Origin of the sequence: Flavobacterium endophyticum (assembly GCF_003634455.1) — a bacterium.
Lineage (GTDB): Bacteria > Bacteroidota > Bacteroidia > Flavobacteriales > Flavobacteriaceae > Flavobacterium > Flavobacterium endophyticum.
Window position 1 is genome coordinate 288,358 of sequence record NZ_RBLC01000001.1, and the last position, 57,671, is coordinate 346,028.

Consider the following 57,671-nt stretch of genomic DNA (forward strand, 5'->3'; position numbering starts at 1 on the left):
GTCGAATTAAATGTACAAGAACAGTGCATCAATCTCGTCAAGACTGCTGAAGTGCAAAAAGCGTATAGCGAAAGAGGGCTTCAGATTCATGGCTGGGTTTTCGACATACACTCTGGAAAGCTAATCGATCTAAAACTAGATTTTGACCATATCATGAAAAACATCATGGAAATTTATAATCTTGGGCACGATTAAAAAAAAAATCCCTTTACGTTTTGTAAAGGGATTTTTTTTTATAAATGAATTGCCTCTTGTTTGGCACTTTCAAATTCAGAAACCATGGTATCTATAATTTCTTTAACCGGTTTTATATCGTGGATGAGGCCAGAAATTTGTCCGATTTCTAATTCGCCTTCAATTAAATCGCCTTCAAACATTCCTCTTTTGGCACGGGCTCTTCCTAACAAGACTTTCAAATCATCTGGAGTCGGACATTTGGCATAAAGTTCTTGGATGTCTTGGTAGAATTTGTTTTTTATCAACCGCACTGGTGCTAATTCTTTCAACGTTACCTGCGTTCCGCCCTCTTCTAAATCAACGATAGTCTTTTTAAAATCATCATGTGAAGAGCTTTCAACCGACGCCGCAAAACGGCTTCCAACTTGCACTCCATCAGCGCCTAAAACCATAGCTGCCAGCATTCCTCTTCCTGTCGCAATACCTCCAGCCGCAATTAACGGAATCTGTATTTTTTCACGAACCATCGGAATCAGCGTTAATGTTGTCGTTTCTTCCCTTCCGTTATGTCCTCCGGCTTCAAAACCTTCGGCAACTACAGCATCAACTCCAGCTTCTTGGGCTTTCAATGCAAATTTTGAACTGCTGACTACATGAACAACCGTTATTCCTTTTTCCTTTAAAAAGCTAGTCCATGTTTTCGGATTCCCTGCAGAAGTGAAAACTATTTTTACGCCTTCTTCAACAATAATATTCATGATTTCTTCGATATTCGGGTAGAGCATCGGAACGTTTACTCCAAACGGCTTGTCGGTTGCTTTTTTGCATTTTTGGATGTGTTCTCTCAAGACTTCTGGATACATCGATCCGGCTCCGATCAACCCTAATCCTCCTGCATTGCTGACAGCACTTGCTAATTTATAACCGCTATTCCAAATCATGCCACCTTGAACGATTGGATATTGTATGTTGAAAAGCTGCGTAATCTTATTCATTTAAATGATTTATAGTATTATTTTATTGGTTTTTATTTGATTCTATCTTGAAATTCAGGGAATTATTTTATGGCTAATTTTCCGGTTTGGTAATTGGTTCCTGCTTTAATTTTATAAAAATAAATACCTGCTACCAAATTTTCAACCGAAAAACTCGGCCTTGAATTTTGGATTTCCGTATACAGAATTTCTTGTCCCAGATTGTTATAAATAGAAACCTGAGCTTTTTCATAGTCATTCGGAAAGGCCAAATTTACAATAGAAGTGGCTGGATTTGGATAAATGGTAAATGTTTTAGAAGAAAAAGTAGGAACTTCCAAAGCATTTGTCAAAGCCAAATTAAAATCCGGAATTCCATATCCGAACTGATCGTTTGGCGTGTTGTATAAATGAGCCGATTGCTTGATCAACTGCATGATTTCTGTATTCGTCTTGTTCGGAAAAGCCTGCCACAAGCAAGCTACCATTCCTGCTATAATAGGTGACGAAAAAGAAGTGCCGTTAGCAAACACAACATTTCCTAACTGATTGGAAACGACTGCTGCTTCACCTTGAGCCATGACATCAGGCTTGACCCTAAAATCTGCAGAAGGCCCGATAGAGCTAAAACTTGCATACAATTTTGTTGATGTCACCGCACCAACAGCCAAAACATTTTCTGCATCGGCTGGAGCACCGATATGCGGCTCTGGGCCAGCTCCTGTATTTCCAGCAGAAGCCACGCAAATCATACCACGAGAATAGGCAATTTCTGCTCCACGAGAAATAAAAGTCGTCGTGCCATTCATGTTAAAATATGCATAGCTATAATCAGGATTGTTGTAGCCGAAATAGCTTAAAGAGGTATTGATTATATCTACGCCCAAACTATCTGCCAGTTCTGCGGCTTCAACCCAGTAGGATTCTTCAACAGGGTTTTCATCCAAAATATCTTCTGTGATAAAAAGATAATAAGAAGCATCTGGAGCTGTTCCTACCAATTGGTTTTCAACATAGCCTCCCATGGTTGAAAGTACCTGCGTTCCGTGCGTGCCGCCGCTATAAAAATTAGCATTTCTGGTAACAAAATCATAGCCTCCTAAAATCTTATTATTGACTAGAAGCCTTTGGAAAGGTTGTGCAGTATTTACATTCGGGAATCCAGCGTCCATAACCGCAATTATCTTCCCATTTCCTGTAAAATCTTGCTGGTGCAACAGATTGCCTTTTAACATCCTGATCTGGTTGCCCGAAGTACCATATCCATAATTCACCTGAACTTCTAAATCTTTTACCCCAACCGAATTGGTTTGGCGCAACGTCCTTCCCTCTCCATTCAATGTTGGATTTGCAAATTGCACACGATCTACAAAAGCCAAATTTTCAAGACCACGAATATCCGTTATTGACCCTCTGATATGCAAAGAATTCAACCATTTGGATTTAGCTTTTACCGTAATTCCGGACGTGGCTGTAACTTGATTGATATAGGAAACTGAAATCGGAACATCTTTATCATCAAGCGCAATATTCTGAGTCGTTCTTCTATCCAAAGCTCTTTGCGAAAGCATTTCTAAAGGATTTGCAAGATAATGAGCTGCATCTGGCTTATCTGTAAAATACACCCAGGCATCTTCTTGGCCTATGGCATACACACTCGAAAGCAAAAGCAGTAAAAGAGTAATTTTTTTCATAAATTATTGTATTGGTTGTCCAAACTTGAACAGATTACCGCTGTCATCGATTATATAAAATTCGCGCATTCCCCAAGGTTGGTTTTTTAGTGCTATTGTATCGCCTAGCACTTTCTTATACCGCTCAAAAACAGCCTCAATATCATTTACGCGAATATAGCAGCTTGAGTTTTCTGCAACTATTTTATCATCGCATTTCCATAAATGAATTTCAATACCATCCCAAACAAAAATCAGAAGATCATCATATTCGTTTGCTAGTTTGCAGCCTAAAATTTCTTGGTAAAATTTTTTAGATTTTTCAAAATTTAAAGATGGAAGCTGGGATATGATTTGTGCAATTTTTGAATTCAAAACCTCTATTGTTTTAGATATAAAAGTCAAATTTACAAAAATGAAATTTTATAAAACGTTTTAGCCGCCAATATTTACAGGAGTCAGACAGCTATATAAAACACTAAATATCAACGAAATAAAAAATATTTTAAAATTTATTAGGTTTTTAAAATATTTATACTCTAAATTTGCACTCAAGTTCTTTAAAAGATTATTCTTATCCAGAAAGACCGAGGGAATTGACCCTATGACGTCTTGGCAACCTGTCCGTTTTCGGATAAGGTGCCACATTCAACCCTTGCTTTGGCAGGGAAAGATAAGCTTAGAAAATAGTACATAATACTTCAAAATATTATATGCTCTTCTGACTTATCGGAAGAGCATTTTTTATTTCTGCTCTCCCGATATCTGGTTTCGAATATTTTTTTTAAAAACAAAAAATATTTAAAAACAATCTTAAAAAGTATCAAGATGAAAGAGCAGACACAAATCTTAAATTACATTCCAGTTGACGAATTAACAGGTTCTATCTCAGTTCCAATTTACCAGACTTCCACTTTCGTACAAGAAGCACCTGGCATTCACAAAGGTTTTGATTATGCACGAAGCAATAATCCTACACGAAAAGTCTTAGAAGACTTAGTCGCAAAATTAGAAAACGGAACTAATGGCTACGCTTTTTCCAGCGGCCTAGCAGCTATTGATGCGGTTGTGAAATTATTATCGGCTGGAGACGAGATTATAGCGGTTGACGATATTTACGGCGGTGCCTTCCGCCTATTTACGCACATTTATGAAAAATTCGGAATCAAAGTAAAGTATGTCGATGCTACTGATGCTAAAAATGTAGCCGAAGCAATTACAGACAAAACAGCTTTAATTTGGATTGAATCTCCGACGAATCCTACGCTAAAAATCGCTGACCTGCGTGCCATTGGAAAAATCGCAAAAGAAAACAATATCTTATTTTGCGTCGATAACACTTTTGCCTCTCCTATTGCCCAAAAACCAATTGATTTTGGGGCCGACCTAATCGTGCACAGTGCAACAAAATACATTTCGGGACACAGCGACCTGATTGCAGGCTTGGTTATTACGGCAACTGAAGAATTAGGCAGTAAGATTAAGTTTATCCAAAATGCTTCGGGTGCTATCTTAGGGCCTTTCGACAGCTGGTTAGTAATACGAGGAATCGAGACTTTAAACTTGAGAATTAGACAGCATGCTGAAAATGCACAAAAAATAGCCGAATTCCTGACAACAGAAAAACTAATCCAAAACGTTTATTACCCGGGGCTGAAAACGCACCACAACCACGAAATTGCTAAAAGTCAGCAGAAATACTTTGGGGGCGTAGTAACGTTTGATTTAGTGATTGATGACAAAGAACTGGCATCTAGAATTGTTTCGGGAACCAAATTGTTCAAGCTTGCCGAAAGTTTGGGCGGCGTGAAAAGCTTGTGTTGTTTGCCTTGCGAAATGACTCATAAATCAATTCCTGCAGAAAAAAGATACCAGTCTGGCGTGACCGACAGTTTGATCCGACTTTCTGTTGGCTTGGAAGATGCCGATGATTTGATTGCCGACTTGAAACAGGCTATCCAAAATGCAGTCAAAGAAAATGTTGCCATCGAATTCCATAAAAACTAATCCTATCCTATTTTAATCATCATATAAATAACACTCAAAATGTCAAGAAAAAAATTAAATATAGGATTGTTTGGTTTCGGATGCGTCGGTTTCGGACTGTATGAAGTTTTACAGAAAACCCCTGGACTAAAAGCAAACATCAAGAATATCTGCGTAAAAGACAGAAACAAAACGCGCGAAATTGGTGTAGAAAACTTCACTTTCGACAAGAATGATATCTTCAATGATCCGGAAATCAACGTCATTGTAGAATTGATCGACGATGCCGATGCGGCGTATGAAATTGTAACTACAGCCTTAAAAAGTGGCAAAGCAGTGGTTTCTGCCAACAAAAAAATGATTGCAGAGCATTTTGAAGAACTGCTCGAATTGCAGCGAAAACACAATGTCCCATTATTGTATGAAGCCGCGTGCTGTGCGAGCATGCCGATTATCCGAAATTTAGAAGAATACTATGATAACGATCTTTTGGAATCCATCCAAGGCATCGTGAATGGTTCTACTAATTACATCCTTACCAAGACGTTCAAGGAAAATCTATCGTATGATGAGGCGCTGAAGCAGGCACAGGAAAAAGGCTTTGCCGAAAGCAATCCGATCTTAGACACGGGCGGCTTTGATGCCAAATACAAGTTGTTGATTTTGCTAGCGCATTCTTTCGGATATATTGCAAAACCTGAGGATTTACTGAATATAGGAATTAATAATATTGGCGGTTTAGAATTAAAATATGCTCGAGAAAAAGGGTTAAAGATTAAGCTTGTAGCTCAAGCTTTTAAAAATAATGATGGAAACATTTCGGCTTTTGTTATTCCAAAATTCGTAGATACAGAAGATCGCTTGTTTAACGTGGATGATGTTTTTAATGGCGTGATTACGAAAACCAGTTTTGCAGACGAGCAGTTCTTTGTTGGGAAAGGCGCGGGTGCTCATCCGACAGCTTCGGCTGTCTTGAGCGATATTTCTGCTTTGAGCTATGATTACCAGTACGAGTACAAAAAAATTGCACAGCAGGAAAACATAAGCTTGTCTGATGACGTAAATTTGAAAGTATTCTTAAGACATCAGATTGAGGATGCAGCTACTTTAAAGAAGCATTTTTCAACTATTGACGAATCGTATCTAAATCATGAGTCGGGTTATATCACCGGAACCATTTCCTTAGAAAACTTACGAAATATACATTTTGATGAAAGCTTTGATAAATCTTTTGTTTTGCTGGAAATTGCTAATTAGTGCCTTTTTACTGGTTATTTTTCCAAGCAATAGGAGACTTCAATAAGCGATGAAGAATGCTAGCTAGCTATACTATTTCAATTGTTTGTTTATATATTTTGTTCATTAAAAAACCCGACAATTTCTTGTCGGGTTTTTATCTATGATAGTATTTTCAAATTATGCTATAACGCCAGAACCTATAAGTTCTTCTCCTAAATGCCAAGAGACAAATTGTCCTTCTGTAATGGCGGACTGTGGATTTTCAAAAGCGACATACAAACCGTTTTCAAACTGATATAAAGTCGCTTTTTGCAACGGCTGGCGGTAACGGATTCTTGCCATTACTTCCATAGTTTCACCATTTTTTAGGGCTAAATCTTCACGAATCCAATGTACTTCAGATTTTTCAACAAAGAGTGCTTTTTTGAATAATCCGGGATGGTGGCTTCCTTGTCCGGTATAAATGATATTATTTTCCACATCGGTTTCGATAATGAAAAGCGGTTCAGCTGTTCCTCCAACATTTAGTCCTTTGCGTTGTCCTTTCGTAAAATAGTGAGCCCCTTGATGTTTCCCGACTACTTTCCCCATTTCTGGAGCATATGGAATAGACGCAGCTTCGAACGCCAGTTCTTCTTGCAAAGAATCGAACTCAGCCTTGTCTTTTGTATAAATATCTTGACTGGCTTCAATTTCAAAAATCAGTCCGTCTTTTGGTTGTAATTTTTGCTGTAAAAACTCTGGCAAGCGTACTTTTCCGATAAAACACAATCCTTGTGAATCTTTCTTTTCTGCCGTAACCAGTTCCATTTTTGCGGCGATTTCACGAACTTCCGGTTTTGTCAGTTCTCCAATCGGGAACAAGGATTTTGCTAATTGTTCTTGCGAAAGCTGGCATAAAAAGTAAGATTGGTCTTTGTTTCCATCAACACCGGCAAGCAATTGATATACTGGCTTACTGTCCACTTCAACTTCTCCTTTTCTGCAATAATGTCCAGTCGCTACATAGTCGGCTCCTAAGCTTAACGCAATTTTCATGAAAACGTCAAACTTAATTTCGCGATTGCACAATACGTCTGGATTAGGCGTTCTTCCTTTTTCGTATTCGCGGAACATATAGTCCACGATCTTTTCTTGGTATTGTTCGCTTAAATCGACTGTCTGGAAAGGAATTCCTAATTTTTCTGCCACTAGAAGTGCATCATTGCTGTCTTCCAGCCAAGGGCATTCGTTAGAAATTGTAACAGAATCGTCGTGCCAGTTCTTCATAAAAAGGCCAATGACTTCATAGCCCTGCTCCTTCAATAAATAAGCAGCAACACTAGAATCAACACCTCCAGAAAGACCAACTACGACACGTTTCATTTTTTCTAATTTTATGACGCTGCAAAAGTACACCAAAATAGAGCATGATTTATGCTCTATTATATTTGTTTAATTTATGAATGTATTTGAGAAATTTATTTGTTGCTCGGAGCGTTTTGCGGCAATTTTCTAGCTCCTTTGTTTTTGCTGTCAATTTTGAACTTTTCTTTTTTTACTTTATTCGGATTTTCTTCTTTCACAAGTTTGCCGTTTTCGTAATATTTCCAAATGCCAGACTTTTTACCATTTTTGAATTGTCCTTTTATCGTTTTTCCAGCATCGTCATTGTAGGTTACCGCTCCGTCAAATTCGCCGTTTTTATAGATGGCATCTTCAAGAACAGCGCCTTTTTCGCTGTATTTTTTATATGGTCCGTTTTTAATTCCGTTTGTATATGTTGCTTCTTCGGCTATCTTGCCACTTCTGTAGAACACTTTTCGGATACCGTTTAGCTTTCCTTTCGAATAGTTTTCAAGGGTCATTATTTCTTTCGACTCAAGGTGATAGTATTTCCATTCACCTTCATTGAGCTTATTGACTTCTTTTCCTTCGCTTACTTTATTCCCTTTTTGATCAAAAAAAGTGGTATAGGCAGAACCGTCTTTTGCCGTAAAATCTCGCGTCGCAATTACTTTTAATTCTTTAGTATCATCAAAAAACTTAAAGACTCCTGTTTCTTTTCCGTGATCGAAAGTTCCTTCATAGCGCGGTCTTTTAGACTCGGTATAGGTTCCTTTCCAAAGTCCATGTCGCTGACCTTTATCATCGAGCTTGTTGGTTTCCTGAGAATAGGAATACTGAAAAAAAGATAAAAATGAGAGTACTAATATAATAATTGATTTCATAGTCATGCAATAGCTGATTTATTATTCTTGTTAACTAAAAATATGCCATTTTATTGCTTTCTGCTTTCAAGTTTCCACTATTAAAGAACCTTTCGCAATAAATGTGTGTGAACTTAAAAAAGCACCCGGTGATGAGTGCTTTTTAAATTTTATTTCTTTTTTCTGTCTTCTAAAGATTTTTTCTTATCCTCTAAAGACTTGCTTTTTTGTTTTTGCTGTTCTTGCGCCTGCTCCATCATGTCTTGCATTTTTTGCTGAAAACGGCTTTTCGGCTTCTCTTTTGTCTTGTTCTCTTGGATTCTGGCGTGAATCTTTTCATCGTTGATGATGTAATTTTTGATGACCAACATGATTCCAATCGTAATCGTATTTGAGATAAAGTAGTACAAACTCAATCCAGATGCATTATTGTTGAAGAAAATCATCATCATTAATGGCGAAATGTAAATCATCATTTTCATAATCTTGCCCATATCTGGCATGCCTTCTTGTGGAGGCGCGCTCATGGCTTGATCGCCAGTCGTCATTTTCATGTAGAAGAAAATCGCGATTGCTGCCAAAATCGGGAACAAACTGATGTGGTTTCCGTAGAAAGAGGAAATTACAGGAATGTGCTGTTTCCAAGAAAAGATAGCATCAAAAGAAGATAAATCTTCTGCCCAAAGGAAATTCTTTTGTCTTAGCTCGATTGCCGACGGGAAGAACTGGAACAAGGCATAGAATACTGGAATCTGCATCAATGCCGGAAGGCATCCCGCCATTGGGTTGACACCTGCCTTATTGTACAGCTTCATCGTTTCTTGCTGTTTCTTCATCGGATCTTTCTTGAATTTTTCATTCAATTCCTGAATTTCAGGGCGAAGGACCTTCATTTTTGCCTGCGACAGATACGACTTATAGGTAACTGGTGACATCACCAAACGGACTAAAATCGTGAAGACAATGATTGCGATTCCGTGTGCCAAGAATAAGCTCAAGAAATCATATACTGGAATAAAAATCCAACGGTTGATCCAGCCAAAGATTCCCCAACCTAACGAAATTACTTCGTCAAGGTTTTTCTCATAGCTGTTTAAAATTTTATAATCGGCTGGCCCGTAGTACCAGTTCATATTATAGTTGACTTCGCCTCCTTTGAAAGCTAAAGGAACGGTTGCTTTGAACGATTTGGTGAAGATGGTATCTTTTTCAACATCTTTAACCAAGTTATCAGATTTCAGTTCTGCTACTTTAAACGGCGTGTCCGTCAAAAGAATCGAAGCAAAAAAGTGTTGTTTAAAAGCAATATACGAAACTTCTTTGGCTTCTTGGCTATCAGAAGATTGTCCTAAATAATCATCTTTTCCACCTTCGTATTCATATACCAATTCAGAATAACGGTTTTCGTAAGAAACGCTTTTTTCGTTTCTGTAGGTTTTCAAGCTCCATTCCATCGGAAGTGGATTTGATGTCTGAAGTACTTTGCTCAATCCTTGCGTTCTGATAGAGAAATCAAGCATGTAGTCTTTTGGCTTCAGCACATAGCGGTATTCTAAATATTGTTCTGGGCCTGCTTTCAAGCGCATCGTCAAGACTTGGTTTTCGCCTTCTTTTGTAAGCGTAGGCTCAAAATACAAGTCTTTTGTGTTCAACACCAAATTGCCTTGCATCTTAAGTTCAATATTTAGATTGGCATTGTTATCTTTTATGATTTTGACCAATTTTCCAGAACCTTTGCTGAAAGCTTCGAAATTCTTCATTTCAGCACCAACGATATAACCTCCTTTGTTTGAAAAAGTAAGTTTTACAAGGTCATTCTCGATCGTCTTGGTTTCAAGTTTTGCAGATGGAAGCGTTGCAGCATAAGCAAAACTGCCTAAAGAAGTTTTCAGTTTTTCTAATTGAACTGAATCTTTTGCTGTAGTGTCTGCCACCGTCAATGCGGCTTCTTTTACTGCTGTTGTTGCTGCTTTTTGTTTTTCTGCTTGCTCAATTTTGGCTTTTGCGTCAATTTCTTCCTGTGAAGGTTTATTGATGTACATTACGCCAATAAGGAGCGCAAAAATCAACACGAAGCCAATAATCGAATTACGGTCAAACTTTTTTTCTTCCATTTTATTCTAAATAATTAATTTAATTCCGCATTTATGCGTTATGCTCGGTCTTGAAGGTTTTCTTCAACTACTATTTATTTTTATGTGCTACAGTCGCTTTCACAAAATTCACAAAAAGCGGATGTGGTTTTGCGACCGTACTTTTATATTCAGGATGGTATTGCACTCCGATAAAAAACGGATGGCTTTCAATCTCAATGATTTCTACTAATCCTGTATCTGGATTTACACCCGATGCTTTTAATCCTGCCTTTTCCAAAGCTTCTAAATATTCGCCGTTAAATTCATAACGGTGACGGTGACGCTCTTGGATTTGGCTTTTGCCATAAATTTTTGAGGCTAATGTATCAGGCTTGATATCACATTTCCAAGCTCCCAAACGCATTGTTCCCCCTTTATCTGTAATGGTTTTCTGCTCTTCCATTAGATTGATTACCGGATGTGCTGTCCCGGCATTCATTTCTGTTGAATTGGCATCTTTATGTCCCAAAACATTTCTTGAATATTCTATAACAGCCATCTGCATTCCGAGACAGATTCCGAAAAACGGAATGTTCTTTTCTCTTGCATAACGAACTGTTTCGATTTTTCCTTCGATTCCTCTTTCTCCAAAACCTGGCGCTACCAGAATTCCGTCTAAATCTTTCAGTTTCTCAGACGCATTTTTTTCGTCTAAATACTCTGAATGAATACTCACTACATTTACCTTCGTTTCGTTTGCAGCTCCTGCATGAATAAAGGCTTCTAAAATTGATTTGTATGAATCTTGCAATTCTACGTATTTACCAACCAGACCGATATTTACGATATGCTTCGGATTTTTTAGTTTTTGCAAGAACTCGTTCCATTGTTTTAAATCTGGAGTCGCTTTTTCTGGCAAGTCTAATTTTTTCAAGGCTACTTTGTCAAGACCTTCTTCCAGCATCAGGTTTGGAACGTCATAGATTGTAGAAGCATCGATAGATTGAATCACAGCTTCCCTTTTTACGTTGCAAAACAATGCTAGTTTCTGACGCAATTCGTCTGAAATTTCGTGTTCTGTTCTACAAACCAAAATATCGGCTTTGATACCGCTTTCCATCAAGGTTTTTACCGAGTGCTGTGTTGGCTTAGTCTTTAATTCGCCCGCAGCAGCTAAAAACGGAACTAACGTCAAATGAATTACGATTCCGTTATTTTCGCCTAATTCCCAAACTAATTGGCGAACCGACTCAATATAAGGAAGCGATTCGATATCTCCTACCGTTCCTCCAATTTCAGTAATCACAATATCAAAGTCGCCAGATCTTCCAAGCAATTGCATTCTTTCCTTGATCTCATTGGTGATATGCGGAACGACCTGTACAGTCTTGCCTAAAAATTCTCCTCTTCGCTCTTTTTCAATAACGGAAAGATAAACTCTTCCAGTCGTCACGTTGTTGGCTTGCGAAGTCGGGACATTTAAAAAACGCTCGTAATGTCCTAAATCTAAATCGGTTTCAGCTCCATCATCTGTCACATAACATTCTCCGTGTTCGTAAGGATTTAATGTCCCTGGGTCAACGTTGATGTATGGGTCAAATTTCTGGATTGTCGTTCGGTATCCTCTGGCCTGTAATAATTTTGCTAAAGATGCGGCTATGATTCCCTTCCCTAAAGAAGATGTCACACCGCCTGTAACAAAAATATATTTTGTCTGATTCATTGTGCTGTTGTTTGTCGTTGTAGTTGTGTAAAAAAACGTGGCAAAAGTAGTGAATAAAATTGGAATATTAGAAATTCCATCGCTTAGATTACTCCGAAGTTATATTTTTAGATTTGCAAACCAGCAATTAATCGTATACCTCTTTTTGGGAAGCAAAAAAGCCTGCTTAGGATGGTTTTGGGTATTGTTTCTTTATATTTCTGATCAGTTCTTCTAGTCCGTTTAATTTTAGTTCATAGACTAATTGTAGTTGCTGTCCTAATTCTCCTTTCGGGAAGCCTTTGTTGCTGTACCAAACTACATAATACTCTGGTAGATCAATCAAATGCCAGCCTTCATATTTGCCGAAAGGCATTTTTGTATGGGCTAATTTTATAAGAAGCTTTTTCTGGTCGTCCATTTATTCAGAGAAAAAGATTCTGACTCCGATCCAAAATAAGAAGAAGAACAAACTTACAATCAATATCCTGTTCCCTTGTTTTCTATCGGATTCTGTGTAGTTGTAAACTCGATCTCCGTTAGGCAATGTCTTTTTATGAGTTTTTAAAAACCATCCAATGAAAAAACCGAGAAAGCCTCCTAGAAAGGCAAACAAATAGCCCGCAATAATCCAACCGCCTTGATGTTCTTCGGGTTTAGATAAATCTTCCAGCCTTTGTTTTCTGTGTTTTTCTATTTCTTCGGGAATTATCTCCTGCCCTCTTTCTTTGAGTATTTTCTGAGCCAGCAAAAAATCAAGATGGCTCCATTCGTCTTTTTTAACGATGATTTCTTTGAGTTCTTCATCTGTAAATTCGTGTAGATAATGGTCCCTATCTATAGTTTCAACCAAGTTTGAAGAAATCTGCAATAACAGAATGTCTGCTTTTTCGAAATCTTCTTTTTTTAGCTTTATGAGATAGTCTTTTGCTAATTCTGAATTTCCAAAATTGCCGTCCAATCCTGAAGAAGTATCTTCAATTCGGTATTCAATTTGGCTTTCTCTTAAAAAGGTAGCCAATTCTACGGCATCTTCTTTTAAGTTGAATTTTTGAAACGTAATAAATTGAGGGTTTTCCAACGATTATTTCCAGTTAAAGGTGATTGCTTTTTCGATATCAGGATTCAAGCTCAAAAGAACCGGACAGTTCATTGCTGTTCTTTCCAAAATAGTCTTGCTCTTTTCATCAACTGAAACTGACATATTCATCACGATTTCAATCTTGGCAATTTTTCGTGGTTCGGCTTGCATAATTTTCGTTACCTCAACAGTAGAGCCTACCAAATCTAGGTTCATGTCTTTTGACTTGATTGCCATTATCGAAACCATACAGCTTCCTAGAGCGTTGGCTAGCAAGTCTGTCGGTGAAAAAGCTTCTCCCTTTCCGTGATTGTCTGTTGGTGCGTCAGAAAGTATTTCAGTTCTTGATTGCAGGTGTATTGAAGATGTTCTTAAATCTCCTAAATAGGTTACTTTTGATGTCATTATTTTGCTTCTTTAACCGTTAGGTCTTCATCATAATAAAGGATGTACACTCCTTTGTTTGAATAGCCTCCTGATGGATTTCTATTGTAATTGAATTTATTTTCGACCTGTTCCGTAGCTGCATCATAGATTGTTTCTTCGAAACTTTTTTCTTGTGACAATCTGAGCATCGCATCAAAAGTCACGTCGAAGCCGCGCGTAGCATATTGATTAGGGAAAATATTGTTTTTCTTTTTGTACACTTTTGAAAAGATCAATGCTTCAGGCGTATCATTATCACGCGTTACTGCTGGATACAGCATTCTTAATTTTGCCAAGTTGGCTATGGAAATTTCGTCCGAATCTAAGGCATCATTCGATTCCAAAATCACTAACTGCAATTGATATTCTGATTGTGCTGCCAGCAAAGCGGAGATAGTCGATTTGATCATCCATATGCTAGCGGTTTCCATCACAACATAGTTCATCTGGTTTTTCACCAACAGCGACTTAAGACTTTCTGGAGACAAACCCCCTTTATCTGTAAAGCTTGCGAATTTCACATTGCTATAATTGTCTGAAATGTATTTGCGTGTGCTTGCTTTTTTCGGATCTACAACAGCGATTATATTACCATTTTTACTGTTCATATAATCAAACATGGCACTTTTAAGATAGTCAACAGTCGGCATTGATTGGTAAAGATTGCTGTACAATTTTCCGCTGTCTTTTGACAAAGGAGAAATCACAGGAACATTGCTTTTGTTAAGCATTTCGGCTGTTTTTTCAGCATGGGCTTGGTAAAATGGCCCTACGACTACATCGGCTTTTGTCAAATTATTTTGTACAAATGTGCTGGAAATGCTTGATGAATTTCTGTTTTCTTGCGAATCAAGAATTTTCACGTCGATATTTAAGCCCAACGTTTTTGCCGAATCGATAGCCACCAATGCACCTGAATAGAAATCAAGGGTCATGTTCAGGAAATTGTCTTTTTTCAATCGTGCCTGAACGCTAGAGGTCGTATCGCCTTCAATTTTTGACACATTGAAAGGCAACAGCAGCACCAATTCTTTTCTTTCTTTTGTTGAAAGTGATTTGGTCAAATCGGTAAAGTTTTTAGAAGAAGCATTTGCTAATGGTAACGTATTTGGAACTTTTAATATCATTCCTACTTTTACGCCGTCTTTCAATTCCGGATTCAAATCTGTCAAATCGTTTTGGCTCAATCCGAACTGTCTTGACAGGCTGTAAAGTGTTTCTTTAGGCTTTACTTCGTATTTTCCAAAACCAGCTTCAGCTGTTTCTTGTTTTGGGGTTTCTTGCTTAGGAGTTTCGGATTTCTTTTCAGCTATTTCAATTTTTGGAGCACTTCCTTTGATGACGAGCACTTGTCCTATTTTCAAGCCTTCTTTAGCTTCTGGGTTTTTCTTCTCTAGCTCTTCTAAAGTAATGCCATATTTCTTTGCGATCGAGTATTTTGTTTCTTTGGGCTGTACTTCGTGGACGATATTTTGTCCGCCGTTTTTAGCTTCTTTTTTTTCTTCTTTCTCGGCTTTCTTTTCTGCTTTTCTTTCTTCTTTTTTAGAAGGCTTGGTTTCTTGTTTTGGCGTTTCTTGTTGTTTTCCAGGAATTGTCAAGACTTGGCCAATTTTTAGTCCGTCTTTTATTTCTGGATTTGCTTTTTCTAAATCAGCCACAGAAACATTATACTGCTTTGCTAATCCATAAGCAGTTTCTTTTGGAGCAACAGTATGCGTGTTTCCTTTCTTTTGAACCGATGGCGTTTCAACAACTTTCTGTTCTTTTACCGGAATTTTCACTTCTCCTTTTGAAGGAATCAGCAAAACTGATTTTTCTTTCAGGCCATTCCTCGCATCTGGATTCAGGGTATAAATATCTAAAGGAGTAACTTTATATTTTTGTGCGATTTGCGTCACGGTCTCACCGCTCGACACCGTATGTTTCACATTCTGCTGTGCCTGTCCTGAAAAAGACACTAAAAACATCCATACAAATACTATAAAAAACTGCTTCATTTTATTCTTACTTTTTAAGGCTATTAGATTTTATAAGCTAATAAGTCGTTACTAATTTAGAGAAAAGCAACGACTTAATTAATTAATTTTTAAATTTCTTATTCCCACTCAATTGTGGCCGGCGGTTTTGAGCTGATATCGTAGACCACTCTATTCACGCCTTTTACTTTATTGATGATCTCGTTCGAGATTGTCATTAGAAACTCATACGGAAGATGCACCCAGTCAGCTGTCATACCGTCTGTAGATTCTACAGCTCTCAAGGCAACTACCTTTTCGTACGTTCTTTCGTCTCCCATCACGCCAACGCTGTTTACAGGAAGAAGAATCGCTCCAGCCTGCCAAACTTTGTCATACAATCCGTGTGACTTTAATCCTTCTACAAAAATATAATCTACTTCTTGAAGAATCCTTACTTTTTCTGGCGTGATATCTCCCAAAATTCGAATGGATAATCCTGGTCCAGGAAAAGGATGTCTTCCTAACAATTCTGGCGAAATACCAAGCGTTGCTCCTACTCTTCTTACTTCGTCTTTGAAAAGCATGCGAAGCGGCTCAACCACTTTCAGCTTCATGAAATCAGGCAATCCGCCCACATTATGATGCGACTTGATTGTAGCCGATGGTCCTTTTACAGAAACCGATTCGATTACGTCTGGGTAAATTGTTCCTTGCGCCAGCCATTTCACGTCTTCTATCAGGTGCGATTCGTCGTCAAATACTTCAATGAACACACGTCCGATTGTTTTTCTTTTTGTTTCCGGATCATCAATACCCGCCAATTCATCCAAAAAACGTGCCGAAGCATCGACTCCTTTGACGTTCAAGCCCATTCCTTTGTATTGTTCAAGAACATTTTGGAATTCATTTTTGCGTAACAATCCGTTATTCACGAAGATACAGTACAGGTTTTTACCGATCGCTTTGTTCAGCAAAACTGCAGCTACAGTAGAATCGACTCCGCCTGAAAGTCCTAGAACGACTTTGTCGTCTTTTATTTTTTCTTGCAATTCCGCCACGATTTCCTCTACGAAAGCATTTGGCGTGAAATTCTGAGGCACTTTTGCAATTTTGACCAAGAAGTTTTCTAAGATCTGCTTCCCATCTGTCGAATGGTATACTTCTGGATGGAATTGGATCGCATAGGTCTGTTCGCCATCAATTCTATAAGCAGCATTTTCAACATCTTTAGTACTTGCCAGCTTTACACCATTTTCCGGCATCTTTTTGATGGTGTCGCTATGGCTCATCCAGACTTGGCTGTTCAAATGCACATCGTCGAAGAAAGCCTCTTCGTCTTTAATGAACGTAAGATTAGCTCTACCGTATTCACGAATGTTAGACGGTGCTACTTCACCACCAGAAAAATGGGCTAAGTATTGGGCGCCATAACAAACAGCTAGCAATGGCAGCTTGCCGCGAATCTGAGACAAATCAGGATGCGGCGCATCTTCGGCTCTTACTGAAAAAGGGCTTCCAGATAAAATTACGGCTTTATAACTTGATAAATCACTCGGAAAATGATTGTATGGGAAAATTTCGCAGAAAATATTTAATTCGCGAACCCTTCTCGCAATTAGTTGTGTGTATTGCGATCCGAAATCTAAAATAAGTACGTTGTGTTGCATGCGCAAAATTAAGTTAATCTTGTAAGATGTTGTTTTGTTAGTAGCTGTGTTTTTTATCTTTTTTGGTCGAAAGGACAATCTCTTCCTACTCTCAATAAAAATAAAAGCGCAAATTTACAATTAAATGAACAAAAAGGAGACACAATAGTGCCTTTTTTAAGTCTAATAATCAATTTGGAAATTTCTGCTGTGATATCCTTGTTTAAACCTTCAAATCAAGTCGAAAGAAAAGCAGGCTTTTATAAAAAGTCTTTCGTGTTATAGGCTAAAAAAAGTATAGGATTTCTGCTAATTTGGTGTGCTTTTTTATTATTAGTGCCCATAAACAATACTTAAATATATGTTAAATTTAAATTCAACGATGTTAAAATCATAACATTATAAATGCCGAACGTAAAAATATACTTACTTTTAAGAAACTTTTAATTAAAACATATACTTATGAAAAGAAAACTACTTTTTTTATTCTTGTTAGCACCTCTATTAGGCTTTAGCCAATTTAATCAAGGATTTGAAGGAGCAACGACTATTCCTGCGGGATGGACAGTAATTAATGGCGGCGATGCAGCGCAAACATGGGCTGTAATTGATTTTACGGGAGGTGCAGTTCAAGCACATGGCGGTACAAATGCTATGTCAATTCGTTATGGAGCAACGGCACACAATGACTTTTTGATTACGCCTAGCATAACTGTAACCGCAGGCGTGAATGATCAAATCTCTTTTTGGGGAAGAAGTAGGGATCCTTTATATCCTGAAACGATTGCAGTAAAACTATCTACAACAACAGCAGATGCTGCTAGCTTTACGACTACATTAGCAGCTACGGTTGCTCCACCAAGCGGCGCTTATTTTGTGAAATATTCGTATGATTTAACAGCTTTTGTTGGACAGACCGTGTATATCGGATTCCAAAGTACAACGACAGATCAATTTGTATTTGACATTGATGATGTAGTAAGCTCTGCATTACCTGCATGTGTCGAACCTAATGCCGTGACTGCTACAAACATTACAGCAACAGCAGCTACTTTAAACTGGACTTCTGCAGCAACTTCTTTTGTTGTAGAATATGGTGTCCAAGGCTTTACACAAGGTACTGGAACAATTGTAAACGTAACTACTGGAACTTCTACAGCTTTGTCTCCTTTAGCAAGCAATACTGTCTACACAGCTTATGTAAAAACAAATTGTGGAGGCAATAACGAAAGCGCATGGTCAAGTGTTAACTTTAAAACTTTACCAACTCCAGCTCCGAACGACATTTGCGATACGGCATTGCCATTAACCATAGGGGCTACTTTTGAATCTAATCCGTTAACAGGAACTTCTGTTGGCGCAACAACAAGCACTACAATACCATCTTGTTCAAGTTCTGCCCAATATGATGTATGGTTTTCATTAGTTGTTCCAGCAGATGGAAATGTGACAATCCAAACAGACCAAGCACCTGGATCTGAAAATGACGATACAATTATAGCTGCTTATAGAGGTACGTGTGCTGCATTGGTAGCAGTACCAACGGCTTGTAATGATGATAATGCAGACGAGGAGTCTTTTTTCTCTAAATTAGCACTAACGGGCTTAACGCCAGGAGAAACTTTATATATAGCCGTTTGGCAGTATGAAAGTATTTTTGGTCCTGCAGTTAGAGGCGAATTTAAAATTTCAGCATTTAATGCTTCTTTAGGAACGGGTACTGTTGATGCTCCTAAATTCTCTTTCTATCCGAATCCAGTTACTGATGTATTAAATCTATCCTACCAAAACGGTATTTCTGAAGTAGCTGTCTTTAATGTATTAGGACAACAAGTAATGCAAAAAACAGTTAACGAAAATGAATCTCAACTGAATATGTCAGCTTTAGAGCAAGGTACTTACTTGGTAAAAGTGACAAGCGGAAATGAGACTAAAATGATTAAAGTACTGAAAAAATAAGTAAATTTATTTTTCCATTTATATAAAATACCGCTCAATGAGCGGTATTTTTTTATGGCTCCTGCGTTAAACCCAACAAGCATTCCTTCTTTTCAAACAAAACATTCTTCGCGTTTTTTCATTAAGTTTGTCATACTAAATACACTACAAATGATTAAATCCTTGTTGATAGTTGGCTTAGGTGGCGCTTTAGGAAGTATTTTCAGATACCTCACGTCTTTAGCGATTGGAAAACACATGCCTACTAAATTTCCTTTGGGAACTTTTACGGCCAATATCTTAGGCTGTTTTATCATCGGATTGCTGTTTGGTTATTTCGAAAAAAACAATCTGGTCAACTCCGATATGAAATTATTTTTCGCAACCGGATTCTGTGGCGGCTACACGACATTTTCTACATTTGGCTATGAAAACATTAGCCTTTTCCAAAGTAATAATTCTCTTCTGGCTTTTGCCTATATCGGCGCAAGTTTATTCTTCGGACTTCTGGCGGTCTGGTTCGGGCTATTTCTTACCAAATAATTTATGTTTCCACATAAAAAAATGTAATTTCGCAATCTATGAAAGAAGAAGAGATTAAAGGAATACTGGAATTGTTGGCTTCTCCTAAAAAGATTGCCATTATTCCGCACCGAAGCCCCGATGGCGATGCAATGGGTTCTACTTTAGGGCTGTATCATTTTTTAAAAAAATTGAACCACGAGCCGATCGTAATCGCTCCGAATGAATTTCCTGATTTTCTGGCTTGGCTCCCAAGCTCGGAAAAGGTACTTATTTTTGAAAAAGACAAAGAAAACGTAGCAAAAATTCTTAATGAAGTCGAGCTTATTTTTACGCTAGATTTCAATGCCTTGCACAGAACGGGCGAAATGGAAAACGTACTCAATAAGCTAAAAGTGCCTTTCATCATGATTGATCATCATCAAAAGCCTGATGATTACGCGCTTTACCGCTATTCTGACACTAACTTTGGGTCTACTTGCGAGATGATTTATAATTTCATTACGTTCTTAGGCTATAAAGAACTGCTTGACAAAACAATCGCAACTTGCCTTTATACAGGAATCGTAACCGATTCAGGATCGTTCCGTTTTCCATCAACAACCAGCATGACACACAGGGTTGTTGCTGAATTATTGGACATCGGAGTACAAAACGGGGATATACATAATTCGTTATTCGACAATAATTCATACCATCGATTGCAACTTTTAGGACGAGCATTACAGAACATGAAAGTACTGCCAGAATACAAGACTTCGTATATAAAGCTTACGCAGCAGGAACTTGACGAGTTTCATTATGTTAAAGGGGATACCGAAGGCATCGTGAATTACGGATTAACTATTAGAGGAATTATCTTTACCGCTATATTTATTGAGAATAAAGACGAAGGAATCATCAAGATTTCGTTTCGCTCGCAAGGCAATTTTGACGTGAACCAATTTGCACGTGATTATTTCAACGGCGGTGGCCATATTAATGCGGCAGGCGGAAAATCGACATTATCGCTGGAAGAAACCGTAAAACAATTTGAAAGCATTTTATCAAAACAAAATTTTAATGTGTAGGCCTATGAAACTTTTCAAGCTTATTTTGAGTGTCGCGGCTGGCACTATGTTGGTTACAGGCTGTACGCAACAACAGGCTCGCAAGCCTCTTTCGCATTCTTCGGGAACTTTCATGAAAGAATCTGTCGAGCGAAACAAAAAACTGATTGCTGGCGAAGAAGCCAAAATCGAGTTTGTGATCAAAAAAGATGCAAAATCGAACTATATCGCTACGGCTAAAGGATATTGGTATAAATATGACGTAAAAAGTACAGCGACTGATTCTATAACTCCTAAAAAGGGCGATGTGGCTTATTTTGATTACGAAGTAAAAGATCTTGACGGCAATGTAATCTATACGGAACTGGAACTCCGTCCGCAAGTGTATCTTGTCGACAAGCAAAACATCATGATGGGAATGCGCGACGGTATCAAATTGATGAAAAAAGGCGAAAAAATCACTTTCCTTTTTCCTTCCCACATGGGCTACGGCTATCATGGCGATGACAGAAGAATCGGACACAATCAGCCGCTAATGGTTACCATTGCGTTGAAAGACATCAAGCCTGAAAAAGAAGCCCGAACAGAAAACGAATCGAAAACACAACAACCTACCGAAGCTCCAAAACCAACGGAAGAGCCGAAACAATAAACAACCAATTTATCAAAATGAAGAGAATAACAAGTCTATTTTTAGGTATCAGCGCCCTGTTTTTTTCGTGTAACAATCCGAGCAGCAATCTTCCTGATGGTATGTATGCGGAAATCGAAACCAGCAAAGGAACTATTGTAGTTGAATTAGAATATAAAAAGACACCGGTGACGGTTGCCAATTTTGTATCGCTAGCGGAGGGAAAAAATCCGATGGTGAGCGAAAAATATAAAGGAAAGCCGTTTTATGACGGATTAAAATTCCACAGAGTACTGCCTAATTTCATGATCCAAGGCGGTGATCCTGATGGCAATGGCAGTGGCGGTCCAGGATATCGTTTTCAAGATGAAATCGTACCAGAATTAAAGCATGACAAAGGCGGTATCTTGTCTATGGCAAATGGCGGAAAAGCTACAAACGGCAGCCAGTTTTTTATCACGCACCAAGCAACGCCTTGGCTTGACGGAATCCACACTGTTTTTGGACATGTGATTGAAAACGGCATGGAAGTGGTAAACGCTATCCAGCAGGATGACGTAATCAACAAGATTACCATCATCCGCAAAGGAGAGGATGCTAAAAAATTTGATGCTCCAAAAATCTTCAAAGACAATTTTGCAAAGCAGGCTGCTGAACAAAAAAAGATGGAAGAGGAACAGCTAAAATTAAGAGAACAATATGCTGGCGTCATTAAAGAAAAGGAGGCCTCTTTCCAACAATTAAAATCGCAATCAGTTAAAACTCAATCTGGATTGCAATTTAAGATTCTATCTAAAGGTAATGGCAAAAAGCCTGTTGCCGGAGCGCAGGTTTTTATCAACTATGCAGGCTATTTTGAGAACGGCGACTTGTTCGACACCAATATCGAAAGCGTGGCGACAGTTTTCGGAAAGCTAGATCCAAACAGAGCTGCGGCTAAAGCATATAATCCAATTCCTTTCCAGATCGGAGTCAAAGAAGGCATCATTCCTGGATTTATTGAGGGAGTCGAACAGTTATCTATTGGCGACAAAGCGGTTATCTTTATTCCTTCGTATTTAGGCTACGGAGAAAGAGGCATGGAAGGTGCTATTCCTCCAAACGCTAATATTATATTTGAAATTGAAATGCTCGGATCAATGCCTGCCAACCAATAGGCAGCTAAAAATAAAGTAGAAAACTTAATCTGTACTAAAATGAAATTAAAATTTATTTGCTTATTGTTTTTGGCCATGACAGCTGGCCTAGGCGCGCAGACAAAAAAGAAAGCCGCTGCTCCAAAAAAAGCTGCAACTACAACCAAAAAAGCAGGGGCTTCTAACCAAGAGCCTGGAATTTATGCTCAGTTTGAAACGACCAAAGGAAGAATTGTAGTCAAATTAGAATATCAAAAAGCGCCGATTACGGTTGCCAATTTTATTTCTTTGGCAGAAGGCACCAATACTGCCGTAAATGCAAAATACAAAGGAAAACCGTTTTATACCGGACTTAAATTTCATAGAGTTATCAAAGATTTTATGATTCAGGGTGGAGATCCGCTGGGCAATGGTTCTGGAGATCCTGGCTACAAGTTTAAGGATGAAATCGACCCAAGCTTGAAACATGATACAGCAGGAATTCTTTCTATGGCCAATTCTGGCCCTGGAACCAACGGAAGCCAGTTCTTTATTACGCACAAATATACGCCGTGGTTGGATGGCAAGCACACTGTGTTTGGCAAAGTGACTAGCGGCATGGACGTTGTGAATGCGATTGAGCAAAACGACGTAATCATGGAAATCAAAATCATTAGAAATGGTGCCGAAGCTAAGAAGTTTGACGCGGCTAAAGTATTTAATGAGTATTTTGCCAACAAAGATGAAGTTGAGAAAAAACAATTAGCTGCCGAAGCCGAGAAAAAGAAAGCGCTTGAAGCTGAATTTGCTCCTGTAAAAGCTAAAAAAGTAGCCGAATTGAACGCCATCAGAGCGACAACAACAAAGACTGCTTCTGGTTTAGAATATAGTATTACGACAAAAGGCAAAGGAATAAAACCGGCTTCTGGAACGGTATATGTTAATTATGCAGGATATCTTGAAGATGGAAGCTTGTTTGACAGCAGCGATGCCGAAATATCTAAGCTATACGGTAAGTTCGATGCTAACCGCGCAGCTCAGAATGGCTACCAGCCTTTTCCTTTCGATATTTCTAATAAAGGCGGCCTGATTCCTGGTTTCCTTGAAGGTATTAATCTTATGTCGTTTGGAGACAAGGCTACATTCTTTATCCCAGCCGCTCTTGGCTATGGCGAAAGAGGTGCTGGAAACGTAATTCCGCCGAATGCTAATATTATTTTTGAGGTGGAACTTTTGGAAGCTCCTAAACAATAATTAATCACAGGTATTTATACTAAAAAAGAGGTTCTAAATGAACCTCTTTTTTTTATTTCTTAAACTTCCATTCAAATTCATCTTTGTCGTTGATGATGGCTCCTAGTTCCACTTTAATGACTTCATCAAATTCGGCTTGGAGGATGAGCCAGTTGGATTCGTTGAAGAAGTTTTCAAAGGTGTCGAATTCTTCTTTTTCCCACTTTGCCAGTCCTTTTGCTTCTAGTTCTTTTTGAAGCACAGCTATCGGACGGGCTATGACTTTTTTGTCAAACAAAACTAATTCTGGACTTGATGCTACGAGATATCCGAGCTTGAATCCTTCTTCTTGATAAAACGTCAAGCGGATTTTTTGCTTGTTGTATTGAAAGATGACATTGTCTTCTTCGTCTTTATAGGCCTTGTCTGGCTTGCCGTAAAGGGCTTCTACATCTTTCTGCAGCATCCCGAAGATGAGCTTGTCGATTCCGATTTTTGGGTTTATTTTCATGTTTTATCTGTTGTTTATTTTATTCTTCAATTGTTCTTTTGCGCCTCCCTCCCATTCGCTTTTTAGGATGCTGAGTATGATAGAATCGCGGCGGACTCCGTTTTGGATTGTCGGCATGTGGCTTCGCAATATTCCTTCCACCTGGCAGCCTATGCTTTTCATGGCGGCAATGCTTTTTGCATTGTTGCTGTCGGCCCTAAACTCTACTCTTTCCATTCCTAGCACTTCAAAAGCAAATTCGAGCATCAGGAACTTGCAGTGCTTGTTGAGCCCTGTTCCTTGATAGTCTTTTCCGTACCACGTATAGCCGAGCTGGAGCGTCTTGAACGGCAGATTGATATCATAAAAGCGCGTGCTGCCGGCATAGGTGTTTGTTTTTTTATCGTAGACGATGAAGGGAAATTCGGTCTTGTTTTCTCGTGCTTTTAGTGCCAAGTCTATGTAGTTTTCGAGGTTTTCTCTGCCTGCGGCGGGAATAGAAGAAAATGTCCAGATTTCGGGCTCGTTGAGCGAAAAGTGCAGTAGGTTTTCTATATCTGAATGTTGCAGCGGCCGCAACAGGACTGCATCATCTTGCAATATCACTTCTTTTGAAAAGTCAAATTCTTTTATCTGTGCCATATAGTGTGATAGGTTCTTTTGGATATCAAAAATAGGTTTTATGTGGCTATAAATTATTATAAAACTCTTATAAAATGTTTACTACTGTTTTATGGGGAGATTCTTGCTTCGATAAACACTATTGTTTATTAAAAAAATTACTTAAGTAATTATTTTTAGTAATAAAAATAGAGATAATTTGGTTTATGAGTATGCATTTGGTTTGATAGGTTTGTGTTTTTTAATTAAAAAATAAATAAATTAGTTTATTTATAAATTATATTTTGTATTATTGTAGCCTATCTAACCCAAATAACTAATTAAAAACCAATGATATGAATCCAAAAAAGCACTTTATCAGAAGCCTTTATTCTACCCGAGGCAAATTGGTGCCTAGCTGTCTGGCTTGTATCGCACCAAAAGAAGAAATCGTGTCTGTCGTCTTGACAAAAAGGTGTGAAGGGTCTTATAAGCCTCCTCCTAAAATGTAAGTAAAGCTTGTCTTAGCTGGAAAACAGCTACTGTTTTCTAGACCAGACGGCTTGCAGTCTTCTCATAAAATTTTACCCGCCAAATAATTAGTAATCTAAACCAATCAATTATGAAAAACACTGCATTTTTTAAGGGCCTGCTGTATGCGGGTATTGTATTATTGTTTCTTAACTGCGATGACGAAAAGCCAGTGACGGCGCATGCTCATCAGACTAAAAATATGGCGATTTCTTTTAGCCAGTTTAAAAAGGAAACGGATATTGTTGATTTTCAGACGGTCTTTAGGGTAAAGGCTTCACATTTTGGAGAAAATGCAAGAACGGCTGGGCTGACTCAGGGCTTTGTTATTGATACTACTTCTATAGAGAAACGTTCAGATAGCAATCCTACTTATTCATTTTTTGTATATCCGGTCAATGATAAAATGGCGGGAGAACATGAAATCTTCAACTTGGTCTACCATAAAGAGAATGGCAAATGGGAAACGAGCCTATTTTCTGCCGAAATAAAGGTTGTTGAAGGAAGCAATACGCTCTATGAAAACATCAAGCAGGTATATTCGAGTCGTAGCACCAATGTAGTGTGCTGGGGAACGGAATATAAATTTCACTGTACGCGTACGGGGCCTTGTGCAGGAGGCAGCTGCGACTTGTGTAACTTGTGTGTTTCTTCGAGTGCCATTCCTGTTCCGTGCGGCACGACCGAGCCTGAAGACCCGGGTACCGGCACTGGCGGAGAGCCTAGATTTGGCATCAATCCTGGCGGCGGCGGTATTCCTGTTAAGGCATTTATGACTGCCTTGGGGCTTGATCTCGTGCAGCAGGGCTGGCTGGATGCAAATCCGTTTTTTAAGGCACGGCTTATTGAGGGCTATATTGATGTGCCGTCTATCAGTGCTATCGTAGATATTCGTGACGAGTTTAAGGCAAAATTGGGCTTTTTGATGACTAATTATGAAATGTGCCAGAGTGTTGTCGAATATGTCATACAGCAACAGTATCGGCAGGAGGCCCAACAGTTTGGGTGGGAACTGATTAACCTGGCTATGGAAGATTCGTTTGCCTTTGCGTTTGACGATACTGTTGCAGAAAATGCGGTGCCTATCAATAGCGTTGGGCAATTGGGAACCTCATTAAACGAGTTGAAGTTTACCTATGTAGCGATAGACCAGCTGCCAAATCAAAGAAACACATTTATAGGCAGCTATAAATTTAGAATCAATACAATAACTGGACTAAAAATGAATATCAAATTTTCTGTCTCTCCGCAATACCATCATACTGTCACGAGCGTAGCTACCGAGCAATATGGAGTATCTCTTGGGGAGTGGGAACAGAGCCATTATGAAGCGGAGGTATTACCGAATGGCAATATAAGGGTTGAAGTTGTCGGCTCTATGAAATATGATTATTCTATTGATGGGTGGATTACCAAAGGGCTTAAGATTTTTAAGGGCATACGCATGATCTTGATCTTAAATCCGGCCGATGCAACCGTCGTAAGTTCTTCATGGAATTATAACTAACTTAAAATACAACTTATGAGAGAAAAAGTTTTTGAAACCGAAACGGTCTACAATCTAGATTTTATCTTGGGCTCGATATGGGAGTTCGTGAATATAGCGCTGCTTATAGCTATTATCTATTTTATCGTAAAGCTGTATAGAAAGGTTATCAAATTTTTGGATAAGAATTCTTGATACAACTACGGGCTTTTAAGTTAAACGGCAAGATACATCTTTGCCGTTTTTTTATTGCAGTTTAAGCATCAATTAGTTATATACCTGCCTGCTATTATTTTGATTAAAAATAAGCCGTTTCAACTTTTACATAATGCGTTTCAAGATTGAAATAAACGATTTCAATATACGCATAAGGCATTTCAGTTTTTAAATAAGCGTTTTCAATCTGAAAAGAAGGCTTTTCAAGATTCAATCAAGGACATTTTAAACGCTATTATTATTAAAGCCTTAGGAGGGTAAGGCTTTTTCTTTTAAATCTTGGTGAATTTGATCTTGGAAATGTTTTTGTATTGCGCCGATTTAATATCTAGAATAGTAAAGACATAGTCTTTTGCTTTATGAACCGTATCGACCAGATTGTTTGGAGATTGGTACATGATAGTATTTCTAGTGCTTCGTAGGTTGTTTAGCGGCACATAAAATTCAGCCACTGCAGCGGTCTTTGCAAGCATTTTTGCATGCAATGTTTTTAATGTAGCAATTTTATATTCCTCTTCATTCGGATTGTAATTGTTGGTGTGCTGCAGGATTGAAATCAGCTGGTCAAAATGGCTGGCTTTTTGGTCGTAGCTGGTCTGTGAGACGGAGTGTTCATTTTGCAGTGCCGCTGGGTCTTTTGTGTTTTGGCCGGTACTCTTTTTATTCCCTCTAATTTTTCGGGCTAGGGTCATAAAATTTTCTACGTTGTTGGGCTGTACTCCTTCTGTTGCTTTATAGGCTCTTCTTAGTTTTGTAATAAGCTTTCCTAAAGGTTCAAAAGTGTTTTCTCTTTCCGCCACTGCCGTCTTATAAGGTCCCGTTGCTTCATTAACGTCTTTCTGTGCTTTAGAGGCGAGGGCGTACAAGTTCTGCAGTTCTGTAATGTCGAGTTGCGGGTTTGCTGGGTTATAGTCAGCTCCTATTGCTACAATGTTTGTGAGTAGCAAATTCATGTTCGCAATGTTTTTTGCGTGTCCTGTTTCGGAATTTTTAGTGCTCATAATTGTTGTATTTAAAAATTTAAAACAAATATAAAATAATAACGATTATGATTACTTTTGTTAATTAAATACATATTGCCATTTTTTTATTTAAACAGCAATTGATAAACAACATTTTCCCACTTACACCAAAAAAGTGACCAGTTACGCCTAAAATCGACCACTTATTACTTCTTGTTAGGAAAATGTTAAAGTTTGAGTGATCTTTGAATTAGCAAATTTGATAAGTATAAACTGACTGAAACCAACCACTTATTGTCTTTCTATTAACAATTTACTGCCAAATAATTATTAATTAATGCTACTTATTCATGAAAAACACTTTATCCTTATTTAAAAATTTCCTGCTCGCAGGTATCGTATTAGCATTCTTAACAGCTGGGAAAGTGATACGCCAGCACTACCTCATACCCTACAATCTACAAGCACTACTATCTTTTTTAGCCAGTTTAAAAAAGAAACACAGATTTCTAATTTCGCAACGGTCTTTAAGGTTAAAATATAAAATATCATGAAATATTTTCTAATTGCGTTTTTATTGATTGTAATTTCAATACTATTTTTATTTATCTACCATGATTTAATCTTTTTAGATGACAGTAAGAAAGTGCTTTTTATAAGTATAGGCGACATATTTTATGGAATTTCTCTTTATTTATTTTTATTTCTTCTAGTATTGATTTTACTATTGCCTATACTGGGTCTTTACAGAATTTTTAAGAACAGAAAGCATCATGCTTAAATCACTTCTACTTAAACTTGTTTTAAAAGCAAATCATGGTCTTTATTCAAAGTTGTATTCATCAAAGAATATTGTGAATTTGATGGACATAATAATGTTATCTTAATTAAACCAAAACATGGATTATGAAAACAAAATTTTTACTTTTATTATTTTTTTTACTATCAAAATTTTTGCACAAAAAGAGCAAGAAAGTCTTATCTCTTGTGACAGGATTAAAAATGGATTATTTGATAAAAAAATATATACTAAACTAAATGGAAAGTATATAATGCAAGCTAACGCAAATAAAGAAACCCTCTTTTTAATTCGTACTACTGAAACTAAAAGCTTTTACTATGTTACAGAATTAGTGATAAAAAAAATTAAGAAAAGTAATTGCAATGGAATCACAATCGAAAAGCCTGTACATCGTAAAAGTAAAAATGCTCCTAAAATAGTACGAGACTGACAGTGTCATATAATAAACTTAGAATATAAAAACTTTTATTATGCTAGAACTAATTTGGTTATTGATTAACCTTTCCATCATCATTTACTTTATAATCATCTGCGTTAAGACAGCAAAATTCATTCGAGAGAAAATGGGCGTATTTGCATTAGGTATTTTTGTTTTTGTTTTGCTTTCTGCCGCTGGATTAGATAAAAAATTATCTGAAAACGATCAGATGTTCAACCTGAACAAGAGCAGTGACAACAATAAATTTGCGGGAGATACTTTTCTTGTACAAAAAAATCTTGAAGATAATCTATTGTCAAAAATCACTTTCTTTTTAAAGTATGGAGAAAATGCTGAAGGCAAAAAGCTCTTATCGGCACATACTTCTTTGACAGGGATTGTGGGAGGCACAAATTGGACCACAAACGATATATATGTCGATAAATTAGAAAATACAGATACATGCACCTATACTATTTCTGGAATCAGGGAATGGCGATTGATTGGTTTTAAGATTTATTCTGAAAAAAAAGATTTTAAAGGTAAAATTGAATTGAAAGCATCGTTTTGAAAAACTATTTTATAAAACGGCAAGGCACTTTCTTGCCGTTTTTTTATTAAATCATCTTAATAACCATTTTAAAATTACTCTATATTTGTAAAAAAACATATTTTATGAAAAGCAATTTCCTGAAAAAATCATTCGTAGCTTTCTTTATGCTGTTTGCCATTGCAACCTCTTTTGGGCAGGAAAATAAAAAGAACCAAAAAGCGGTAATCAAAACCTCTATCTCTTGCGACCACTGCAAGGAGTGTGAAACCTGCGGCGCCAACTTTCAATCGAATATGCTGAAAATAAAAGGCGTAAGAATGTATGAGCTCGATGAAAAAGAAATGACCATAACGGTATATTATAATGCTACAAAAACCGACCTGCAGACTATCAAAACAGCTATTTCGAAACTGGGTTATGATGCCGATGATGTGAAGGCAGATGTAGCGGCTTATGACAAATTGGATAACTGCTGTAAGAAAGCATAATACTCTTTAAACTATAATTTCAAAAAACTGCAAGCTTCAAAAAACTCTTGCAGTTTTTTTTGTTTTATAGACTCAAATACTTAAATTTCAACACGCTACAGATGTAAATCACTTAGAAAAACTGAATAGTAACCGACTTTTAAATTCCAAAATTATATATGATGTAAAACTTACTTAAAACAACAAGACATGAGAACAATTCTACTTACTTTTTTCGCCACTGCGATTGTTTCTAGTGCTTATGCACAAGAAGCTGACAAAGTTTTGATTCGGGTAAAATATGCCTTTTCGCATATGCATGACATATACAACAGGGAGAATTATTATAAGGAAACTATGGTACTGATTGCAGGAAAAAAGGCTTCGGTATATTTGAGCTATGATAAAGTTTTACAAGATATTCAGACTAAAGAGGTTTTTGAAAAACAAACTCGTGAACAGGCCAATGTAAAAACCCCAACCTATAGTATGCCGCCTAAAAAACGACCGACGAACAGCATGGAGATTTTCTATTTTACCGATGCCCACAAGTTTATAATAAAAGAGCATTTGGGCGCTTTTTATCTTTGGGAGGAAAAAGTTGAAAAAATAGATTGGAACATCACATCGGAAACTAGCATCATCGAGAACCTAAATTGCAAAAAAGCGACAGGTTATTTTAGAGGCCGGAACTGGACAGTATGGTTTGCAGAAGAATTACCTTTTTCTAGCGGCCCATGGAAGTTGGTTGGATTACCAGGACTAATCATTGAAGCCTATGATGAGGATAGCGAAGTAAGCTTTGTATTTGCCGGGTTAGAGAAAATTGATGAAAACGCAAAGCCTCTTGCTGATGAATACAAATACGTACCAAGAATGGGAAGCAGCAACGCTCTTTCCGATACCAAAATCCAACTGCCTACAGATGCTCATACCTTCAAAGCAACTCCCGAAGAAATAAAGGAATTGAAAGATCTTCAGAAAAAAGATCCTGAGAAATTTTTTAAAACCCAAATGGAATTGCTAGGACTTGGCGGACTAAAACCGGTTTCTAAAGGCAAAAGCTCCCCTGTTCCGATTCAAATGTTTATATTTAATAATCCTATAGAGCGTTCAAAGCCTTAACTTAATTGGACAGCTAATATGAAAACAGCAACAATCGTCTTTTTTTTTATTTTCTTGTCTTTGCGTTCGTGCCCAAAACAGGAGCAGGGAACTGGGTTATGAACAGCCTATTTTTGACAGCGACACTTGCTGCTGGAGGAAACTTGCGAAGAATAACGAATATGAAAAAGCAGGCGATTTGATTGTTTCTTATCTTAAAAACAATAAAAAGCGCTCCAATATACATGCTCTACATTGGCATGCTGGACAAATGTTTGCCAAAGTGCAAAACGATAGATTAGCCGTGCATTACTTTCGAAAAACGTATAATTTCTTATACAAATGGTTTGGCGGCGAAGACGGAAAAACATGGTATTATTATGCCAAAGGAACGGTGGCTTTTATAGAAAGAGACCAAGAAAAATTAAGCAAGATTATTAAAGCTTGGGACAAAAATCTTCCGAAAGACCGCAACTATTCGAGCTTAGTCAGGCTTTATAAAAACTGGGACAGCAAGTATCTGGAAGCAACCGAACCATAGATTCTATAAATAGATTATATTTAGCCTATTAAATAGCGTAACATGGCAGCTAAACGCAACACCATAGACGAGTACATTTCAGATTTTTCAATCGAGGTGCAAGAGATTCTGGAAAAAGTCCGCGCCACGATACAAAAGGCGGCTCCAGAGGCAACCGAAGCCATCAAATATGCCATACCGACTTTTGTGCTTAATGGAAATCTCGTGCATTTTGCCGCTTTTAAAAACCATATCGGTTTTTATCCGGCTCCTGAGGGCATGGAAGAATTTGATAAAGAGTTTTCGGCTTACAAAAAAGGAAAGGGTTCTGTACAGTTTCCGCTTGACCAGCCGATTCCTTTGGAATTGATTGCCAAGATAACGGCTTTTAGGGCAAAGCAGAATTCTGAGAAAAAGAAATAGCCAAAAAATCATTTTTTAATATTGAGAGCATTGAAAAAAAATCTTACGATCACACTATTCGTTCTGGCTTTAGGGACGTTAGGGTTTTGTGCATTTGCAAAAAAGGTATCCTATAGCGACAGCCGCTTTATCAGTTATGTGGTTGATCCAAAAAAGCAAACTTTAAAACTGTACTTAAAAGACGAAAAGCAGCAAAATTTCAAAAGCATCAACAACTTAAAGCTTTGGCTCGAAAAAAAGAGCCAAAATCTCGAATTTGCGATGAATGCTGGAATGTATAAAATGGATAACTCCCCTCAAGGTCTTTACATTGAAAATCAAAAAGAATTGTTTCCTCTAGACACGGCCAGCGGTAATGGGAATTTTTATCTGAAACCTAACGGCATATTTTATATCACTAAAGAAAATGTTCCTTTTGTGTGCGCTACTGAAAAAATTGCAAATAAGAACACGATGAAATATGCCACGCAGTCTGGCCCGATGCTGGTAATTGATGGACAAATTCATCCTAAATTTAAAAAGGGCTCTGCCAATCTAAATATTAGAAACGGCGTGGGTATTCTGCCAAACAACACGATTATTTTTGCGATGTCAAAAGAAGAAATAAGCTTCTATGACTTTGCTTCTTATTTTAAAAGCCTGGGCTGCAAGAATGCACTATATCTGGATGGTTTTGTTTCTCGAACGTATCTTCCAAAAGAAAATTGGCTTCAAGTTGATGGCAATTTTGGCGTGATCGTTGGCGTAACTACAAAAAAAGAAAAGCAATAAAAAACTCCCGAGTGATATCGGGAGTTTTTCTCTATTTAAAATTCTCTAGTTTTTAATACTCAAAGGTTCCAAATTCGCTTTGTATCGTAAGCTTTTTGTGCTCTGAAGCTTCTACCCTGCCGACAATCTGAGCGTCTACATTGAATGATTTTGAAATCGCAATAATCTCGTCTGCGATTTCTTGCGGAACGTAGATTTCCATTCGGTGGCCGCAATTGAATACTTGGTACATTTCTTTCCAATCTGTCTTAGATTGTTCTTGTATCAATTTGAAAAGCGGCGGAATCGGGAAAAGATTATCTTTTATAACATGGACATTGTCTACAAAATGAAGCACTTTTGTCTGTGCGCCACCGCTGCAATGTACCATTCCGTGAATTTGTTTTGGAGAATAGGTATCCAAGATTTTTTTAATAATCGGTGCGTAGGTTCTTGTAGGCGACAGTACTAATTTTCCGGCATCAATCGGAGCACCTTCCACCTCGTCAGTCAATCTGACATTGCCAGAATAGACCAAGTCAGACGGTACGGAAGCATCAAAGCTTTCTGGATATTTCTGCGCGAGGTAGTTATGGAAAACGTCATGGCGTGCAGAAGTAAGTCCGTTGCTGCCCATTCCTCCGTTGTATGATTTCTCATAAGAAGCCTGTCCGAAAGAAGCCAAACCAACAATAACATCGCCTGCTTGAATGTTTGCGTTATCGACTACTTTGTCTCTTTTGATTCTTGCCGTTACGGTAGAATCGACAATTATCGTACGGACCAAATCTCCGACATCGGCAGTCTCGCCTCCAGTGGAATTAATCGTAACTCCAAATGATTTCAATTCGTCTATAAGTTCTTCGGTTCCGTTAATGATGGCAGAAATTACTTCGGCTGGAATCAGGTTTTTGTTTCTTCCGATAGTTGAGGAAAGCAAGATATTATCTGTGGCTCCAACGCACAAAAGATCGTCGATATTCATGATAAGGGCATCTTGAGAAATGCCTTTCCAAACCGACAAATCGCCTGTTTCTTTCCAATACAAATAGGCCAGCGAAGATTTTGTTCCGGCGCCGTCTGCATGCATAATCAGGCAATACTCTTCATCGTTAGTAAGATAATCGGGAACTATTTTGCAGAAAGCTTTTGGAAATAATCCTTTGTCTATGTTTTTGATTGCGTTGTGAACGTCTTCTTTTGAAGCAGAAACTCCTCGCAGATTATAGCGCTTGCTTGTATCGGAACTCATAAAAATTGGTTGTGTTGTTGTGGCGCAAAGATAATCAGTTTTTTTTAGTTAAGATTGCTGTATGGCTATAGATTTTAGACTTTCTTGACAGCAAAAAACGTTAAAATACAAGAAACTAATTTTCTACAATCTCAATCTCTACGCGACGGTTGGAAGCTCTTTCCTGCTCTGTTTTTTCTGGAATAGCAAAAAGCGGTTGCGTGACCCCAAATCCTTTATAGGTGACTCTTTCGTCTTCGATTCCGTTTATTTCTAGAAACTTGGCAATAGCTTTTGCTCTTTTAGTAGACAAGTCCTGTTTATCGTTCTGCATACAGCAGATGTGTCCTTGGATTTGAATCTTCATCTGCGGATTTCTTTTCATGACTTCCAATAACTCGTACATTTTTGGCCTGGAATCGTTGGTGATCGCAAAAGTATTTAATTGGAAATTGAGGTTGTCAAGCTTTAGTCTTTCTCCCGCTTTTGCAACGGTCAGTTTTTCCATAAAAGCTACATCAAAAACCAGTTCTGTAGAGCTCCCGTTAGGATTTTGGATGGTTATCTTTTCGGGGTATTTAGGCATTTCTCTCGGCTTTATGACAACAGGCTGTTCTTTGATTCCAAGAATTTCGTTTTCACGAGCCAAGTCTTTCGCTTCGATAAAGTAGATAACAACTTTTCTGTTTTCGGCTTTTATTTTTGAATGCTTGTGCTTTTCGCCAAAGCTTCGAGTCTTGAAGTCTTCTCTTATTTTCAGCTTTCCTTTTACTAACTCATACACATAATTAACGCGTTTTTGAGCCAGCGTATCGTTAAATCCAGAGGTTCCGTCCTCATCGGTATATCCATTTATAGCAACAATCTTGATGTCTTTATTGGCATTGATAAAATTCTGAAGCTTGTCGTTTTCTTGTTTTTTAAGTTCGTGCTTATTGCTGTCAAAATAGACCGAGAATGCTTCTTGTGCTTGCGTAGCTACAGAAAAAAGCAAGAAAAGTATATAGATAGCTGTGTTTTTCATGGGATAAGTTTATAATTAAAAACGAAGTAACAAATTATTTATTACATAAAAAAGCCTACCCGAAAGAGCTGGCCTACAGGATTATTCGCTTTGGAGCACTAATATTTCTACCCTTCTATTTTCGTTGCGTTCCTGCTCGTTCTTTTCGGGTATTGGATGGATGGGCTTGGTGCTTCCGAATCCTTTATATTTCAGCCTACTGCTGCTGATTCCGTTTGCAATTAAATAATTATAAATCGCTTTGGCTCGGATCGTAGCGATGTCTTCTAAGTCGGTTCCTAATTGGCAGCAGATGTGTCCTTGAATTTCTATTTTCAGGTTTGGCTTTTCTGTCAAAATAGTTAGCAATTCTCTTAGGATAGGTTCTGAGGCTGGGACAATAATTCCGGAGCGGTCATAAAAATTTAGGTTCTTAAGCGTCAGTTTATCCCCTGTTTTAAGGGTCTTGATTTCTTCAGAGAGCTTGCTTTTGGGTACTTCTTTTTGAGGAATCGTATAATAGACTGTTACTTTGCGATTGGCCTCTTGCACGGTAGCTTGGGCAAACTGTTCTCCAAAGCCTTTTAATTCAATAGCTTCGTTTATTTTTATGCTATTGGCTTTAAGCGTTTGAAGGACATACTCTGCCCGTTTTACTGAAAGCGCGTCGTTGTATTCCATCGTACCAACGGCATCACAATAGCCATAAATCTTATCGATTATTGCTGTGGGGTTTTCGCTAATCCATTGGGATAGTTTGTTGGAAGATGTTGTGTTTGTTTCTGAAATGTCAAAATCAAAAAAGACCTGGAAACGATTTTCTTGTGAATAAATAAAAGTCGAAAATAACAGTAGGAAAGCTGTCGTAATTTTTTGTCTCACGTTTATGGTTTTTACAGCAAACGGAAGAATAAGATTTTTATTACGCCAAAATAAAAAGTGAGACAGCCGAAACTGTCTCACCGGTTTTAGAATTAATTTGCTTGGAAAAATTAGAATTTAGGTTACGTCTGATTTTTTTTCAAAAAACAGAATGGGGTATTTCAAATACACAAAATTCTAACAGAGCAAATTAAAATATTTATTTACGATGGGGGTAAATAAATAAGTATAAGTAAAAAACTTATGGGGATAAAGTTTCTATTGAAACTCGTTATATCATTACTAAATTAAATTAAAAGAATAAAGATTTTATGTATTTGTCCTTATAATCGACAAACCGCAACATTCTTAGACAAAACACTATTTACCAGCAATTTGTAAAAACAAAATAACAAAAGGCGAAAAAATTGTTCAAAAAAATCATTCCCAATCGGGCATTGATGCATTGGTGAACAAAGTAGTTCTTGAAGCCACAATTCCGATAAAGTATTTTTGCACGTTCCTAGCGCTTATAAAATCATTAGACGTGTTGACAAAAATAACTTCTGCTTCATTTGGCGAGTATCGGGCATCGATATCCACTGTTCCTGCTGGCTTTTCGGTATTTATTTCTGCTGTCGTATTTGTGCTAAAAACATGCTGGAAGATACGCGAATCCAACTGCCTATAATCTGGGTTTTCAAAACCTGACACGTCTCTGGTAAAAAGCAATTTTTGTCCTGTTATTGAAAAATTCAAGCTTCCGACAGCACCATTTACGCCTGATATAACCAAATCTGAAATGGCACCTTCAGCCGTAATCACATATATTTCGGCATTATAACCGCTGGCATCGTTAACTTTCAGGGCAATTTTGGAACCGTCATAACTCCAGTCGCATTCTGAAATAAATTTGCCGTTGGGTGTCTGGAAAATCTGGGTCAATCCGCTGCCATTGCTGTTTATCTTATAAAGCTTGTCAAAACTCGGATAGATGAGCTGGCTTCCGGCCGTATTCCATGAAAAATTGATAAACTCTGAATTGAATCCTGCAATAGGAACTGAGTTGGTTACTTTAAATACTCCTGTTCCGTCGAGGTTCATCGTATAGAGATGATTTTGGGCGCCATTAGAACGGATAAAAGCAATCTTATTAGACTGGTTATTTTTTCGAGGCCGCCAGCTGTTAGTTTCAGAACTTGTGAGCTGTATCTGGTTTCCGGAATTGTCGCCGGCATATATCACATTGTTTTCGCTGAGTTTTTTGACTAATAGAAATCGAGCATCAGGAAAAGAAGTCGTAGTGAAGGATCGCACAGCGCTCAATACAGGAGGATTCAGTCCGTCTGAAACGGAAACCTGCCAAAAATATTTCGTCCCGAAAGCAAGATTCTGCAACGTATAGGTCGGCGTTACAATATCGGAATAGACCACGACATCGCTGTTAGCATCATTTCGGAGGATCACTTCATAGGTAAGCGAGTCTTCTTCAGGATCAGTCGCGGTCCATGTCAATACTACTTGTCTATTTTGGTTTACGGCATTATCTGCTGGTAAAACCAAAGCTGGAGTATTGGGTGATCTGTTGCCGCTTGTGGAGAGGTCTAATTCAAAAACAATTTCTGTGGTGCTGTTACTATTGACTGTGGCGGCTTCAAATTTTGTCAAGTATCCATCTTTTTGGGCTTGAAAAGAATATTGCCCGACCGGAACATTAGAAACTGTAAATCTTCCGTCTTCATCGGTAAAAACAATACTCGAGGTCGGATTCGAAAAAACTTTTGCATTGACTAACGGTTCAAAAGTATCGGCAATAACTACCCTTCCGGTAACGGTTCCAAAATCTTCTCCTGCGACCTTTTCTTCGCTGCACGAAAACAGCAGCAATAAAAGAAAGAGGCCTGATTTTATAAGAATATTTTTCATGATTTTTAAAGATTAAAAATTATTGCTTTACAGGGTTTTGGGCTTCTTCAATAATGTATTTCTCATACACCTTCTCTTTTTTCTTTGGAAAATAATAGGTAACGCCAAAACCGAATCGGAAATAATAATCGTCACGGACGCCTCTTTCTAAATAATCTATATTGTCACTAAAGTTGAGATTGTGCTCGGCATATATTTTTATGCCGACTGTTTTTGAAGCCAGATATTCTAATCCTGCACCATATTGAACTTTTGCATGCGTATTTTCGAAAAGACGATTGGCTCCGAATCCGCCGCCGCCAAAAATATAGGGACTGAATTGTTCTTTTGGAAGCAAAATAATTTCTGCATTCAGATCAAACGTCAGGTAGCCTACGTCGAGACGGTCTTTATTGGCGAGGTTGATCACATTGGTAGAAGCACTCAGATTAAAACCTGGAGTCAAAAAATATTTTAAAGCACCTCGTCCCATTGGGCGAAGCAGGGATTTATCGTAATCGCCATCAATAAGCGTTGCGCCCCCTGAGATTTCCATGGCGAATCTTGATCTTCTTTCGGTTTTATGTCGCTGATAAATTCCAGTAGCATCGGCCACTTCTTTTTCCATTTCAAATTTTGAGATGATGGAATCGACTTCGGCTTTATCGGCATCGGCTTCCCATATTTTGTCTTTAATTCCTTCGAGCACTAAAGATTGTACGGCTTTTTCGATGGCTTCTGTTACGGCCATGTGTACGGGTTCGTTGGTAGAATAGCCGGTTTCCACTTCCAGCAATCTCTTAAATTTCACATACCTGAAAAGGCTTTGGTCGACTGCCTGTGACAGAATCGTTTTAGAAACATAAACTGATTTGAGGATTTTTCCGCTTGCGGTAGAAATCATCCGAAGGTAAATGGTTACTCGGTCTTGTCTGTATTTTGTAGAACCGCCTGCTCCAAAGTATCTTGCTCCAAAACCGCCTGTGATGATATTGGAATCGTAGGAAACAATACCGCCTTCAAGCAATACTCCTGCATACAACAAAGGCGTGAGCTGCGGATCGTTGGGATTCGGGTTCTTAGAATATTCTTGTCTTGTAGATCGGATCAGGTTACGTTCTTGTAGCAGGTTTCCGATGTTTTCGCGCTCAATGGGAATAAACCATTTGGAGTCTTCTAATGCTTTGATTAATATAGAGGTAGCTCCTTGGGTCACGGCGGTACTGAATGTACTTCCGTTATCAGAGGCTTTGTATTGTCCGGTTTGGTCCCTAAACTTATAGATGCCGACAACAATCGGTTCTTTTGGTTTTGGGAGTTCTCTTAATAGCGTGGTTGCGGGCGTGATTTCGCCTATAGATGCTCTTTCTATTCCGGTCGGCTGGTTATAATAGGCACCACAGCCCGACAGCAATAGCAGCATAGCTATTCCTAAGTAATATTTGATTTGCATAGTGTTATTTTGGGATGATAACTTGGGTTTGTTCTCCAGTGTTGGTATCCAGAATGGTAACGGTCAGTCCGTTTTCTGAGGGAAAAATTTCGACAGAAAGGCTGCCGAATGTATAGCTTCCTTCGGAAATTCCGTTAGTGCCAAATTGCTGCGTGAACAATGATCTGGAAACTAGGTTTAATAACTGCGAGTTTAGGTTTTCTGTAAAGCTTTCTAATTCTGTTTTTGTCTTAGATGTAGCAGTATTATCCTTTAATTTATTTTGAGCTTCTGCAGAACTTAGAAGCCACTGGTAGTTGAACGTATCACCTCCGAAGTTTGGATTTTTGGGCTTATAGACCAAATCCTGGGCATTTGCGGCATGTGCCAGCAAAATGATAATTGCAGTGGATAGGAGTTTCATAATTTAAGTAATAAATTAATACTGAGTGATGTATTGGCTTTGTTTTTCCAAGTTTTTAAGATAGGCATAGGTCACATTGACGGCATCTCCGGCGACAAGACTCAGGAATTCTTCGTCTGGATTCACTAAAAATTCGTAGATCACATTGTTCTCTATGCTTATTATAATTTTTGTATTTCTTGCAAAACTCAATTCTTCACTAACAGTAACCATCTTTTTGGAATTGACTTTTAGGTCATTATATCGGTAAAAATATAAGTCATAAAAGTCTTTGCCTGCCTTGGTTTTCGTGTCATCGGTAACAATACCTGACAATTCGAAACCGTCTGCGGGAATCATTCCTTCATCCTTTTTTTTTTCTTCGCCGATAACAATCCTGTCTTTTCCGACAAGTTTCTTATCGCTATCATAAAAAAGGAGCATCACAATAATTTCGTCGTCTTTCCCAGAATTTACTTGGGTTGTCGACAGTTTTTTTGTTTCGCTTGGCTCCAAGGTAAAAAGTCCTTCTTGGGCATTATTAGATTGATTATTACTTGTCTTATTCTTTTTTATTACTGATAATTTATACGATAAGCTTTGAACGATATCGGTTAAATTTTCCGCAGTACCGGTAATTTTTATGGTTCCTTCAATTTCTTCTAGATGTATTTTTGCCTTGACTTGAGTATTCGACAGCTGCGAATAGGAAACCGGAGCAAAAAGCAACATCATAAAAAGGCTATATGGAAGATATCTTTGCATTGTTCTAATGGTTTAAAATAATGACTGACGAACCATTGCCCGATTGGGTCACTTTCATATCTTTTGAAAGCGAATTGGTTCCATAGCTTTGGATATTCTGGTTATTGCCCTGCTGGATCATCTGCGTATTTACATCATACCTTGTGTAATAGGTAAAATCTTGTATTGCATTATTTTCTCCAGACTGTACAATTCTTTGTGTTATGGTATTGGCTTGTTTTGTTAAGGAAACGGCATTGTCGTTGCCATTTTGAAGCACAGAGATATCAACATCGTTGGCTTTCAGATTGGCATTGAACAAATTATAATTTCCGATCTGCTGTACCAAAACATCCCCTTTTTGCAATAACACTGAGGTTGATTGTTCAGGATTCATGCTTGAAACCACATGCAATGTTTTTTCTTTTGAATCAAAAATAGACGAGCTATATTGGTCAAATCCCGGATTCTCTTCTTCCTGTGCGAACGCAGCCTGAAAGAAAAGCCCAAAGACAAAGAGCATTATCTTAAATAAAGGTTTCATAAGTTAGTGTTTTATAAAAGATGGGGCTGCCTTGTGTGGCCGCCCCATTTTAGTGTTCAACTAGTTAGATTGAGTAACATTGTTAATGTTAGAATTCCCTTTTTGAACGTTCATGCTAGTTTGGTTGTTGCCGCTTTGCATAACATTAGAATAGTTGTAGTTTCCTATTTGAAGCGTATTGTCAAGATGTCCGAATCCGTTTTGAGTAGTCAAGGCATCATTGTCTTTACCATATTGGTAGTGGCTTGCTTTGTTTGCTCCAGAAACAGCTACAGCTGTACTTGTTTGCGTAATTTTAGAGTCGTTCAACTCACCGCCTTGGCTAGTATAAGCAACGTTAAAGTCACCTACTTGAGTTTGTAACGCATCATTGAATCCGTGAGGCATGAATGGAACTGTAACAGCACTTACAAATCCAAGAGCTTCTGCACTGAAAGGAGCACCTGTTGGCATCTCGTTTCCAGAAGTACCTTGGTCAATGGTAGCTTTGTTGTTGTTTCCTGTTTGCAATTGCTTAGCCCAGTCATTTCCGTTTCCTGCAGTTGGGTTTAATTGGTCTTGCCAGATCGTAGCTTGGTTGCTATTTCCTGTCTGAACTTGGTAAGCTTCATTGTAAAGGTTGTTTTGAGAAACAAATGCATTATTTAAGTTTCCGATTTGCTTCACGTCTGCTTTGTTGTGGTTAGAAGCAGAAGAATTGTTAGGATTAATACCTTGTGTAACATTTGAAACGTTACTGTTTCCTTGTTGTCTTACGTCTGAATCTTGGTAAGATCCTTTTTGGTTAACCGACGAATTGTTAGATCCTCCTAACTGCAACACGTTGCTGTCGTTGAATTGTGCAAAAGAAACTGCACTTACTAGCATCACTGAGATGCTCAAAATCACTTTTTTCATAATAAAAATATTTAATTGGTTATAATTACAATTTAATATTGGGGGTCGAAAAAAGTTCTAGAGGGAGGCCACAGAATAGCCTGTTATAATGAAGTATTTTTGGATTGCAATTGTGGTATCTTGCTTTTCAAAGGTATTTCTTTTTTACAAAAAACAAAATCCGAACTACAAGAAAAGCGAGTCAAAAACCAACTTTTCTATGAATTGTGCAAAATATCGGATGAAATACATCATTTTGAATACATTTTTAAAAAAATAATTAAAAAATTCATATTCACATCATATTAGATTAACTATTTCGTAAGAGATTGTTTGCAAAAAACAATTTTGTAGAAATTAAAGTGTACAAATTTTCTGCTATTAATAATTCGTTATCTCCTTGTTTCTTATTTTTCATAAAAAAAGCCTGCTATTTGAGCAGGCTTTTTGTGTTGTTGTGTTGTTTGTGTATAGCAGATTATTATTTTGTAAATAATAATTCTCTGTATTTAGTCAGTGTCCAGATTTCGTCATCTACCAAAAGTTCTAGCTTATCGCAATGTTCTCTGATGATTTCGAAATAAGGCTTCACTTTATTGCAATAAGCTATTGCCATTTTTTCTGTATCTGGAAGGTTGTTCGCTTTTTTGCGTTCTTCCGTCATTTCTTCTACCTTAGTATTGATACCTTCGATATGTCCGGAAATTTCTTTGATTAATGAAATCTGCTCTTTAGCAATCGTTTCATATTCTTTACCAAAGATATCTTTCAGGCCTCTTACATTTTCGATCAAAAGGTTTTGGTAGCGAATCGCTGTCGGAACTACATGATTTCTAGCAATGTCACCAAGAACTCTTCCTTCAATCTGGATTTTCTTAGTGTATTCTTCCATTTCGATTTCATAACGAGCCTCAACTTCTACGTGGTTCATTACTCCTAATTCTTGGAACAATTCGATTGCTTTTTTAGAAACTTTCGCTTTTAAAGCTTCTGGAGTTGTCTTGAAGTTGCTCAATTTTCGCTTTGCCGCTTCTTTCTGCCAAGCATCGCTATAACCGTCGCCTTCAAAAAGGATATTTTTTGTCTGCTTGATGTATTCTCTCAATACGTTGAAGATGGCGTCATCTTTCTTCATGTCTTTACCTTCGATCAAGGCATCGACTTCGTTCTTGAAATCAATCAATTGTTTTGCTACGATTGAATTTAAAGTAGTCATTGCGTTCGCGCAGTTTGCAGAAGAACCTACAGCTCTAAACTCAAATTTGTTTCCTGTAAATGCAAATGGCGAAGTCCTGTTTCTGTCTGTATTGTCTAATAATACGTCTGGAATTTTTCCTACCACGTTCAATTTAAGGTCGGTTTTTTCTTCAGGAGATAATTTTCCGTTAGAAACACCTTCTAATTCTTCTAAAACTTTAGTCAATTGCTGACCGATGAAAACTGAGATGATTGCAGGAGGCGCTTCGTTGGCACCAAGACGGTGATCGTTGCTCGCTGTTGCAATTGCAGCTCTCAATAATTCTTCGTGGGTGTGTACTGCTTTGATTGTATTGATAAAGAAAGTCAGGAATTGCAGGTTGCTCATCGGCGTTTTTCCTGGGCCTAATAAGTTTACTCCTGTATCTGTCGCCAAAGACCAGTTGTTGTGTTTCCCAGAACCGTTTACGCCTTTGAATGGCTTCTCGTGGAAGAGTACTTTAAAATCATGGCGTTCTGCTACCTTCTGCATTACGTCCATCAATAATGAGTTGTGGTCTACAGCTAGGTTGGTTTCTTCAAAAATAGGAGCCAGCTCAAATTGGTTCGGTGCAACTTCGTTGTGACGTGTTTTTACTGGAATTCCCAAAAGCATACACTCGTATTCCAACTCTCTCATATAAGTAAGGACTCTTGTCGGAATCGAACCAAAATAATGGTCGTCCAATTGCTGTCCTTTTGCAGAAGTATGTCCTAATAATGTTCTTCCTGTCATTAATATGTCTGGACGAGAATTAGCCAAAGCTGAATCAATAAGGAAATATTCTTGTTCCCACCCTAAAGTCGCAGTAACTTTCTTTACATTTTTATCGAAATAGCGGCAAACAGATGCTGCAGCTTCGTCGATAGAGTGCAAAGCTCTCAACAAAGGTGTCTTATAATCTAAAGCTTCACCTGTATAGGAGATGAAAACTGTAGGGATACATAGTGTCGTTCCAAAAATAAAAGCAGGAGATGTAGGATCCCAAGCGGTATATCCTCTAGCTTCGAAGGTATTTCTGATTCCTCCATTAGGGAAACTCGAAGCATCTGGTTCTTGCTGCACTAATTGTCCACCACCGAATTTTTCAACTGGATCGCTTCCGTCATACGATGTTTCAAAAAAAGCATCATGTTTTTCGGCAGTTGTTCCTGTCAAAGGCTGGAACCAGTGCGTATAATGTGTTACTCCTTTTGTCAATGCCCATTCTTTCATTCCAAGAGCAATATAGTCCGCTAGTTTTCTATCAATTTTTTTTCCGTGCTGGATGGCATCTTTTACACCTTGATAGGCATCTTGCGTTAAAAATTGGCGCATGGCTTTGTCATTAAATACATTGCTGCCAAAAATTGCAGATTTTCTTTCCAGTTCTTCAAATTTAACTGGCTTTCTTCCAGCCGTCTGTGCTAATGCTTGAAAACGAAATGTCGACATAAGAGTGATTTTAGATTTCTGATTAATTTGATGCAAAGATATAATTTTTATTACTTGAAATTATTTTTACCCTATTTTTTTTAGGGTCAAACCTATAATTTTATAAAATAACATACCATACACCCCTAAAATATATCAAAAACACCAAACATACATTTACAAGACCATCATTAGTCATTCAGAATTTTATAACTTAATCTAAGAATTATATAATATTCATTAAAAACAAAAACAATTCAAAATAAATACTAAAAAATCAATTATTTGTTAATTATGTTAAACATTACATAACACAAATACACTTTTACTACTTTATAACTAATTTTAGAATCCAAGATATTTAATCACTAAAAAACAATCGTTATGAGCTCAAAAAAATTAGTTTTAGGTATTGCCGTAGGAGTCGCTGCCATAGCTGTAGTCGGACTTATAGTCGCAAAAAAGAAATCCAAAAAGAACAAGCTGTCTGAAAAAGCCCTTGAGGCAAGAGACAACTTCAAAAGTAAACTGAACGAATTGCAGCGCAAGGCAAAAAAAGAATTCAATAGTGCTTTGGAAGACGGTGAAGCTTTGGCTAATAAAGCGAAAGACAGAGCTAATGAATGGGCGCATCGAGTTAATCCATAAATCCATCGCTAGAGAACTATACTAATAAGAACTGCCAAAAACTGAAAAGGAATATGAAAAACCTACCACACAACTCCGCTACTCCTATCTTAAAATCAGACAGTCTTGTCTTTCCATCACGCGTCAATACGCTTGGAGATGACGAGCAATTGCCGGAAATCTTATTTATAACATCCTATCCTCCGAGAGAGTGTGGCATTGCCACCTATTCTCAAGATTTGATGAAAGCATTGAACAATCAATATGTAAGTTCTTTTTCCTTGACCGTTTGCGCTCTGGAAAACGAACACGAAAGACATCTGTATGCCGACGAAGAAGTAAAATATACTTTAAACACTTCTGATCCTGCTTCATTTAGGACTATTGCAGAAACTATAAATAACGATGACAATATTAAGGTAGTCGTAATCCAGCATGAGTTTGGGCTTTTCCAGGACAATGAGAGCTTCAATGCTTTCTTATTAGAAATCGAGAAGCCTTTGGTGGTTGTATTCCATACGGTATTGCCAAGACCCGATGTTGAATTTCAGAAAAAGGTACAGCATATTCTTGACAGGGCGGATTCTATAATTGTAATGACAAAAAATTCAGAAGCCATCCTTAAAGAAGATTATACGGTAGCTTCTGAAAAAATCAGCGTGATTCCGCACGGAACCCACTTGGTACCGCATACCGATAAAAATGCGCTGAAAGCCAAATATGGCGTAAAAGGCAGAAAGGTCCTTTCTACTTTCGGACTTCTTAGTTCTGGAAAAAGTATTGAGACGACTTTAGACGCACTGCCAAACATTATAAACAAAAGCCCGGACGTGCTTTTCCTAATTATAGGCAAGACCCATCCGGGCGTTGTGTTGCATGAAGGAGAATCGTATCGCGATTCCTTACAGCAAAAAATCAAAGAATTGAAACTTGAAAATCATGTGCAGTTCGTAAACAAATATCTTCCGTTAAATGAATTGCTGGATTATTTGCAGCTGACCGATATTTATCTTTTCACTTCTAAAGACCCAAACCAAGCTGTCAGCGGTACTTTTTCGTATGCCATGAGCTGTGGTTGTGCGATTGTTTCCACGCCGATTCCTCATGCCAAAGAAATGCTTGCCGATGGTTCTGGACTTACTTTCGACTTTGGAAATTCCAAACAATTAGCCGAAGCCGTCAACTTGCTTATTTACGACATCGGCTTGCGAAAAAATATGATACTGAATGGTCTTCATAAAATCATGCATACCGCTTGGGAAAATTCAGCGGTGGCACATGCCGTATTGTTCCAGAAAGTTTCAGGCGGAAAAATAGAATTGCATTACAGGAATCCGAAACTCAACTTGGATCATATTAAAAAGATGACTACTGAATTCGGAATGTTCCAGTTTTCAAAATTAAACCGTCCTGACCCAAATTCAGGCTATACGCTTGACGACAATGCCAGAGCATTAATTGCTTTGTGCCAAGATTACAAGCTAACAAGAGATATTGAAGACTTAAAATACATCAACATCTACCTCAATTTTATTTCCTATTGTATCGACGATGATGGAAAATTCAAGAATTATGTGGATGTAGACAAAAATTTCACGCCTCAGAATAATTCTGTAAATCTTGAAGACAGCTCCGGCCGTGCTATATGGGCTTTAGGATATTTGGTATCATTGGCTCCTATGCTGCCTTCAAATTTTACTAAAAAAGCCGAAGCCTTATTCAGGAAAGCCATGCTGCAGACCGAAAAGATGCACTCGACAAGAGCGATGGCTTTTATCATCAAAGGACTGTATTATTTCAACAGACAGGTGAAAGATCTCGACAATCAAATCTATATCAAAATATTTGCCGACAGGCTCGTGCAGATGTACAAGCATGAAAGCTCTATAAACTGGAAATGGTTTGAAAGCTATCTTACCTATGCCAACAGCGTACTTCCAGAAGCATTGCTTTGCGCTTATGCTGTCACGAATAAGGAAGAATATAAAGAAATTGCAAGAGAATCTTTTGACTTCTTGCTGGACAATACTTTTTCTGATAACAGTATCAAAGTAATTTCCAACAAGAGCTGGCATATCAAAGGGCAAGACAAGCATAGTTATGGAGAGCAGCCAATTGATGTGGCGTATACTATCTTAGCCTTGCGTAAGTTCCATGATATTTTTAAGGATGAAGAATATCTTAATAAGATGGAAATCGCTTTCAACTGGTTCTTGGGCAACAATCATCTAAAACAGATTATTTACAATCCATGTACGGGTGGCTGTTTCGACGGACTTGAAGAAAACAACGTAAACCTTAACCAAGGCGCCGAATCTACTTTGAGTTATTTGATGGCCAGACTGACAATAGCACGCTATTTCGGAAATGCAAATACGATTTACTTTCGCAAAAAATTAAAAGCAACAAAACTTTTGCTTCTAAAGAGTTAATTATTAATTCACTGCAAAAAAGCCAGCTGTTTAGCTGGCTTTTTTTATGGGCATAAAAAAAGAGGCCGAAGCCTCTTTTTTATTTCAATATTATTTTCTGGATTCTAATGTTTTCACATTGCTGTCATTCAATCCGTACGCTTTGATTACTGCATTGTAATCGCTAAGGTCAACTGCAGGTGCAGCTGTAGCTCCTTTACCAGAATTTGCTGCTTTGTTAGACAGGTAACCTGGAATAATTACGACACGGAAAACTTGGTTTACAGAAAATGCTGGTTCTTCTTCAGCAGGGAAATTACTATCAATATAAATATTGATTGAATTTACAGTAAAGTCAAAAGTATATTGCAAGTACTCAGCTCCAGAGCTAAAGAAATAGGTTTGTGGAAGTGCTTCCCATACATCTTGTCCTCCTGCAGTACCTGAAAGCCTATATATCATAATCATATCTGAATTGAAAATAGGAGGAAGCAAAGAGTAGTTAATTTTATAACCGTTTCCTGCGTTGAAAGTTGTGTTTTGGTTGATTTCAAAAACCTCTGCAATTGTGTCGTTATCAACACGATCGTCATCGTTAGTACAACTTTGTAATGCTGTCATTCCGACAATAGCTAAAAGTAAAAATATTCTTTTCATAATGTTATTTTTTATTTGTTTATAAATGTATTCCAAAAATAAAGCCAAAAAAAAGTTTTTAGAGAAATTTAATACTTTTTTATTCGATTCTCTAGGTTTTACTTTCCTTAAAAAGGCTGTAACTTATTACATATTAATTAAATAAACTAAAAACATATTTTCTTTTAAATAATCCGTCTTTTTCAAAAAATTAGTAAATCACTACTAATTTTCCTTTCTAACTATTTCCTTTTTCTTTTCTAAATATGCTTTCAAAAGACCGCTCAAATCCACCTTGTGGAATTTTTGAGGTTTGTTTATAAAAGGCTTTCTGGAGAAATTTTCATTGGTCAGGTAATACTGCAATCCGTTTTCTGTGGCAACTCCTTCTACTTGATGGAATGGAAGCCGCAGCTTGATTCTTCTTTTGTTTCCGGCAAAAAAATCAGCACCGCTAAAATCGTATAAGAGATATAAAAAAGGCTTGAGTCGTTTGGTATAGCCGCATAAGACGACCAAATTCTTTGACTCTAAGAAAGTAGCTCCGGTAATCAATCCTCTTACATCGTGTATTGTTTTTAATTTCGCTATGTGCTGGCCTGGAAGTTTCGGGAGCGAATATACCGCCGTCTTCTGAGATGTCCATTGCTTGGTAAAAATATAGATGCTGTCTTTTGAAACGATAAAAGCTTCGCCGTCATACTCTGTCTTGTTGGCTCTTGAAGGCGTGAAATCTATCTGGTCGGAATAGCTGAAATGGATCGTGTCAATTACTGGATTTACGGAAAGCGAATTCTTTTGAATTCGCAAGATGCGTAAGTCTTTCCTGTTTCCTGCCGAGTTGTTTCCGAAATCGCCTATATAAAGGTAGCTGCTATCCTGCGAAATCTCCTCCCAGTCTTTATTTGCTACATTTTTCAATTCATACGATTGCTGTATTTCGCCGGAAATCGTGTCCAAGGCATAAAGAGCCGTGTCCTTGTCGTCATTTTGCGTCCACAGTTTTCCATCCCAAAAGAGAAGGCCAGAAGTTTCGTGCAATTTCTTGTCTAGCTTTTTAGAAAAATCGGGTTTTATCTTTGCTTTTTTATAGTCGCAGCTCCCGTCGTTCCATGTGGCTTGCGGATTGTAGTTTTTAGACAGCGGATCTGTACAGCCCGAAACCTGTGCTCTTGCACCTAAAGTAAAAGCAATATTCAGTAGGACGACGAGCCAGCAGAGAGTCTTCATGTTTTTTTATTTACCGCATAAAAATAACGAAAAAGAAATGGATTGTGTTCGGCTAAAAAGTTTTGCCTTCTCTATTTCTTGCACGTTCTATATCTTCTAGCGTGGCACATTTGGTGTTGACCCTGACCTCATCGATTAAAAAAGGCAGGTGTATGCATTCTACTTCTGAAAGGTCTTCATTCAGATAATCTTCTACATCTTTCAGGTCGTAAAACCAATATTTGTCAAACTGTACTTTTTTTATGGAAGCGTCTTTCAGCAGGATTTCTTCTTTTAGTTTTTTGATCATGGTGAGGCTAAAATTCTTGTACTACAAAGTACGGGATTTGAAATAGAGAATCCCCTACTCCATAAGTGTTTTAACAAAAAAAGGCTCTCGGAAATACATCCTGAAAGCCTTTTTGTTATTTCTTTAATAGTTTACGACGTCAAAAAATAATCAATGAGCAACTTGCTGCCTTCTTTCCATCGTATCCAGCCTGACTTCAGACTGCCGCCGCCAACATCGTCGCAATGCGGGCCTGTGAAGATCTGGATCCAATCGCCTTTCATGGTCTTGACCTGAAAGCATTCGTCTCCGTCAAATTGGATTTCTTTGGCTTCATCGTTGGGCTGTGTCTTGATTTCTTGCGGAAAATCATTTCGGGAAATCATAAACATTTCTTTCAAGAATCCTTCCCAGGTATTGAGGTCGGTTGTTTTGGTTTTCCTGAGCCAATACGATTCTCCTGTTTCGTTGTTTACAATTATTTCGACCCAAAATCGTTCTTCCGACTTGCATCTAAAAATGAGCTGGTTGTCTTCTATAGCAAATATTTCGGGTTTCAGCCATTTTTCATGATTTTCGAAATCTTTGAGGTCGAGGCTTTCTGTGTTTTCATCGTTAAAGAACTCGAGAATGTGCTTGGGTTCTTTGTCATAAGGATCTGCGTATAGTTTCAGTACCGTCTGTCCGTTCAATTTTACAGATACGATTCCGATTCCGATATCCGCTTGTGCCATAGCATTAAGCGATATCAAGAGAACAATTGCTTGTAGAAATTTCATTGTGTGGGTTTACTTGTTTTAATAGCGTATAGAAAGAACGTTTTAAAAATCTTTTTATTTTGTCTTTTAAATTACTGCCTCTTATATTATTGTGCTACAGTGCCATTGGCTTTAAAAATTTTTGAAAAGAACAAAGCATGATACGGCAGTGCATTCTCCCAATATTCCCAAGTGTGGGCGCCAGGACGTTCGGTATACTCATGAGACACTTTGCCGTAGACAAGCCTTCTGTGCAATTCTCTGTTGGGCCCGATCAAGAAATCATCTACGCCGCAATCAATAATCAGCGGCAGGGCGTTTGCCTTCATCTTGTCAATCATATTCAGCACGGCATGGGCTGCATATACTTCTTGTGGCGCTCCTTCCGGCCCGAAAACAGGCTCCATCAGTTTGTCTATTCTTTCTGGCGCGTCTACGCCCATGTTTTTCATGGTTCCCATATCGACGGCGCCGCTCATGCTTCCGGCCGCGGCATATAGGTCAGGGTGTTTTGTGGCTAAATACAAAGCGCCGTGTCCGCCCATAGAAAGGCCCGTGATGACACGTCCCTTTTTCTCATGGATCGTCCTATAGGTCTGGTCGATTTTCTGGACGACTTCTTTGGTGATGTAGGTTTCAAACTGGCTTCCTTTGTTTACGGGACTGTCGAGATAAAAGCTAAACGTCTCGCCTTCTGGCATAACGATAATAATATCGTATTGATTGGCCAGGTCTTTGATCGTCATTTTATTCGGCGTGCTTTTCAGCCAGTCCCTAAAATGTCCATAAGCTCCGTGGAGCAGGTACATCACCGGATATTTGGCTTTGCTTTTTGAATACGAGTTCGGCAAGACTACCGCCGCGTTGTAGGTTTTTCCCATAGCGGTACTTGGAATGGCTAGCGTATCTACTTTGGCTGCTTGCGAAGCGAGGCCAGACAGCAGGAAGAAAACAACTAAGAGTAGCTTTAGATTTTTCATAAGCGAATATATTGATTCAAATTAACGATTTAATTCCAACATCTTGAAGAGAACGTCACGGTGTTTATAGCTCTTCCTTTTTTTTCATGGTCCGTACGTGCTCCAGATAGGTCCTTATGTTTTGCTCGAGTTCTATCGGATAGGGATAGCCGAGCTTTTTCGCCATCTCGATTCCTAATTCTGAGCCGATATCGGCATAGGCAAACAGGGCGCGCCAGTTGTCTTCTATGTCGCTGCCAGAAAATGTGGCTTCAATTTTTTTCCATAGGGCTGACGGCAGGTATTTTTTAAACAGCCTTCCTTTTTTATTGGTCGAGACTTTCCAATCGTGCTCCAGTCCGATGTGCCATTCGATTATTGTGGTGAAGTACTGCGTCCGCATGTTATCTTCAGACATGAATTTGGCGTAGAACAGGTCGCCGCGCCAAAGGCATTTGGCTACGTAGGTCATGTCCCACCAGAAATCATTAAACAGCGTGGCAAATTCCTGCTCCGTAGGTTTGTGGATCATTACGGCTTCATAGGTAGGCGGCTTCATGTTTTTTGTAAGTCCGTCTTTGTCTAAGAGGACTACATAGCCTACATCCCAATCTTCTTGGAGTTCGTCTGCTGCCACATCTTCTAAAAACTTTTCTACGGAATAGATCTTGAAGTCTACCTTGGTATAGTCTTCATAAAAGACCATCCGCATGGCGTGCCTGCCTTCAAAGGCGTCTTCGTTTTCGACAATCATGGCTATCTTTTTGCCGAAGTTTTCAACCCAAGTATCGTCTGATAAAAATTGCTGGATGTCGCTTACGACAAACTCAATGTCCAAATCGCTGAACGGGTCTACTGGCGCATAGGGATTCACGAGCGAACTGGTCAAGAGTACAGCCCTGATAGCCTCGCTGGAGGCCGCCCAGTCTACAATTTCCATCAATTGGATTTCTCGCTTGTTTTCCATTGCCGGTTATAGGGTATCTAAAGTGCGTTTTGTCAGTTCGCTGTTTTCTGCGTCGCCTGTATTTAGCGTAGTTGCGGGTTCAAAAAGCAATACAGAGACTTCTTGCAGTGCTACCGGCCGATGCTCTACGCCTCGCGGCACGATCAGGAATTCGTTTTCTTTCAGCTCTACAGTCTTGTCGCGAAATTCCATCTGGAACTGGCCGCTGACAACCATAAACATCTCGTCTTCGTTATCGTGCTTGTGCCAGACAAATTCTCCTTGAAACTTGACCAGCTTGACGTGCTGTCCGTTCAGCTCTCCAACAATTCTTGGATTCCAATAATCGTTGAATAAGGAAAGCTTTTGTGTTATGTTTACTTTTTCCATTTCGTTACCGTGACTTGTTATTGTGTCTTATTCTAAAAGCATCCTGAATCCGTAAACGGCCAGTTCCCCTTGCATAAAATCGAGGTCTTTCGATCTTTTGAATCCCATGCGTTCATACATTTTCCAGGCGGTCTGCATGGCCATTGTCGTATGGATGATGATCTGCCTGTTGCCGTCTTCTCTGGCTCTATTGATACAGGCTTCGGTCAGCAACTTGCCGATGCCTTTGCCTCTTGCGGAGGGGCTTACGGCCAAAAGCCTGAATCCTGAAGTGTTTCTTTCCTGCGTGGCAGTTCCTCCGGAACCATAGTAGTGCATATCGCCAAAATAAACCACGCCACCTTCGATAGTTCCTGCAGGAGAAACGGCTGTCAAAAGCGCTCCGCTGGGCTTGTCGGCAAATTCGCCAACGGCAGCGAGCTTTTTATAGTAGTCGGGCTGCTCTGATGGTTTTGGAAAACCTTCGAGCTGCGAATAGGTTGCTACCATCAGCTTTCCGATTTCTTCAAATTCGGAAGGCCGTGCTTTTCGTACGATGTATTCTTTGCTTTCCATACTTGCTCTAGCAGCGTTTTCTTGCTGAATACGAAGTTATAAAAAATAAAGCTCGATTGGGCGGTTTACTTACTTCTGTTCTTGCTTGTGGATCTGGTGCAGTATAAAATCTTTCCTTTCTGCAACAGTACCTTTTGGCACTTCAATGACTTTGTAGCCGTAGGCTTCATAGGTCTTTTTCATCTGTTCAAAGGTGGCTTCGGCCTCGTTCCAGTCTTGCTTTCTTTCGCTGTCGGTTTCATAAATGGCTTTCCAGGGCGGGAAGATAAAAACGGTAGAACTGTAGCGATAGGTTGTGGCTATTTCTTGCATCTCGGACGTTGGATCTTTGCCTATGATAGCCGCATAACAAAAAGCATCTAAAATACCTCGATCAAAAAACAGAGGCGACAGACTAGCCGCAGCTGCCGCATCTTTATAGCTTTCTACAGAAGCCAGCAGCATCAGTTCCATATAACGTTCCTTGTTTTTCCACGGGAGCGCCTCTCCTGCTGTGGCTATCTGTTCTTTGATGATCGCGCGGGCGGTTTCGGGCACGGTACTGTAGCCGCTTTTTTGGAGTTCGTCTAAGACAGCGGTCTTGCCTACCCCCGGTCCGCCCGTAAGAATGTAAAAATATTCGTTTTGGAATTTCATATCAATCTATTAGTGTCTTTTTGATACTGCTTTCAAAGTTAGGAAAAAGCGGCTTTTTGGCGCGGCAAGGGTTCCTTGATTTTCTTTATTCTTCAAACAGGCGCAGCATGTGGTCGATGGCTCCTTCTGAATGCAGGGCATCGGTCTGTTCTAGAGTCATCTTGGCGGTCTGCGAGGCCCTGCTGCGCATCTGCTTTTCGTAGTGTGCGATGGCAGCGGTCATGTCTGCATATTCTGGCGACGTGAGGCATTCGCTAAGTTCCAAAGCATCCAGCATGGCCATGTTCACGCCTTCTCCTGCATAGGGCGGCATAAGGTGCGCGGCATCGCCAAGCAAGGTCATATCGGCACGGGCCTCCCAAGTCTGGTCGAGCGGCATGCAGTATTGCGGCCTTGGAACAAAAGAGGTTCCTTTGGCCGTTACTAACTCTTGCCAGACAGCATCCCAATCTGAAAATTCTTTTTGAAACCAGGCAGCTACCGATTGGCTGTCCTTAAAATCGATACCGCTGTCGCGTACCCAAGATTCGTCTGTCCAGCATCCGGTATAGAAAGCCAGGCTGCCGTCGCCTTTGGAACTGACGATTAAGGATTTGCTGTCGCCAAACGCAAAGACCTTGCCTCCTTTGACGAGCTCATAGATACGGGGCGCGTTCTTTTCGGCTTCGTACAGCGTCCCTTCTACGACAGTGATGCCGGAATAGAACGGCTTGATGGGCGTGAGATAGGGACGTATTTTTGAATTGGCGCCGTCGGCTCCTATGACCAGGTCGGCCGTTGCTGTCGTACCGTCTTGAAATAGCAGCGTCCAGCCCTTCTCTTCTTGCTGTAGCGACAGTATGTGGCTGTTCCATACGACCGTTTCGGGTTCTAATGAATCGAGCAGGATATCGCGCAGCGGCCCGCGGTCGATCTCGGGACGGAAGTGTTCGTGGCCAAAGTCGGTGCGACTCTCTTCTTCTTCGTGCTGGTCGTAAGCGATGTGTGCGTGCTTGTCGGCAATACGCATCTTGTCGGCTCCCGGTCGGTAGTTTTGCTTAAAGGCATCCATAAGGCCTGCTTGTTTAAGGGCTTTGAGTCCTGAGTCGTCATGCAGGTCGAGCGTGGCTCCTTGTACTCTTACAAACCGTCCGGCGTCTCTTTCGTATACTTTTACGTTGGCGCCCTTGCGTTGCAAAAGTCTGGCGAGCGTGAGTCCTCCGGGACCGCCGCCTACGATGGCTATCTTTTTGTCTTGTAGTACCATAGTGTTGAAAATTTAAATTTTACAAGGCAAAACTATTGCTTCTTCAACAGTGAAAATTGTATAAATCGGTCGTTTTTGTTTTGGGATAAGGCTTTGGGAGGCACGCCGGAAAACTTCTTGACGTCGCGTATGAAATGGGCTTGGTCGGCAAAGTCCTGCTCGGGGAACAGCTTGCCTTCTTTGAGGTGGTCAAAAGAGGCCCTGAACCTTAGTATGTCGCAATAGGTCTTGAGCGGAAGGCCGAACTGGCTGCTGAAATAGCGGTTGATCTGCCGGCTGCTCCATCCGGCTGTTTCGGAAAGTTCTTTTACCGTCATACTACCGTTAGAAGCATAGATCTGTTCAAAAAGCCGCAGCTTCCTGCTGTCGGGATTGCTCTGTATCAGGCTTTCTATCTTCTGGGTTATCTTATGGCAGAAAGAATCAAAATTGGACAGGTCGTCTTTTGTGATGTTCCAAAAATCGGCAGGCAGAATACATCCGTTATTCAGCAGCGAAGAAACACTGCCTTCTAGCAGGTATTCTACTGCAAGCAGGCGAAGGCTGACGGCAAACATAATCCGTCCGGGGTCTAGTTCGGTATACGAAGGTTCGGTATCGAGTCCGCGAAGGTTGCCTTCGAAAGGGTCTGAATCGGAATAGGAAAACAATATATCGATCCTTCCATCGGGCAGCACGATGATACTTTTGGGCTCGGCCGAGGTGCTATGAAGCATCCAGAAGCTTTCGACATAATCGGCTATCGAGGGATCGGGCTTGGCAATCTTGTATAGTAGCGGGCTTTCCATTCTTTACTGTATGCTGGCAGTACTATAGCTTCTTGGCCTCACTGCTCTACGAAATTACTAAAAAAAGTCGCCTGCGCAAAGCATCATTACTTCTTGCCGCGCCGAAGCTGATATTTATCATCTTTTAGACGAACAGGTTTGCCCATCTTTGCGATTCTTTTAAATTGTATTACATGACCACTACTCCTTCTATCCATACCTTCCATATTCCTGTCATGGGACTTTCGTTTACGATCGACAGTCCGATACGGGTCGCACAGTACGGAATTTCTTCTGTCGTTTCTATAGTCGATGATGAGCTTATCGAAAAGATGAGTGCGTTTTACAGCCAGAAATTTAGCCTGCCGTATCAGGAGATTACCAAAAAATTTCATGATTATCGTGCGGAACGCATCAAAAGCTACCTCAACTTGATGGACCGTATCGTTGGCGAGAAATTTGAGGCCTTTAAACTGGAGCTTTCGGAAAGCCGGCTGGCCCTCGACCGTTTTCTCGGCATGCTGCCGAACCAGTCGGACTTTAAAAAGGGACTGCTCGAACTGCTCGAGAACGGCAACCAATTGGGACAGAGCGTACGCGACTTTCTGGAACGGCATTTCTCGCCGGGGGCTATCGACGTGAACATCATGACGAAAGTCGACAGGGATACTTATGACAAAAACGAACTGCTTCCGCCTGCCTTTAGCGATGCCCATACGGCCCTGCGGGGCTTTGCGATGAGCCGGCTGCAATCGTCGGTCGTATTTTCTGCAGGCATGAATCCGCGGCTCTACAGCTATATGGAAAGCTTTGGCTGTTTTTTTCCAGATGCGGAGGGACGGCTCGAGAAAAAAATCGTCTTGAAGGTGAGCGACTACCGATCTGCCTTGATACAGGGAATTTTTTTGGCCAAGAAAGGCTTATGGGTGTCGGAATACCGTATCGAGTCGGGACTGAACTGCGGCGGGCATGCGTTTGCTACGGAAGGGCTGCTGCTGGGCCCGATATTGGAGGAGTTTCGGCTGAAACGCAATGAGCTGGCGGTGGGAGCGCACGTGCTGTTGTCGAAAGCCTTGGAACAGAAAGGGCTTCCGGTTCCGGCACAGCCGCTGCCGTTAAAGATTACGGTGCAAGGGGGCGTGGGTACGGCGGCTGAGCATGATTTTTTACTGCAGCAGTACGGGGCCGATGCCGTGGGATGGGGCTCTCCTTTCTTGCTGGTGTCCGAGGCTACCTCTGTTGATGGTGAAACCCGAAAGCTGCTGGCTGCCGCCGGCGAAAAGGATTTGTACTTGAGTCGTATCTCGCCGTTGGGCGTGCCTTTTAATACGGTACGGGGCACGACGAACGAGCGGCTGAAACAGCACCGCATCGATTTAGGACGTCCGGGGAGTTCGTGTCCAAAGAAATACCTCGCGCTGGATAAGACGCTTGACGAAAAGGGGCTTTGTACGGCATCGCGCAAGTATCAGGAGCATCAGCTGGCCTTAGTAGAGCATGAGAAAGACGGGCTTAGTGCCGAAGCGTATAAAAAGAAACGGTCAGACATTACAGAAAAAGCCTGCCTGTGCGTTGGGCTTGCCAATGCGTCGTATCTGGAGCAGGGCATCACGGTAAAGGGCGAAGCGCAGGGCGTTGTGGTCTGCCCGGGACCTAA

General features: G+C 39.2%; 59 protein-coding genes and 1 riboswitch (2 of these 60 only partly in view). Of the genes, 22 read left to right on the forward strand and 37 right to left on the reverse strand.

The features are described from left to right. Positions 1–195, forward strand: partial view of a carbonic anhydrase gene (locus CLV94_RS01390; protein WP_121374678.1) — the end only. The gene continues 438 nt to the left of window position 1, outside the view; the window shows 195 of its 633 coding nt (coding positions 439–633); the start codon falls outside the window, past its left edge; its stop codon occupies positions 193–195. Positions 196–233: 38 nt separating this feature from the next. Here CLV94_RS01390 and CLV94_RS01395 read toward each other — a convergent pair whose 3' ends face one another. The 3 genes from CLV94_RS01395 to CLV94_RS01405 all read right to left on the reverse strand — a co-directional run bounded on the left by CLV94_RS01395 (position 234) and on the right by CLV94_RS01405 (position 3,199). Continuing rightward, the gene (locus CLV94_RS01395; RefSeq protein WP_121374679.1) at positions 234–1,172 is read right to left on the reverse strand and encodes an NAD(P)H-dependent flavin oxidoreductase; all 939 of its coding nucleotides are present in this window, start codon (positions 1,170–1,172) and stop codon (positions 234–236) included. A gap of 62 nt (positions 1,173–1,234) precedes the next feature. Further along, complete coding sequence (locus tag CLV94_RS01400; RefSeq protein WP_121374680.1) at positions 1,235–2,845, reverse strand: S8 family serine peptidase; 1,611 nt, start codon at positions 2,843–2,845, stop codon at positions 1,235–1,237. A 3-nt stretch (positions 2,846–2,848) separates the two neighbouring features. Further along, the gene (locus CLV94_RS01405; RefSeq protein WP_170148724.1) at positions 2,849–3,199 is read right to left on the reverse strand and encodes a bleomycin resistance protein; all 351 of its coding nucleotides are present in this window, start codon (positions 3,197–3,199) and stop codon (positions 2,849–2,851) included. Between the two features lie 196 nt (positions 3,200–3,395). Next, positions 3,396–3,504, forward strand: a riboswitch (SAM riboswitch). Positions 3,505–3,652: 148 nt separating this feature from the next. Here CLV94_RS01405 and CLV94_RS01410 point away from each other — a divergent pair. After that, complete coding sequence (locus tag CLV94_RS01410; protein WP_121374682.1) at positions 3,653–4,831, forward strand: trans-sulfuration enzyme family protein; 1,179 nt, start codon at positions 3,653–3,655, stop codon at positions 4,829–4,831. A 39-nt stretch (positions 4,832–4,870) separates the two neighbouring features. Further along, positions 4,871–6,067, forward strand: a complete 1,197-nt coding sequence (locus CLV94_RS01415) for a homoserine dehydrogenase (RefSeq protein WP_121374683.1) — start codon at positions 4,871–4,873, stop codon at positions 6,065–6,067. Positions 6,068–6,226: 159 nt separating this feature from the next. Here the strand turns inward: CLV94_RS01415 and mnmA are convergent, their stop codons facing one another. The 9 genes from mnmA to guaA form a co-directional block, all read right to left on the reverse strand. Beyond that, positions 6,227–7,429 carry a tRNA 2-thiouridine(34) synthase MnmA gene (gene mnmA, locus CLV94_RS01420; protein ID WP_262671971.1) on the reverse strand — a complete coding sequence of 401 codons (1,203 nt, stop codon included), beginning with the start codon at positions 7,427–7,429 and terminating at the stop codon, positions 6,227–6,229. Positions 7,430–7,509: 80 nt separating this feature from the next. Continuing rightward, positions 7,510–8,259 (reverse strand): toxin-antitoxin system YwqK family antitoxin, encoded by a 750-nt coding sequence (locus CLV94_RS01425; protein ID WP_317125105.1) that lies wholly within the window; start codon positions 8,257–8,259, stop codon positions 7,510–7,512. A 149-nt stretch (positions 8,260–8,408) separates the two neighbouring features. Then, entirely contained in the window at positions 8,409–10,352 is a 1,944-nt protein-coding gene (gene yidC / locus CLV94_RS01430) for a membrane protein insertase YidC (RefSeq protein ID WP_121374686.1), read from the reverse strand. A gap of 70 nt (positions 10,353–10,422) precedes the next feature. After that, entirely contained in the window at positions 10,423–12,036 is a 1,614-nt protein-coding gene (locus CLV94_RS01435; protein ID WP_121374687.1) for a CTP synthase, read from the reverse strand. A 166-nt stretch (positions 12,037–12,202) separates the two neighbouring features. Beyond that, positions 12,203–12,436 (reverse strand): DUF3820 family protein, encoded by a 234-nt coding sequence (locus CLV94_RS01440; protein WP_121374688.1) that lies wholly within the window; start codon positions 12,434–12,436, stop codon positions 12,203–12,205. Further along, complete coding sequence (locus tag CLV94_RS01445; RefSeq protein ID WP_121374689.1) at positions 12,437–13,096, reverse strand: hypothetical protein; 660 nt, start codon at positions 13,094–13,096, stop codon at positions 12,437–12,439. 3 nt (positions 13,097–13,099) lie between these two features. Beyond that, the gene (locus tag CLV94_RS01450; RefSeq protein ID WP_121374690.1) at positions 13,100–13,501 is read right to left on the reverse strand and encodes an OsmC family protein; all 402 of its coding nucleotides are present in this window, start codon (positions 13,499–13,501) and stop codon (positions 13,100–13,102) included. Beyond that, complete coding sequence (locus tag CLV94_RS01455) at positions 13,501–15,519, reverse strand: LysM peptidoglycan-binding domain-containing protein (RefSeq protein ID WP_121374691.1); 2,019 nt, start codon at positions 15,517–15,519, stop codon at positions 13,501–13,503. Before CLV94_RS01455 ends, CLV94_RS01450 begins: the two co-directional genes overlap by 1 nt. A gap of 98 nt (positions 15,520–15,617) precedes the next feature. Then, the gene (gene guaA / locus CLV94_RS01460) at positions 15,618–17,147 is read right to left on the reverse strand and encodes a glutamine-hydrolyzing GMP synthase (protein ID WP_121374692.1); all 1,530 of its coding nucleotides are present in this window, start codon (positions 17,145–17,147) and stop codon (positions 15,618–15,620) included. 441 nt (positions 17,148–17,588) lie between these two features. Between guaA and CLV94_RS01465 the strand changes: the two genes are divergently transcribed. The 6 genes from CLV94_RS01465 (at position 17,589) to CLV94_RS01490 (ending at position 23,635) form a co-directional block, all read left to right on the forward strand. Continuing rightward, entirely contained in the window at positions 17,589–19,085 is a 1,497-nt protein-coding gene (locus CLV94_RS01465; RefSeq protein WP_121374693.1) for a T9SS-dependent choice-of-anchor J family protein, read from the forward strand. A 150-nt stretch (positions 19,086–19,235) separates the two neighbouring features. After that, complete coding sequence (gene crcB, locus CLV94_RS01470; protein WP_121376193.1) at positions 19,236–19,607, forward strand: fluoride efflux transporter CrcB; 372 nt, start codon at positions 19,236–19,238, stop codon at positions 19,605–19,607. 38 nt (positions 19,608–19,645) lie between these two features. Next, positions 19,646–20,656: a DHH family phosphoesterase gene (locus tag CLV94_RS01475; protein ID WP_121374694.1), complete on the forward strand. Its 1,011-nt coding sequence runs from the start codon at positions 19,646–19,648 to the stop codon at positions 20,654–20,656. A 4-nt stretch (positions 20,657–20,660) separates the two neighbouring features. Then, the gene (gldI, locus tag CLV94_RS01480; RefSeq protein ID WP_121374695.1) at positions 20,661–21,287 is read left to right on the forward strand and encodes a gliding motility-associated peptidyl-prolyl isomerase GldI; all 627 of its coding nucleotides are present in this window, start codon (positions 20,661–20,663) and stop codon (positions 21,285–21,287) included. A gap of 17 nt (positions 21,288–21,304) precedes the next feature. After that, complete coding sequence (locus CLV94_RS01485) at positions 21,305–22,423, forward strand: peptidylprolyl isomerase (RefSeq protein WP_121374696.1); 1,119 nt, start codon at positions 21,305–21,307, stop codon at positions 22,421–22,423. A 39-nt stretch (positions 22,424–22,462) separates the two neighbouring features. Next, a complete protein-coding gene (locus tag CLV94_RS01490) occupies positions 22,463–23,635 on the forward strand; it encodes a peptidylprolyl isomerase (protein WP_121374697.1) in 1,173 nt (390 codons plus the stop codon). A 52-nt stretch (positions 23,636–23,687) separates the two neighbouring features. On the opposite strand, the gene CLV94_RS01495 is transcribed toward CLV94_RS01490, so the two are convergent. Both CLV94_RS01495 and CLV94_RS01500 read right to left on the reverse strand, forming a co-directional pair. Next, a complete protein-coding gene (locus CLV94_RS01495) occupies positions 23,688–24,125 on the reverse strand; it encodes a hypothetical protein (RefSeq protein ID WP_121374698.1) in 438 nt (145 codons plus the stop codon). A gap of 3 nt (positions 24,126–24,128) precedes the next feature. Next, entirely contained in the window at positions 24,129–24,746 is a 618-nt protein-coding gene (locus tag CLV94_RS01500) for a GNAT family N-acetyltransferase (RefSeq protein WP_121374699.1), read from the reverse strand. Positions 24,747–25,060: 314 nt separating this feature from the next. Here CLV94_RS01500 and CLV94_RS16970 point away from each other — a divergent pair, with 314 nt between their 5' ends. The 3 genes from CLV94_RS16970 to CLV94_RS16975 all read left to right on the forward strand — a co-directional run bounded on the left by CLV94_RS16970 (position 25,061) and on the right by CLV94_RS16975 (position 26,916). Continuing rightward, entirely contained in the window at positions 25,061–25,216 is a 156-nt protein-coding gene (locus CLV94_RS16970) for a hypothetical protein (RefSeq protein ID WP_170148725.1), read from the forward strand. 110 nt (positions 25,217–25,326) lie between these two features. Continuing rightward, on the forward strand, positions 25,327–26,742 hold the full coding sequence (locus CLV94_RS01505) for a hypothetical protein (RefSeq protein ID WP_121374700.1): 1,416 nt from the start codon (positions 25,327–25,329) through the stop codon (positions 26,740–26,742). 15 nt (positions 26,743–26,757) lie between these two features. Continuing rightward, positions 26,758–26,916, forward strand: a complete 159-nt coding sequence (locus tag CLV94_RS16975) for a hypothetical protein (RefSeq protein ID WP_170148726.1) — start codon at positions 26,758–26,760, stop codon at positions 26,914–26,916. A gap of 103 nt (positions 26,917–27,019) precedes the next feature. Here the strand turns inward: CLV94_RS16975 and CLV94_RS17220 are convergent, their stop codons facing one another. Both CLV94_RS17220 and CLV94_RS01510 read right to left on the reverse strand, forming a co-directional pair. After that, positions 27,020–27,151, reverse strand: a complete 132-nt coding sequence (locus CLV94_RS17220; RefSeq protein WP_262671036.1) for a hypothetical protein — start codon at positions 27,149–27,151, stop codon at positions 27,020–27,022. Positions 27,152–27,209: 58 nt separating this feature from the next. Continuing rightward, a complete protein-coding gene (locus CLV94_RS01510; RefSeq protein ID WP_121374701.1) occupies positions 27,210–27,938 on the reverse strand; it encodes a hypothetical protein in 729 nt (242 codons plus the stop codon). A gap of 860 nt (positions 27,939–28,798) precedes the next feature. Between CLV94_RS01510 and CLV94_RS01515 the strand changes: the two genes are divergently transcribed. The 7 genes from CLV94_RS01515 to CLV94_RS01545 all read left to right on the forward strand — a co-directional run bounded on the left by CLV94_RS01515 (position 28,799) and on the right by CLV94_RS01545 (position 32,957). Then, positions 28,799–29,131, forward strand: a complete 333-nt coding sequence (locus CLV94_RS01515; protein WP_121374702.1) for a hypothetical protein — start codon at positions 28,799–28,801, stop codon at positions 29,129–29,131. Between the two features lie 40 nt (positions 29,132–29,171). Continuing rightward, positions 29,172–29,690 (forward strand): hypothetical protein, encoded by a 519-nt coding sequence (locus CLV94_RS01520; protein ID WP_147406548.1) that lies wholly within the window; start codon positions 29,172–29,174, stop codon positions 29,688–29,690. 104 nt (positions 29,691–29,794) lie between these two features. Next, a complete protein-coding gene (locus CLV94_RS01525; protein ID WP_182492333.1) occupies positions 29,795–30,160 on the forward strand; it encodes a heavy-metal-associated domain-containing protein in 366 nt (121 codons plus the stop codon). A 189-nt stretch (positions 30,161–30,349) separates the two neighbouring features. Further along, entirely contained in the window at positions 30,350–31,264 is a 915-nt protein-coding gene (locus CLV94_RS01530; protein ID WP_121374704.1) for a GLPGLI family protein, read from the forward strand. Between the two features lie 262 nt (positions 31,265–31,526). Then, positions 31,527–31,784, forward strand: a complete 258-nt coding sequence (locus CLV94_RS01535; RefSeq protein WP_147406549.1) for a hypothetical protein — start codon at positions 31,527–31,529, stop codon at positions 31,782–31,784. A 42-nt stretch (positions 31,785–31,826) separates the two neighbouring features. Beyond that, on the forward strand, positions 31,827–32,186 hold the full coding sequence (locus CLV94_RS01540; protein ID WP_121374706.1) for an iron chaperone: 360 nt from the start codon (positions 31,827–31,829) through the stop codon (positions 32,184–32,186). Between the two features lie 30 nt (positions 32,187–32,216). Beyond that, positions 32,217–32,957, forward strand: coding sequence for a phosphodiester glycosidase family protein (locus CLV94_RS01545; RefSeq protein ID WP_245982414.1), 741 nt, complete (start codon positions 32,217–32,219; stop codon positions 32,955–32,957). A gap of 52 nt (positions 32,958–33,009) precedes the next feature. Here the strand turns inward: CLV94_RS01545 and CLV94_RS01550 are convergent, their stop codons facing one another. The 10 genes from CLV94_RS01550 to CLV94_RS01600 all read right to left on the reverse strand — a co-directional run bounded on the left by CLV94_RS01550 (position 33,010) and on the right by CLV94_RS01600 (position 44,606). Further along, positions 33,010–34,188: an AIR synthase related protein gene (locus CLV94_RS01550; protein ID WP_121374707.1), complete on the reverse strand. Its 1,179-nt coding sequence runs from the start codon at positions 34,186–34,188 to the stop codon at positions 33,010–33,012. A gap of 115 nt (positions 34,189–34,303) precedes the next feature. Further along, the gene (locus CLV94_RS01555) at positions 34,304–35,191 is read right to left on the reverse strand and encodes an OmpA family protein (RefSeq protein ID WP_121374708.1); all 888 of its coding nucleotides are present in this window, start codon (positions 35,189–35,191) and stop codon (positions 34,304–34,306) included. Positions 35,192–35,272: 81 nt separating this feature from the next. Beyond that, positions 35,273–36,052, reverse strand: a complete 780-nt coding sequence (locus CLV94_RS01560; protein ID WP_147406550.1) for an OmpA family protein — start codon at positions 36,050–36,052, stop codon at positions 35,273–35,275. A 420-nt stretch (positions 36,053–36,472) separates the two neighbouring features. Continuing rightward, a complete protein-coding gene (locus CLV94_RS01565) occupies positions 36,473–37,957 on the reverse strand; it encodes a carboxypeptidase regulatory-like domain-containing protein (protein WP_121374710.1) in 1,485 nt (494 codons plus the stop codon). 19 nt (positions 37,958–37,976) lie between these two features. Next, on the reverse strand, positions 37,977–39,389 hold the full coding sequence (locus CLV94_RS01570) for a CsgG/HfaB family protein (RefSeq protein ID WP_121374711.1): 1,413 nt from the start codon (positions 39,387–39,389) through the stop codon (positions 37,977–37,979). A 4-nt stretch (positions 39,390–39,393) separates the two neighbouring features. Then, entirely contained in the window at positions 39,394–39,792 is a 399-nt protein-coding gene (locus CLV94_RS01575) for a curli production assembly/transport component CsgF (protein ID WP_121374712.1), read from the reverse strand. Between the two features lie 15 nt (positions 39,793–39,807). Further along, entirely contained in the window at positions 39,808–40,536 is a 729-nt protein-coding gene (locus CLV94_RS17130; RefSeq protein ID WP_245982416.1) for a curli production assembly/transport protein CsgE, read from the reverse strand. A gap of 4 nt (positions 40,537–40,540) precedes the next feature. Further along, positions 40,541–41,059: a hypothetical protein gene (locus CLV94_RS01590; protein ID WP_147406551.1), complete on the reverse strand. Its 519-nt coding sequence runs from the start codon at positions 41,057–41,059 to the stop codon at positions 40,541–40,543. 60 nt (positions 41,060–41,119) lie between these two features. Continuing rightward, positions 41,120–41,956, reverse strand: coding sequence for a hypothetical protein (locus CLV94_RS01595; protein ID WP_121374714.1), 837 nt, complete (start codon positions 41,954–41,956; stop codon positions 41,120–41,122). Between the two features lie 460 nt (positions 41,957–42,416). After that, a complete protein-coding gene (locus CLV94_RS01600) occupies positions 42,417–44,606 on the reverse strand; it encodes a glutamine synthetase III family protein (protein WP_121374715.1) in 2,190 nt (729 codons plus the stop codon). Positions 44,607–44,969: 363 nt separating this feature from the next. On the opposite strand from CLV94_RS01600, the gene CLV94_RS01605 reads away from it, so the two are divergent. Next, positions 44,970–45,233, forward strand: a complete 264-nt coding sequence (locus CLV94_RS01605) for a hypothetical protein (RefSeq protein ID WP_121374716.1) — start codon at positions 44,970–44,972, stop codon at positions 45,231–45,233. 53 nt (positions 45,234–45,286) lie between these two features. Continuing rightward, positions 45,287–47,644: a glycosyltransferase gene (locus tag CLV94_RS01610; protein WP_121374717.1), complete on the forward strand. Its 2,358-nt coding sequence runs from the start codon at positions 45,287–45,289 to the stop codon at positions 47,642–47,644. A gap of 90 nt (positions 47,645–47,734) precedes the next feature. Here CLV94_RS01610 and CLV94_RS01615 read toward each other — a convergent pair whose 3' ends face one another. From CLV94_RS01615 to CLV94_RS01665, 11 genes are all read right to left on the reverse strand, one after another. Continuing rightward, positions 47,735–48,280: a hypothetical protein gene (locus CLV94_RS01615; RefSeq protein WP_121374718.1), complete on the reverse strand. Its 546-nt coding sequence runs from the start codon at positions 48,278–48,280 to the stop codon at positions 47,735–47,737. Positions 48,281–48,484: 204 nt separating this feature from the next. After that, complete coding sequence (locus CLV94_RS01620) at positions 48,485–49,489, reverse strand: T9SS C-terminal target domain-containing protein (RefSeq protein WP_121374719.1); 1,005 nt, start codon at positions 49,487–49,489, stop codon at positions 48,485–48,487. Positions 49,490–49,541: 52 nt separating this feature from the next. Next, positions 49,542–49,778: a hypothetical protein gene (locus CLV94_RS01625; protein WP_121374720.1), complete on the reverse strand. Its 237-nt coding sequence runs from the start codon at positions 49,776–49,778 to the stop codon at positions 49,542–49,544. A gap of 131 nt (positions 49,779–49,909) precedes the next feature. Next, positions 49,910–50,536 (reverse strand): hypothetical protein, encoded by a 627-nt coding sequence (locus tag CLV94_RS01630; protein ID WP_121374721.1) that lies wholly within the window; start codon positions 50,534–50,536, stop codon positions 49,910–49,912. An 86-nt stretch (positions 50,537–50,622) separates the two neighbouring features. After that, complete coding sequence (locus CLV94_RS01635) at positions 50,623–51,495, reverse strand: alpha/beta hydrolase (protein WP_121374722.1); 873 nt, start codon at positions 51,493–51,495, stop codon at positions 50,623–50,625. Between the two features lie 64 nt (positions 51,496–51,559). Further along, entirely contained in the window at positions 51,560–52,441 is an 882-nt protein-coding gene (locus CLV94_RS01640) for an AadS family aminoglycoside 6-adenylyltransferase (RefSeq protein ID WP_121374723.1), read from the reverse strand. Between the two features lie 6 nt (positions 52,442–52,447). Beyond that, positions 52,448–52,810 carry a cupin domain-containing protein gene (locus CLV94_RS01645; protein ID WP_121374724.1) on the reverse strand — a complete coding sequence of 121 codons (363 nt, stop codon included), beginning with the start codon at positions 52,808–52,810 and terminating at the stop codon, positions 52,448–52,450. A 27-nt stretch (positions 52,811–52,837) separates the two neighbouring features. Next, positions 52,838–53,365 (reverse strand): GNAT family N-acetyltransferase, encoded by a 528-nt coding sequence (locus CLV94_RS01650; protein ID WP_121374725.1) that lies wholly within the window; start codon positions 53,363–53,365, stop codon positions 52,838–52,840. A 69-nt stretch (positions 53,366–53,434) separates the two neighbouring features. Further along, complete coding sequence (locus CLV94_RS01655) at positions 53,435–54,001, reverse strand: AAA family ATPase (protein WP_121374726.1); 567 nt, start codon at positions 53,999–54,001, stop codon at positions 53,435–53,437. An 85-nt stretch (positions 54,002–54,086) separates the two neighbouring features. Next, entirely contained in the window at positions 54,087–55,247 is a 1,161-nt protein-coding gene (locus CLV94_RS01660; protein WP_121374727.1) for an FAD-dependent oxidoreductase, read from the reverse strand. Between the two features lie 32 nt (positions 55,248–55,279). Continuing rightward, a complete protein-coding gene (locus tag CLV94_RS01665; protein WP_121374728.1) occupies positions 55,280–56,035 on the reverse strand; it encodes a helix-turn-helix domain-containing protein in 756 nt (251 codons plus the stop codon). A 173-nt stretch (positions 56,036–56,208) separates the two neighbouring features. On the opposite strand from CLV94_RS01665, the gene CLV94_RS01670 reads away from it, so the two are divergent. Beyond that, positions 56,209–57,671: the 5' portion of a hypothetical protein gene (locus CLV94_RS01670; RefSeq protein ID WP_211331172.1), read on the forward strand. The gene runs 337 nt beyond the window's last position; 1,463 of the gene's 1,800 nt are visible here — the first part of the coding sequence; its start codon is at positions 56,209–56,211; its stop codon lies beyond the right edge, outside the window.

Coding starts and splice junctions, on each gene's coding strand:
- CLV94_RS01395 (WP_121374679.1), bottom strand. CDS start 1,172: ATGAATAAGATTACGCAGCTTTTCAACATACAATATCCAATCGTTCAA.
- CLV94_RS01400 (WP_121374680.1), bottom strand. CDS start 2,845: ATGAAAAAAATTACTCTTTTACTGCTTTTGCTTTCGAGTGTGTATGCC.
- CLV94_RS01410 (WP_121374682.1), top strand. CDS start 3,653: ATGAAAGAGCAGACACAAATCTTAAATTACATTCCAGTTGACGAATTA.
- CLV94_RS01415 (WP_121374683.1), top strand. CDS start 4,871: ATGTCAAGAAAAAAATTAAATATAGGATTGTTTGGTTTCGGATGCGTC.
- CLV94_RS01425 (WP_317125105.1), bottom strand. CDS start 8,259: ATGAAATCAATTATTATATTAGTACTCTCATTTTTATCTTTTTTTCAG.
- yidC (WP_121374686.1), bottom strand. CDS start 10,352: ATGGAAGAAAAAAAGTTTGACCGTAATTCGATTATTGGCTTCGTGTTG.
- CLV94_RS01435 (WP_121374687.1), bottom strand. CDS start 12,036: ATGAATCAGACAAAATATATTTTTGTTACAGGCGGTGTGACATCTTCT.
- CLV94_RS01440 (WP_121374688.1), bottom strand. CDS start 12,436: ATGGACGACCAGAAAAAGCTTCTTATAAAATTAGCCCATACAAAAATG.
- CLV94_RS01450 (WP_121374690.1), bottom strand. CDS start 13,501: ATGACATCAAAAGTAACCTATTTAGGAGATTTAAGAACATCTTCAATA.
- CLV94_RS01455 (WP_121374691.1), bottom strand. CDS start 15,519: ATGAAGCAGTTTTTTATAGTATTTGTATGGATGTTTTTAGTGTCTTTT.
- guaA (WP_121374692.1), bottom strand. CDS start 17,147: ATGCAACACAACGTACTTATTTTAGATTTCGGATCGCAATACACACAA.
- CLV94_RS01465 (WP_121374693.1), top strand. CDS start 17,589: ATGAAAAGAAAACTACTTTTTTTATTCTTGTTAGCACCTCTATTAGGC.
- crcB (WP_121376193.1), top strand. CDS start 19,236: ATGATTAAATCCTTGTTGATAGTTGGCTTAGGTGGCGCTTTAGGAAGT.
- CLV94_RS01475 (WP_121374694.1), top strand. CDS start 19,646: ATGAAAGAAGAAGAGATTAAAGGAATACTGGAATTGTTGGCTTCTCCT.
- gldI (WP_121374695.1), top strand. CDS start 20,661: ATGAAACTTTTCAAGCTTATTTTGAGTGTCGCGGCTGGCACTATGTTG.
- CLV94_RS01485 (WP_121374696.1), top strand. CDS start 21,305: ATGAAGAGAATAACAAGTCTATTTTTAGGTATCAGCGCCCTGTTTTTT.
- CLV94_RS01490 (WP_121374697.1), top strand. CDS start 22,463: ATGAAATTAAAATTTATTTGCTTATTGTTTTTGGCCATGACAGCTGGC.
- CLV94_RS01495 (WP_121374698.1), bottom strand. CDS start 24,125: ATGAAAATAAACCCAAAAATCGGAATCGACAAGCTCATCTTCGGGATG.
- CLV94_RS01500 (WP_121374699.1), bottom strand. CDS start 24,746: ATGGCACAGATAAAAGAATTTGACTTTTCAAAAGAAGTGATATTGCAA.
- CLV94_RS16970 (WP_170148725.1), top strand. CDS start 25,061: ATGAATCCAAAAAAGCACTTTATCAGAAGCCTTTATTCTACCCGAGGC.
- CLV94_RS01505 (WP_121374700.1), top strand. CDS start 25,327: ATGAAAAACACTGCATTTTTTAAGGGCCTGCTGTATGCGGGTATTGTA.
- CLV94_RS16975 (WP_170148726.1), top strand. CDS start 26,758: ATGAGAGAAAAAGTTTTTGAAACCGAAACGGTCTACAATCTAGATTTT.
- CLV94_RS01510 (WP_121374701.1), bottom strand. CDS start 27,938: ATGAGCACTAAAAATTCCGAAACAGGACACGCAAAAAACATTGCGAAC.
- CLV94_RS01515 (WP_121374702.1), top strand. CDS start 28,799: ATGGATTATGAAAACAAAATTTTTACTTTTATTATTTTTTTTACTATC.
- CLV94_RS01520 (WP_147406548.1), top strand. CDS start 29,172: ATGCTAGAACTAATTTGGTTATTGATTAACCTTTCCATCATCATTTAC.
- CLV94_RS01525 (WP_182492333.1), top strand. CDS start 29,795: ATGAAAAGCAATTTCCTGAAAAAATCATTCGTAGCTTTCTTTATGCTG.
- CLV94_RS01530 (WP_121374704.1), top strand. CDS start 30,350: ATGAGAACAATTCTACTTACTTTTTTCGCCACTGCGATTGTTTCTAGT.
- CLV94_RS01540 (WP_121374706.1), top strand. CDS start 31,827: ATGGCAGCTAAACGCAACACCATAGACGAGTACATTTCAGATTTTTCA.
- CLV94_RS01550 (WP_121374707.1), bottom strand. CDS start 34,188: ATGAGTTCCGATACAAGCAAGCGCTATAATCTGCGAGGAGTTTCTGCT.
- CLV94_RS01555 (WP_121374708.1), bottom strand. CDS start 35,191: ATGAAAAACACAGCTATCTATATACTTTTCTTGCTTTTTTCTGTAGCT.
- CLV94_RS01565 (WP_121374710.1), bottom strand. CDS start 37,957: ATGAAAAATATTCTTATAAAATCAGGCCTCTTTCTTTTATTGCTGCTG.
- CLV94_RS01570 (WP_121374711.1), bottom strand. CDS start 39,389: ATGCAAATCAAATATTACTTAGGAATAGCTATGCTGCTATTGCTGTCG.
- CLV94_RS01575 (WP_121374712.1), bottom strand. CDS start 39,792: ATGAAACTCCTATCCACTGCAATTATCATTTTGCTGGCACATGCCGCA.
- CLV94_RS17130 (WP_245982416.1), bottom strand. CDS start 40,536: ATGCAAAGATATCTTCCATATAGCCTTTTTATGATGTTGCTTTTTGCT.
- CLV94_RS01590 (WP_147406551.1), bottom strand. CDS start 41,059: ATGAAACCTTTATTTAAGATAATGCTCTTTGTCTTTGGGCTTTTCTTT.
- CLV94_RS01595 (WP_121374714.1), bottom strand. CDS start 41,956: ATGAAAAAAGTGATTTTGAGCATCTCAGTGATGCTAGTAAGTGCAGTT.
- CLV94_RS01600 (WP_121374715.1), bottom strand. CDS start 44,606: ATGTCGACATTTCGTTTTCAAGCATTAGCACAGACGGCTGGAAGAAAG.
- CLV94_RS01605 (WP_121374716.1), top strand. CDS start 44,970: ATGAGCTCAAAAAAATTAGTTTTAGGTATTGCCGTAGGAGTCGCTGCC.
- CLV94_RS01610 (WP_121374717.1), top strand. CDS start 45,287: ATGAAAAACCTACCACACAACTCCGCTACTCCTATCTTAAAATCAGAC.
- CLV94_RS01615 (WP_121374718.1), bottom strand. CDS start 48,280: ATGAAAAGAATATTTTTACTTTTAGCTATTGTCGGAATGACAGCATTA.
- CLV94_RS01620 (WP_121374719.1), bottom strand. CDS start 49,489: ATGAAGACTCTCTGCTGGCTCGTCGTCCTACTGAATATTGCTTTTACT.
- CLV94_RS01625 (WP_121374720.1), bottom strand. CDS start 49,778: ATGATCAAAAAACTAAAAGAAGAAATCCTGCTGAAAGACGCTTCCATA.
- CLV94_RS01630 (WP_121374721.1), bottom strand. CDS start 50,536: ATGAAATTTCTACAAGCAATTGTTCTCTTGATATCGCTTAATGCTATG.
- CLV94_RS01635 (WP_121374722.1), bottom strand. CDS start 51,495: ATGAAAAATCTAAAGCTACTCTTAGTTGTTTTCTTCCTGCTGTCTGGC.
- CLV94_RS01640 (WP_121374723.1), bottom strand. CDS start 52,441: ATGGAAAACAAGCGAGAAATCCAATTGATGGAAATTGTAGACTGGGCG.
- CLV94_RS01645 (WP_121374724.1), bottom strand. CDS start 52,810: ATGGAAAAAGTAAACATAACACAAAAGCTTTCCTTATTCAACGATTAT.
- CLV94_RS01650 (WP_121374725.1), bottom strand. CDS start 53,365: ATGGAAAGCAAAGAATACATCGTACGAAAAGCACGGCCTTCCGAATTT.
- CLV94_RS01655 (WP_121374726.1), bottom strand. CDS start 54,001: ATGAAATTCCAAAACGAATATTTTTACATTCTTACGGGCGGACCGGGG.
- CLV94_RS01660 (WP_121374727.1), bottom strand. CDS start 55,247: ATGGTACTACAAGACAAAAAGATAGCCATCGTAGGCGGCGGTCCCGGA.
- CLV94_RS01665 (WP_121374728.1), bottom strand. CDS start 56,035: ATGGAAAGCCCGCTACTATACAAGATTGCCAAGCCCGATCCCTCGATA.